This is a genomic window from Halomonas sp. JB37 (assembly GCF_002332255.1).
Classification (GTDB): Bacteria; Pseudomonadota; Gammaproteobacteria; order Pseudomonadales; family Halomonadaceae; genus Vreelandella; species Vreelandella casei.
Map to the genome: position 1 here is coordinate 1,318,532 of NZ_NRGW01000001.1, position 57,671 is coordinate 1,376,202.

Genomic DNA, 57,671 nt, shown 5'->3' on the forward strand with positions numbered 1-57,671 from the left:
ATTTGTTCATGGAGCGCCGTATCCGCTCTTTGATTCGTTACAACGCTATTGCGCAGGTTATTCGTAATAACCGCGCCAAGCCGGGCCTGGGTGGCCATATTGCCAGCTTTATGTCATCTGCAACGCTATATGACGTAGGCTTTAACCACTTCTTCCGCGCTGCTAAAGATGATTTTGCCGGTGACTTGATTTATATCCAGGGTCATGTGGCGCCAGGCATCTACGCCCGTTCTTTCTTAGAAGGACGTCTAAGCGAAGCGCAGATGGATAAGTTCCGCCAGGAAGTCGATGGCGATGGCCTTTCTTCTTACCCGCACCCGTGGCTAATGCCCGATTACTGGCAGTTCCCCACGGTATCGATGGGGCTAGGGCCGATTCAGGCGATTTACCAGGCTCACGTGATGAAGTATCTGCATCATCGCGAGCTGAAGGATATGCACGACCGTAAGATCTGGTGCTTCATGGGTGACGGCGAGTGTGACGAGCCGGAATCACTGGGCGCTATTTCGTTGGCGGGCCGTGAAAACCTCGACAACCTGATCTTCGTGATCAACTGCAACCTCCAGCGTCTTGACGGTCCTGTTCGCGGTAACTCTCGCGTCATGGACGAGTTCGAAGGCGTATTCCGTGGCGCTGGCTGGAACGTTATTAAGGTCGTTTGGGGCCGCCACTGGGATCCGCTGTTCGAGAAGGATAAAAAAGGCATCCTTCAAAATCGCATGGACGAAGCGGTCGATGGCGAGTACCAGAACTACAAAGCCAACGGCGGTGCCTACACCCGTGAGCACTTCTTTGGTAAGTATCCAGAAACCGAAGAGATGGTTAAAGATCTCTCTGACGACGATATCTGGAAGCTCAACCGCGGCGGCCACGACCCGTTCAAGGTCTATGCGGCGTATAACGAAGCGGTCAATACCTCTAACGGCAAGCCGACGGTCATTTTAGCGCATACCGTAAAAGGCTATGGCATGGGTAGCGGCGATGGCGAAGCTGAAAATGGCGCGCACCAGGTCAAGAGCATGGAATACGAAGCGCTCAAGACCTTCCGTGACCGCTTTGGCATTCCATTAACCGACGAACAGCTGAAAGACGTGCCTTACTACAAGCCGGATGATGAATCTCCCGAGCTTAAGTATATGCATCTTCAGCGTGAACGCTTGAATGGCTATCTGCCTAGCCGACGCAGTGATTTCGAAGCCTTAGAAATCCCTTCGCTGGAAGATAAGACCTTTGCTTCGCAAATGGTTGGTTCGAAAGGCCGTGAAGTCTCCACCACGATGTCTTTTGTGCGGATACTCAACGGCTTGGTCAAGGATAAGAAGCTAGGCAAGTATGTTGTGCCGATTATCCCTGATGAAGCGCGTACTTTCGGCATGGAAGGCATGTTCCGTCAGCTAGGTATCTATACCGCTGAAGGTCAGAAATATGAGCCGGTCGATAAAGGCCAGATCATGTTCTACCGCGAGGATCAGAAAGGTCAGATTCTTGAGGAAGGTATTACCGAGCCGGGCGCCATGTCTGCCTGGATCGCTGCGGCAACGTCCTACAGTAATAACCATGTGACGCTATTGCCGTTCTACATCTATTACTCAATGTTTGGTTTCCAGCGTATTGGCGACCTAGCTTGGGCGGCGGGTGACCTGCAGGCGCGCGGCTTTATGGTCGGCGGCACGGCGGGGCGTACCACGCTTAACGGCGAAGGGTTACAGCATCAAGATGGCCATAGCCTGCTTCAGGCGTCGCTCATCCCTAACTGCCGTAGCTACGACCCGACCTATGCGCATGAAGTGGCGGTTATTGTTCAGGATGGTTTGAAACGCATGTTCACCGATAAGGAGAACTGCTTCTACTACCTGACCGTGATGAACGAGAACTACGAGCATCCTGTGCTGGAAGACGTGCCGGTCGACGATATCGTCAAAGGCATGTACTTGCTGCGCGAAACCAAGGGTGACAAAGGCCGCGTTCAGCTGCTTGGTTCTGGCACCATTCTGCGTGAAGTGGAAGCGGCGGCCGAGCTGCTTGAAAATGAGTGGGGCATTGGCGCCGACATTTGGAGCGTGACCAGCTTTAACGAGCTGCGTCGTGAAGCGCTGCTGCTAGATCGTGAAGCCTTCCTAAGCCCAGATGCTGAAGCGCTCAAGCCGCACGTCACGAAATGCTTGGAAGGTCGTGAAGGGCCGGTGATTGCCTCGACCGATTACATGAAGCTTTACGCTGATCAAGTGCGTGCTTGGGTACCGGGCGACTACACTGTACTAGGTACCGATGGCTACGGTCGTTCGGACACGCGTGAGAAGCTGCGTTACTTCTTCGAAGTTGACCGTTACTTCGTCACCGTCGCCGCGCTGCGTGCGCTGGCAGACCGTGGCGAGATTGATCGCAAACTTGTCGGCGAAGCGCTGAAGAAGTACGGCATTGATGCCAGTAAGCCTAACCCGCTGACTAGCTAAACCGCTGCCCGGTGGGCATGTGCCCACCGGCTCGATCCGATTTGGAAGGAGCGCGACCTTGAGTAGCGAAATCATCAAAGTTCCCGATATCGGTGGCGATACCGATGTCGAAATCATCGAGATTGCGGTGTCAGAAGGCGACGTCATTGAAGCGGAAGACACCCTGATCACTCTGGAATCTGATAAAGCCAGCATGGATGTGCCTGCCCCGAAAGGCGGTAAGGTCATTAAAGTGCTGGTCAAAGAAGGCGACACCGTTTCCGAAGGTGACGATATCGTTGAGCTAGAAGTTGAAGGCGGCGGCGAAAGTAGTGACGAGAGTGACGATGCGCAGCCAGATGCTGACGCTGAAAGCCAGTCAGAGACCGAGCCGGCGAAAGAAGATAAAGCTGAAAAGCCGTCCCAAGAGCAAAAGCCTGCTGCTAAAAAGGCGGCCGGTGGTAAGCAAACGGTTGATATCATAGTGCCTGACTTGGGCGGCTCTGATAGCGTCGAAATTATTGAAGTCGCTGTAAACGAAGGCGACGAAGTAGAGGCTGAAGACACGCTGATTACCTTGGAGTCTGATAAGGCCTCCATGGACGTGCCGAGCCCTTATAGTGGCAAAATCGTTACCTTCACTGTGAAAGAGGGCGATACCGTTTCCGAAGGCGATGTTATTGGCCAGATGGAAGTCACGGGTGAAGGCGGCGAAGAAGAGACTGAGGAAGCATCTGACGAGGAAGCTTCTAGCCAAGCCAGCAGCGAGCCGGAAGAGTCGTCTGAAGAAGACGATGATCAAGAAGAGGCTACAAGCGGCGAGCCGGAGCGCAAAGAAATTCGCGTGCCAGAGATGTCGGGTGCCTCTGACGTGCCGATTATTGAAATTGGCGTGGCCGCAGGCGATGAGATCAACGTGGAAGATGCGCTGATCACGCTGGAGTCTGACAAAGCCTCGATGGACGTGCCCAGCCCCTATAAAGGTAAGCTCATTGAGTTAACCGTTAAAGAGGGCGACACCGTCTCTGAAGGCGATGTGATTGGCTATATCGAAGTGGCTGCTAGCGGTAAAAAAGCCGCGCCGAAAAAGGCCGCCCCTGAGAAAGCTGCGCCTGAAAAAGATAAAGGCAGTGCTAGCCCAGCCAGCGATAAGGCCTCTGCCTCACCGGCGGGTACGCCAAGCCCTGAAGCACAGATGGCGGCCCACAAACCTCGTGATGGCAAGCTAGTTCATGCCGGACCTGCCGTACGTATGCTGGCCCGTGAGCTGGGTGTCGATATCGGGCTAGTGAAGCCTAGCGGCCCGAAAGATCGCGTGCTCAAAGAGGACGTGCAGTCTTACGTCAAGCAGGCAATTGCCAATCAGGGAGCTGCTCCGCAAGGCGCAGCCGCGGCGACTGGCGGCGCGGGTATTCCGCCAATCCCCGCCGTCGACTTCAGCCAGTTTGGTGAAGTGGAAGAGAAGCCGATGGGGCGTCTGCTCAAAATGGGCGCTACCAACCTGCATCGCAGCTGGCTCAATGTTCCTCACGTCACGCAGTTTGACGAAGCGGACATTACCGAGCTTGAAGCCTTCCGCAAGGCCATGAAGGCTGAAGCCGAAGCGCAGGGTGCTAAGCTCACGCCGCTACCGTTTATGGTCAAAGCCTGTGCTTTTGCACTGCGTAAATTCCCGCAGTTCAATGTCAGCTTGAAGGGCGATGGTGAAACGCTGGTATGGAAGAACTATGTCCATATTGGTATCGCTGTTGATACCCCTGATGGCCTGATGGTGCCTGTGCTGCGTGATGCTGATAAAAAGTCCTTGATTGAGATTGCTAAGGACATGGCTGATCTGGGCAAAAAAGCACAAAGCAAAAAGCTCAAGCGTGATGAAATGACCGGTGGTTGCTTCACTATTTCGAGCCTCGGTTCTATTGGTGGTACGGCATTTACACCGATCGTCAACGCGCCGGAAGTCGCTATTCTGGGTGTGTCGAAAGCGCAGATGAAGCCGGTATGGGATGGTAATGCTTTCCAACCGCGTTTGATGATGCCGCTTTCGCTCTCTTATGACCACCGAGCGATCAATGGAGCTGATGCAGCACGCTTCACCGCCTTCTTGGCAGACGTACTGACTGATATTCGTCGTTTACTTCTGTAATCGATAGAATTAAAGCTTCACAAGCGGCGCCCCTTGGGGCGCCGCTTGTGTTTGGTTTGAATACGTCGTGCAGATATTGGCAATTTCAGTTCTAAAAGCGACCAAAGTAGAGTTTTAAACGGCTATTTGTGCTCACCTAGCTGTTTTAATTTAAAAAAGTGGAATAAAAACGGGTCTCTCAGGCTTTTGGGGAGTTGTGTCGTCTGGTGGGCACGGTTATTGTCGAGTAATACATTTTTTCATATTTTTAAACTTCAAGGAGCAGTGCCATGCGTTTAATCCTGTTGGGTGCCCCCGGCGCCGGGAAGGGGACTCAAGCTCAGTTTATTTGTGAGCAATTCAAGATTCCTCAGATTTCCACCGGGGATATGCTGCGCACGGCCATTAAAGATGGCACTGAGCTGGGCCTAAAAGTAAAAGAGATCATGAACAGCGGCGGCTTGGTATCAGACGACATTATTATCGATCTGGTTAAAGAACGCATCGGCCAGCCGGACTGCGAAAACGGCTTTCTATTCGATGGTTTTCCACGCACGATCCCCCAGGCTGACGCGATGAAAGAAGGCGGTGTAAAGCTGGATCACGTAGTGGAGATTGCCGTGCCCGATGAAGAAATCGTCAATCGTTTAGCCGGGCGTCGCGTTCATCCAGCCTCTGGCCGTGTCTACCACGTTGAGCATAATCCACCCAAAGAGCCGGGCAAGGATAATGTCACTGGCGAAGCGCTTATTCAGCGTGAAGATGATCAAGAGTCCACGGTGCGTAATCGTTTATCGGTTTATCATGATCAAACGGCCCCGTTGGTCGATTACTATCAGCAATGGGCAACGGAAGATGCTGAAAGCGCCCCGCAATACCACCGTATTGAAGGTGTAGGCAGTGTGACCGACATTACCCGCCAAGTGAAAGAAGCGCTGAGCTAAGTCGCAAAACGCACTACATTGGCTATATACAGAACTTTGATGATGGCTCGCTTTAAGCGGGCCATCGTCGTGTTAGCGTGGTGTGGGTATAATGTCGTAATGTTTCTTTCGAGTGGCCCTTTGCTATGCCGTTATATTTGCTTGCCCTTGACGCCTCATCGAGCGCTTGCTCCGTCGCTCTGCTGCGCCAAGAAGACGCCTCTGACACTGGGCATCTAGCGCCCGAGAACCTAACGCCAGAACATCCGAAGATCGAATGCCTGGCACGTTTTGAAATGACGCCTCGCGCCCATACGCGTCGATTACTGCCAATGGTAGATGAAGTGCTTGCCGAGGCGCAGGTAACCCCAGCTCAGCTTGACGCCGTAGCGTTTGGTCGCGGCCCAGGGTCGTTTACCGGGTTGCGCATTGCCGCGGGTGCTGCCCAGGGGCTTGCCTTTGGTTTGGACCGCCCGCTCCTGGGTATTTCTACGCTGGAAGCCCTTGCCCTTCAGGCACACCGGCGCTATCACCTGCGCCATGTTGTGACGGCTATCGATGCCCGTATGGGCGAGATCTATGCCGCAACGTGGCATTGCCTGAAAGACACTATTACGGTGATGAGCGCGGAGGCCGTGTTAGCCCCAGAGGCGATGCGCCTGCCCAGCGGAGAAACCGACTGGGTCGGCGTCGGCAGCGGCTTTACGTTATGGGAGCGCTTCACGACTGATGTGCAGCTTAGTATGCCCCAGCACTTGTGTGACCTTGAGCCTCGCGCTGAAGAAATGGCATGGCTAGCGGCGCGTGACTTTGCTGCTGGGCTTGGCCAAGCGGCGCATTTGATTCTACCGGTTTATCTGCGTAATGACGTTGCTTGGAAAAAGCCCGCGTGATCGGTGTGCCGAGTGACCTTGAGAGCGATATTAATAACATCGCTTTGCCAGCGGGTTTGCGCCTAATACAAGGCGATGAAGGGCTGGCGCTGGTGGGTGATGAGGATCGCTACGGGAAGCCGCTAAGCGTCGATTTTACGGCGGGCAAGGCTGCCCATCGACGCCGCTTTGGCGGTGGGCGTGGTCAGCTAGTCGCCAAAGCCTGCGGGCTGAGCAAAGGCGTATCGCCGAGCATTGTTGATGCAACTGCAGGGCTGGGGCGCGATGCCTTTGTACTCGCAAGCCTCGGTGCGCAGGTGCTGTTAATTGAGCGGGTAGCGGCGATTGCAGCGCTGCTGGAAGATGGCTTAAAGCGGGCATTGAAGCATAGCGAGACGGCAGATATTGCTGCACGCATGATGCTCGCACACGGCGATGCTGCTCAATCGTTGGCGCAGCTGGTTGCCAGCGCCTGTTTTACGCCGCAGGTCATACATCTTGATCCTATGTTTCCCCACCGTGAGAAGTCCGCGCTGGTGAAAAAAGAGATGCGCCTGTTTCGCGAGCTCGCCGGTGATGATAACGATGCCCCGCGGCTGCTTGAGGCAGCGCTGGATGTGGCGACGCATCGCGTGGTCGTTAAGCGTCCGCGCAAGGCGCCGCCTATTGCTGGGCCTGCGCCTCAGCACACGCTAGAAGGCAAAACCAGTCGCTATGATTTATACGTCCATCGTTCGTTAGTACGGTAGCTCACCGCTAACGCAAGGAGTACCCATGCACAATGCGTGGCGAGAAGGGAATCATTTTACGTTGCTGCCAGAAGCCACGCGCTTTCTTCCGGCCATGTTGGAAGCGGTCAATGCCGCGCAGCACTATGTGCTGGTCGAACTTTATCTGATGGAGTCTGGCGAGCTTGCTAGTCAAGCTATTGATGCGCTCATTGGCGCTGCAGGGCGCGGCGTCTGCGTCTGTTTGCTACTCGATGGCTACGGCTCGATGGGGCTGTCCCGTGATGATCGACAGCGGTTGAAGCAGGGTGGTGTTCAGCTACGCTTTTTTAACCCGCTAGGCTTTCACTCTTTAGCCCTAAACTTGAGCCGCGATCACCGTAAAATTGTCGTTATTGACGGTGAGCAGGCGTTTACCGGTGGTTTTGGTGCGGTCGATGAGTTTCTCAATGCTTGGTATGAGATTGCGCTGCGTATTGAGGGGCCGGTAGTGGCTGACTGGGAGCTGCTATTTCGGCGGCTGTGGCATTCGCGGCTAACGCGCGCCGAAAAGGGTGATGAACGTGCGGTCGGCCTGCCTGAAAGGCGCGAGCCGCATGAACAGCCTAACGGCATGCCAGGGCGTGCGATGTCGGCACGGGGCTATCGTTATCAAGCCATTCGTCATTCATTGCACGGGCGTGTGAATAACGCCAAAACGCAGCTGTGGCTATGCACACCGTATTTTGTGCCAACGTTTGCCCTGCGCCGCCGCTTAGTTCGAGCGGCGCGGCGCGGTGTTGATGTCCGCTTGCTGCTGCCCGGTGCTAAGCATGATCACCCCGGCGTTCGCTTTGCCGGTCAGCGTTTTTATCAGACAATGCTTAAGGCCGGAGTGCGTATTTTTGAGTTCCAGCCGACGTTTATTCATGCCAAGTTTGTACTCGCCGACGAGTGGATAAGTATCGGCTCGTGTAATTTTGATCACTGGAACTTGCACTGGAACCTAGAGGCCAATCAAGAGGTAATGGACCCACGGCTGGCAACTGAAGTACGCCAGATGTTTGAGCGCAACTTTGCCACCAGCCAAGAAGTGGATGCGAAAACGTGGGCAGCGCGCCCCTGGGGGCAGCGCGCCAAAGAGTGGGTCTATGGGATCCTAGATGCGATGGTGACGCGTATTAAATAGCGCTTGAAGCCCACTCTTGAAACCTGTTCTTGAAACTCGCTCTGAAAATTAGCACATGGAAGTTTGCAAGAGCGCCTAGCGTTTTTTACCTTTAGCGGGAGTTTTCTTGCGCGGTTTAGGCTTGGGCGTTTCCGGCGGTACGCGGTAGTGCAGATAAAGATCCAGCACCAGCTCCGGCAACTGTACCACTAGCGACTCTTGGCGCTGCTGGTCCTTGGCCAGCTCGACCATGTCTGGCTCGTCGTCGAACAGGCCCGATAGCAGCATGAACGGCAGTAATAGGGTGGCGGCAGCCTCTTCATCGTCCTGGAACCAGGCGCTCTCATCGCTGAAGACGCCTTCCATGAAGCCCGCACACCAATCGCCAATCGGGGTGTCTTCAGCAGGTTCGCCGCCGAGCGTCAGCTCGAAAGGTAGTTCCGGTAAGCCGCCTTGTTCCAGTACCGCCACCGCATTGTCACGCAGCAGGGTAAGTAGCGTAATAATCTCATCGCGTTCGGCGTCATCGGCGTAACGCGGCTCACCTTGAAACAGCTCGGCCAGCCACTGGGCGGGCGGCAGCTCACTTGGCGCGACGGCAAGCGCGACTAAGAATCCATGGGCGGAGATTAGATCCAGGGCGTCTTCATCCACTTGATCTGAAGCAAGGAAGTCGTCCAATCTATCCAACTGCTCATCGTCGAGCAGTGGTTGCGGTGGCATGTTCGGTTCTTGGGTGTCGCTACGCTCTGCCATGAGTAAAGCCTCATTAATGCGAATCGGTCATCATCGGATACTATGTATCCCTATCAACGTGTACCTATTACGGCTAGTTTATCACTAATGAGTACTATACCTCTGCCTCCATGGCCTGCTGCCGAACTGGCCGCCATGACGACAACCGATTTGCACCATGCCGCGCGCGCGCGCGTAGAGCAGGCTTGGCAACGCTGCTGTGAGGTATGTCCGCCGCTACCCGCTCCAACGGTTTGGTTTGACTTGCGAGGCGCCTGCGCTGGACAGGCGCATCTCAGCCGTGGCGGCTTACGCTTAAACCCAGTGCTGCTGAGTGAAAACCGCACGGCTTTTTTTGATGACGTTATCCCACATGAAATGGCTCACTGGCTGGTATTTCATTTAGATAATGGCCCACGCTTGAAGCCTCACGGACGTGAGTGGAAAACGGTGATGCGGGATCTGTTCGGTTTGGCGCCACGCGTGACGCATCAGTTTGATGTTCAACAGGCACAGTCCGCGCCTTATCGCTATCAGTGTGGTTGTCGGATTCATCGTTTTACACCCAGGCGCCATGCGCTAGCGGCAAGCGGACGTGGATATCGCTGCCGACACTGTGTTAAGACCTTGGTCTACGCACCAGAAGATGTGCTTTGATATTATTTTAAATATTTGTTTTTTAAGTAAAATTTTTTAATACCAATGTCTAAAGGGAAGCTTGCTCGCGGAGGTTTATGCTAGAGGAACCTTATTAGCAGTCGATAGGCCTGATAATACTCAGCCCACGTCACAAAGCACGCCATAAAGACAGGTATCGGCAACAGTTTCTTTAGCACGATCATTTATTTAGAAAGTGCATTTTCACGCACAGAGGCAATGTCATGAGCAATCAACAGAAAGTCTATCCGGTGCGCGACGATTTCGCCGCCAAAGCATGGGCCGACAAAGCTAAGTATGAGGCCATGTATCAGCAGTCGCTGGACGATCCGGAAGCCTTCTGGGCAGAGCAGGCCCAGCGCCTTGACTGGGTTAAGGCACCTACTAAGATCAAAAACACCTCCTTTGCGCGTGATAACGTCGATATCCGTTGGTTTGAAGATGGATTGCTTAACGTCAGCGCCAACTGTTTGGATCGCCACTTAGACAAGCGTGGCGATCAAACCGCGATTATTTGGGAGGGCGATAACCCCAATGAATCCAAGCACATTAGCTATCGCGAGCTGTACGCACGCACGAACCAGCTAGCCAACGCGCTAAAAGAGTTAGGGATTGGTAAGGGCGATACCGTCACGCTGTATATGCCGATGATTCCTGAGGCCGCTATGGCGATGCTTGCCTGTGCGCGCATCGGTGCGGTGCACTCGGTGGTATTTGGCGGCTTCTCTCCAGATGCGGTTGCCCAGCGCGTGATTGGTTCGGACTCCAAGCTTGTGATCACGGCCGATGAGTCGGTGCGCGGTGGCAAGCACGTGCCGCTTAAGGAAAACGTGGATTCCGCACTGACCCGCGAAGGCACTGACGTATGCAAAAATGTACTGGTGGTGAAGCGCACCGGTGGTGACATTGACTGGAAAGAAGGTCGTGATATTTGGTTTGATGCGCTTGTCGACAAACAGTCAAGCGAGTGCGAAGCCGAAGCCATGGGAGCGGAAGACCCGCTATTTATTCTGTATACCTCAGGCTCTACAGGCGCGCCGAAAGGACTCAAGCACACCACCGGTGGCTACCTGACCTACGCCGCTATGACTCACCAGTATGTGTTTGACTATCAGGATGGTGAAGTTTACTGGTGTACGGCGGATGTCGGCTGGGTAACCGGTCACAGCTATATCGTATATGGCCCGTTAGCGAACGGCGCGACGACCCTTATGTTTGAGGGCGTGCCGAGCTATCCGACCCACGGTCGGATGGGCGAGATCGTTGATAAGCACAACGTTAATATTCTTTATACTGCGCCCACGGCGGTGCGTGCATTAATGGCGCACGGCGACAACGTTATGGATTCGAGCAAGCGGGACAGCCTGCGCCTGCTTGGCTCTGTAGGTGAGCCGATCAATCCGGAAGCCTGGGAATGGTTCTATCGAGTTATCGGCAACGAGAATTGCCCAATTGTCGATACCTGGTGGCAAACCGAAACCGGCGGGATCATGATTGCCCCGCTGCCTGGTGCCACGCCGCTTAAGCCTGGTTCTGCGACCGTACCGTTCTTTGGTGTGAAGCCGGCCTTGGTCGATAATGAAGGCAATATACTTGAGGGTGCCACCGAAGGTAACCTGGCTATTCTTGATTCTTGGCCGGGGCAGGCGCGCTCTATCTGGAATGATCACGAGCGCTTCATCCAGACTTACTTTTCGACCTATGACGGCATGTATTTCACGGGTGATGGCTGCCGCCGCGATGAGGATGGCTACTATTGGATCACCGGGCGCGTTGATGACGTGCTCAACGTGTCTGGTCACCGCATGGGGACCGCCGAGATTGAGTCATCATTGGTAGCACACAGCGCCGTTGCTGAAGCGGCCGTGGTAGGCTTTCCGCATGATATTAAGGGGCAAGGGATCTACATCTATGTCACCTTGAATGACGGTATCGAGGAGACTGACGAGCTCAAAAAAGAGCTGACGCAGTGGGTTCGGAAAGATATCGGTCCGATTGCATCGCCTGATGTCATTCAGTGGGCGCCAAGCTTGCCGAAAACTCGTTCCGGTAAAATCATGCGGCGCATTCTGCGCAAGATAGCCGCAAACGAGTGCGATGGGCTAGGCGATACCAGCACCTTGGCTGATCCGTCGGTGGTCGACCAATTGATTGAACATCGCGCGAATCAATAGCGGCGATATTTTTCTTTCAACAGCATTCTTTCAATAACATTGGCGGTAATGCGCCATTTTAATTAAACAGTGCCGGCCCGTGTAGGTCGGCACTGTTGTGTTGGTTGATATGAATTTTTCTTTGTATGAGTTTTCAATGGTACGATCGGTCAATTACAAATTGTGCATGTGATGCTTGGGCATGATGAGGCCCATGGGGTACCATGCTTCAAACCGCAAGAGCCTAGCGTCGGGGTAGCAGACAGCCCCGCTGTTCAAGGAACCGGAGAAATATCCATGGCAGTAGCTCATAAGTTTATCGTCGCTGACGATCACCCGCTGTTTCGTGCAGCGCTGACCCAAGCGTTACGCCAGTTAGCTCCCCAGGCGGAAATTGTCGAAGCAGATACCATGGAAGCCACTAATGAAGTGGTGAATCGCCATCCCGATGCTGACTTGATTCTCCTGGATCTGCATATGCCGGGTGCCCACGGCTTCTCTGGCTTGATTCAGTTGCGTGGTCAAATGCCCGATATTCCCGTTGCTGTCGTATCTGGAAGCGACGAGCCTTACGTCGTTCGTCGTGCTATTGACTACGGCGCGTCGGGTTTTATCCCTAAATCTTCGTCTCTACAACTAATTGCTGAGGCCGTCGGTGAAATTCTTAAGGGTGAAGTATGGTTGCCCGAGGCATTAGCTAACGTACTGGAAGAAACCAGTGAAGAGGAGTCGCGCTTTGCTGAAGCGATTGCTTCGCTAACCCCCCAGCAATTTCGCGTATTGAATATGCTGACGGAAGGGCTGCTGAACAAACAGATCGCCTACGAGCTGAGCGTTTCGGAAGCGACGATCAAAGCGCACGTGACCGCGATTTTGCGTAAGCTGGGCGTGCACTCACGTACCCAGGCCGTCATTGCTGCCCAGAAGTTGGAAGTTGAGCCACCGAAGGTTGCATCGTAAGCGCTTACTAGCACGTTACGCGGCGCTTAACGCGCCGCGCGATTGGCCTGTAACGTACGCGTCAATAACGCCCGCAGCGCAGCTGGTTTAACCGGTTTTAGCAGCAGTTGGTAACCCGCCCGTTTGATTTCTTCAGCAACAGCTTCAGTTCGGTCAGCGGTGATCACAATGCCCGGCACTGCTCCTTCAAAGCGCTCGCTAAGCGCCTCCAGCGCCATCAAGCCAGTCACTTCATTATCCAGGTGATAGTCAGCCAGAATAGCATCGGGCTCACCGTCCATATTACGCAGAATGGATTTCGCTCCCCCAATGCTAGTGGCCGTAAATACTTCGCAGCCCCACCCGCTTAGCATGGCCGTCATGCCTTCTAGAATCAGCGTTTCATTGTCGATACACACGATACGCGTACCGTTCAATTTATGACCACTCCGGCGCATTTGAGGCTCGAGATCGGATGCGTTAGCTTCCCGGGCCGCCACTGTTGGCACGCTGACCGAGAAAACTGCGCCTTTGCCTACCGTAGAGCGCACTTTGATAGGATGATCCAGCACACGGCTCATGCGATCAGCAATCGAGAGACCTAGCCCCAGCCCCTTTTCGCTTTCTTTATGCCGCGAGACTTGATCCAAGCGACGGAATTCTTGGAAAATTTCGGTCAGTTTAGATTCAGGAATGCCAGGGCCGCTGTCCCACACTTCAATAGAGAGCCAGCCATTTTGGCGGCGACAGCCCAGCAGTACCCGGCCCTCTTGGGTATAGCGAATAGCGTTAGATAAGAAGTTTTGTACGATACGCCGCAGCATCTGAGGATCTGAGTCGACCCACAGCTGGGTCGGCACTACTTCTAAATCCAGCCCTCTGTCGTCAGCCATTACCTCAAACTCGGCGCGCAGTGGGCGAAAGATATTCGCCAGTGGGAAGTGATTGCGACGTGGCGTTAAGGCGCCAGCATCTAGTTTAGAGATATCCAGCAGGGTGCTGAGCAGCTCCTCGGCCGCCTGGAGCGAGTTATCGATATGGCCAACGATGCGCTGGGTATCTGGGGTAGTGACATTTTGCATTAGCGCCGATGTAAACAGCCGGGCAGCGTTAAGAGGCTGCAGTAAATCATGGCTGGCCGCGGCGAGAAAGCGCGTTTTAGAGGCGTTGGCATCTTCCGCCAGCTGTTTAGCCTGGCGCAGGGCGAGCTCTGCCTCCGCGCGCACTCGGTTCTCCTGGCGCAGTGCTGCGTTGGCCTCCGAAAGCGCCTGAGTTCGCTCACGAACGCGCTCTTCAAGCGTTTCGTTGGTTTCCTCTAGGGCAATCTCAGCTTGGCGGCGCTCGGTAATATCTTGATAAAGGGCAAAGAAACCCAAAATAGTTTGGCTGTCGCCAAAGTGGGGCGTGTAGGTCACGAGCATATAGCGCATGGCCTCGTTAACGCGCAGCGAGACTTCAAAGCTCACGCGCTCTCCGCTTAATGCACGGGTAACCCAGGGCGTGCGCTCCTCGGCCTGTTTGACCTGAAGCACGTCCTCAAAACGACGGCCAATGACCGCGTTGCGATCAATATTAAAGGCCTGCTCGTAGGCGCGGTTGGTAAATAAGTAGCGACACTCTTTGTCGAAATAGGCGATCAGCGCGGGCACGTTGTCGGTATAAATTCGAATATTGTTTTCCGAGCGGATCAGCGCCTCTTCGATACGCTTTTGCTGGGTAATATCCTGATAGGTATAAACAAATCCGCCGCCCGGCATCGGGTTGCCCTGAACTTCCAGCACGCTGCCATCCTGGCGATAGCGCACGTAACGATGAGGCTGGCCTTCGCGAATATTGTCGAGCAGAAGCTGGACATGTTCTTCTGGATCTCCCGGGCCATATTCGCTGTTGTGGGCGTTGTAGCGGAAGATGCGATCAATTGGCGCACCGACGCGAATGAGGTGGTCCGGGAAGCGGAAGAGCTCCAGATAGCGCTGGTTCCATACCACCAGGCGCAGGTTCTGATCGACTACGCTGATGCCCTGATTAATATTTTCGATAGTGGCTTGCAGCAGCGCTCGGTTGAACTCCAATACCTGTGATGCTTCATCGACAATTGAAATCACGTCCGAAATGCCGATGCCCCGGCCTTGAAGCGCCGAGTTGACCACAATCCGAGCAGATGATGCGCCGAGCACTGAGGCCAGAAAGCGCTCGGTAAACTGAATAATATCAATCGATGCGCGGGTGCCGTCGTCCAGCGGTTTGCCCGTGCGGCGGGCGTAGTCTTCAAAGGCGCGGCCTACTTGGCTGGCGCCTAGAAAACGCTCGCAGAGCACTTTTAAATCGCCCACGGTGGTTGCCCCGGTCCAGGGCCGGTTGACCGAGGTCTGGCGTGTTTCCACGCTATCGACAAACAGTGATGCCTGAATACGCTCAACTACTCGCTGAGAGGTGACCTGGGAGACAAAAATGTAGCAAAACAGGTTAATCCCAAGGGACAGCATCACACCGTGGGTAAAGCTATCGCCCAAATTAAGCCCAAAGAGTGCCGTTGGCGATAGCCAGTTAAGCCCAAGCGGTCCACCTTCAAGCCACAGGGTTGGCAGCACGCCGGCATTGATCATGGCGGGCATTAGCAGGCTATATACCCAGATCGCGAAGCCGGCGTTCATGCCAACGATAACCCCGAATCGATTGCCGCGCTTCCAGTAAAGCCCGCCAATCACTGCGGGTGCAAACTGCGCTGCGGCCGCAAACGACAGCATGCCAATAGAGGCCAGCGAGGTGAACTCAGCAAGCAGCTGGTAAAACCCGTAGGCCATGGCCAGTACAGCGACAATCGTCAGGCGACGAGTGCGCAGCACCAGACGGCCATAGTCGCGTGCTTTGGTATCAAACCAGCGCAGGCGGAAGAGCGCTGGAATGATAATTTCGTTGGAAATCATGATAGATACCGCCACCGCAGCGACAATCACCATGCCCGTTGCAGCAGAAAATCCGCCAATAAAGGTGAGTAGCGTCAGCCACTGGTGTCCTGACGCCACCGACAGCGCCAGGACGTAGGTGTCGGGCTCTACGCCGGTTTCAGAAAATAACAGTAGCCCGGCCGCGGCTAGGGGCACTACAAAAAACGCAATGGCTAGCAGATAAAGTGGAAACAGCCAGCGGGCTTTGGAGGCATCGTCAGGGTGGATGTTTTCCACCACCGCCACGTGAAATTGGCGCGGCAAGCAAAGAATCGCCAGCATGGCGAGTAGTGTTTGCGCCCAGAAGCTTTGGCCAAAGTCCTGATTGGCGAGCTGGCGCTGGAGCTGAAGCTGGCTCTCGGCATGGCCCATTAATTCCCCTAGACCGCCAAACATACCCCAGGTGACAAAGGCGCCGAGCACCACGAAAGCCAGCAGCTTGACCAGCGATTCAAATGCGACCGCATGAATTAATCCTTCGTGATGTTCGGTGGCATCAGTGTGCCGGGTGCCGAATAAAATCGCGAAGATAGCCATGACAATGGCGACATAGAACGCCGTATCGCCAAACAACGGCGTATGAGTTACATCGGTGGCGTCGGTGAGTACGCTAAACGTGGTGGAAACCGCTTTCAGCTGTAGAGCAATGTAGGGAAGGGTTCCGACTAGCGCAACGAGACTGGCAAAGGCGGCCAACGATTGAGTTTTGCCGTAGCGGGAGGCAATAAAGTCGGCAATAGACGTAACGTTTTGGTGCTTAGCAACACGGATCATTTTGGCCAGCACGGGCCAGAAAAGTAAAAACGTTAATATGGGCCCAACAAAGATACTGGCGAACGACCAGCCGGCTGTAGCGGCTTGCCCTACGGCACCGTAAAAGGTCCATGAAGTGCAGTAAATCGCCAACGCTAAGCTATAGATAGTCGGACGCCGGCGGGTGGCGCCATGCGTGCGCGCTCGGCGGTCACCGTACCATGCTATGCAAAACAAAACGGCAATATAGAGGAACGATACCGCGACCAGTAGCCCGCCGTGAAACATGCTTTTCTCCCGCCAGAGTTTGCGATCCGCTTAACGTGCGCTGCTGATAAAAGGCCTTATTCTAGGCGAAATATCGCGCGCTGTACGATCATTGATACGCAGGTTTGCTGGCGACAGTTAAAGCCTATGTGGCACAGACGTTGAGAAGTAGGGGGGAGCTATCGCGCAACGTGCGTATCTGCTCAAGGATGGGGGCGCGTGTCTCTTTATCGAGTGGGACTAATTCGCGGTTTTCGCAGTTAAGCAGATAAGGCTGGGTGATGATGATGTCCGTGTAATGGCGTTCAAACTGATAAAGGATAAACTCTGCTAAGCGGGCGCCATTTTGCTCGCTGAGACGAATGTTTTCGCTGTCGATCACGCTAAATTTCGTGGTCATGGGGATCGCAAACGTCCATGGGCGCCATACTGCCGTGGAGGTGTCGCTGGAAATCACCGTGGTGGTAGCGGGAAGCTGGGCCTGCTTATGCTCAAACCAGCTGTATTCCACCTGAACCTGATAGCCCAACATCCCCAGCCCGCCAAATACTGGCACTATCCATTTGGGTAGCCGTTTGCCGCTCAGCGTACGCAGTATTAGACCGATCCCTGCGGCCGCCAGGCCCGCAAACACGGCGGCGATCAAATGCCATATCATAAATTATCCTTATTAAAAGACATCGGGCCTCCCTGAGGAAGCCCGATGGTGGGTCGATTCCAAGGCGTGATCACCGCATTACGCTAACACGCCAGGAACGATTATGACTTAGTGATCTATTGCCATGCCAGCACCTTTCGGATAGCGAACGCTTTCCACTAGGTCCTGAATTTCTTGCGGCGGAGCTTTTGTCACGCTAGAGACCGCAAAGGCAACGGCAAAGTTAATCATTGCACCTACTGCACCGAAGGAGAGTGGCGAGATGCCTAGGAACCAGTTGTCAGGCGTGTTTGCCAGCATGTTGGTACCCGAAACAAAGAACCAGCCCAGATAGGTGAAGATATACAGCAGGGTGCTGATTAAGCCTGCCAGCATGCCGGCAATCGCGCCTGAGTTGTTCATCCGCTTAGAGAAAATACCCATCATCAGCGCTGGGAACAGCGATGCACCGGCAATGCCAAAGGCCAGGGCGACCGTTTGTGCTGCAAACCCAGGCGGGTTGAGCCCCAAATAGGTGGCCAACAATATCGCACCGCCCATTGAAATCCTTGCCGCCAGCATCTCGCCTTTTTCGCTGATTTTTGGGTTGATCATCGTTTTGATCAAATCGTGGCTGATGGCTGAAGAGATGGCCAGTAGCAAGCCCGCCGCGGTAGAAAGCGCCGCTGCGATGCCGCCTGCTGCAATCAAACCGATTACCCAGCCGGGTAAGTTGGCGATTTCAGGGTTAGCGAGTACCAGGATGTCATTATTCACACTGAGCTCGTTACCTTCCCAACCACGATCGGTGTAGTCAACGGCATCATTGTAAAACTGAATGCGGCCATCGTTGTTGATGTCGTTGTAGGTGATCAGCCCAGTGTCTTCCCAGGTACGGAACCACTCAGGGCGCTCTTCGTATAGGATCGGCGTTTGCGCCGCTTCTTCGTAGTTCTCAACCTGCCCCGCCATCTCTGGATAGACCGTGGTCATCAGGTTCAAGCGAGCCATGGAACCTACCGCTGGTGCGGTGAGGTAAAGTAGTGCAATGAAGACTAATGCCCAGCCGGCAGACCAGCGCGCGTCGGCCACTTTAGGCACGGTGAAAAAGCGAATAATAACGTGAGGAAGACCGGCAGTACCGACCATCAGCGACAGAGTGAACAGCACCATGTTGAGCTTGTTATCTACATCAGCGGTGTAGTCTTGAAAGCCAAGTGCGCTTACGACGCTGTCCAGTTTCTCAAGCAGCGGCACGCCGGATTCGGTATGCGTACTGAACATCCCGAACATCGGAATGGGGTTGCCAGTTAACTGCATGGCAATAAACACCGCAGGGATAGTGTAGGCAACAATCAACACCACGTATTGAGCAACCTGGGTGTAGGTGATGCCTTTCATACCGCCAAATACGGCGTAGAGGAAAACGATTAGCGCGGCAAGCCAGATACCCCAAGTGTTGCTAACTTCCAAAAAGCGAGAGAAGGCAACGCCTGCGCCGGTCATTTGACCGATAACGTAAGTAACGGAGGCGATAATCAAACATACAATCGCGACGAGACGCGCGGTATTGCTATAGAAGCGGTCACCGATGAAGTCTGGCACGGTGAACTTACCAAACTTACGCAAATAAGGCGCTAGCAGCATCGCCAGAATCACGTAGCCGCCGGTCCAGCCCATTAAGAAGGTGGAGTTCGCGTAGCCTCCAGAGGCGAGCAAGCCAGCCATAGAGATAAACGACGCCGCTGACATCCAGTCCGCCGCGGTAGCCATCCCGTTGGTGATAGGATGAACGCCGCCGCCGGCCACATAGAAGTCTTTCGTCGAGCCTGCTCGTGCCCAAATCGCGATGCCGATATAAAGGGCAAAGGAAGAGCCGACGAACAGTAAGTTAATTGCAAACTGGCTCATACCGGCTTACTCCCCAAGGCCATATTTTTGATCGAGCTTATTCATCTTCCAGGCATAGAAGAAGATCAGCACGATAAAGGTCAGAATTGAGCCCTGTTGTGCAAACCAGAAGCCTAAGTCAGTTCCGCCAACCGGAATGCCGGCCAGGAGAGGGCGAAAAAGGATAGCGCATCCGTAAGAAACGAATGCCCAAACGGCTAGGCATCCATAAATTAAGCGGACGTTAGCTTTCCAGTATTCAGCAGCATTGCTTTTGTCGTCTGCCATTGTGTTTCTCTCCACTTGTGATTTTTAAGGTTGGGAAAGTTCACGAGAAATAGCGTGTAATCCATCAAGGTAATCGTACGTCGAAAACTACTCAGTTTTAGGGCTGACGAACTGATATTTTTTAGTAAGTCAGCTTATTGTCAAGAAGACAAAGTTGAGTGAGTTAGTAACGTGCGATTACCCTGCATGGCTCAGTGCTAATAGTGGCTAATAAATGCAAAAAAATAAATCCCAGACTTTGGTATCAATGTGCAGCTAGATATCGATGGGTGATGTGCATGTTCTTGAAAATAAGAATTTTTAACCGCTATTTGAGCGAAGTTGGTCGGCGTTCTGAGAACTATAGGACGATAGTCTAGTAGGTAAGTAAGTGGTGCGTTATTGGCTGCTTTAAATAAATACTTTGTTTTTAGTCTAATGCTGATAGAAACATATCAATACTTTGGTCGCGTCGCTAAAGTCGCTTCGACTTTAGCGTGATAGCTAAAGGTATAACAACCTTCTGCTTGCCTATTGGGAAGTGAATCCTTTATACCCGTATAGCGCGTTTCAAATAATAACAGCGGGTTTTTTATCGCGTAGAAGTAAGGATTGACTACCTCGGGTCAGCGCTGAGCGTTATGCCACGTTTTTTAGCCCACCTTTTAGTTGAATGAGGTCATGCACAATGGTTGAGGTGGACTTATCCCAACTGCCGTTTACGCTTCTTGATGATGAAGGACGTGACCACATTCGCCGTGGCATTGATCTCGCCTATTTTGATCGCGACGAAATTATTTTAGAGACAGGCCAAGTGGGTGAGTTTGTTTTCCTAATCCATAAAGGGGAAGTGGCTGAAATAGATGCCACCCTTCCATCGACTACCTCGCGTATCGGCCACTACACGCCAGGCGATATATTTGGCGCGATCAGTATTTTGAACGGTAAAAGCCGCTATCGCTTTAAGGCCGAGCAGGAGTGCTTTTGCTATTTATTGCCCAAAGCGCTGTTTCAGCAGCTTTGCCATCGCTACCCAGCCTTTAATGACTTCTTTCGTCAATCGTTGACCCACAAGGCGCGCTTGCTGACTGAAAAGCGCGCCGGAGGGGGCGTCGCCATGGCGGGTTTCATGCTGGCTAAGGTCAGCGAGTGCATGCGCGAGCCGCTGCTGGTTGCAGCATCTACCGATATTGCTAGTGCCGTGAAGCAGCTTAACGATAGCCATGCCGATAGCCTGCTGGTGGACACCCAGGGTACGCTGGGAATGGTGACTAAAACCGATCTGCTCAATGGCTTGGTACTGGGTAGTTGCGATGTGACATCGCCGCTTAATGAGATTGCCCGCTTCAATTTAGTGACCGTTGAGCCGGGTCAGTACTTGTTTGAAGTATTGGTGCTAATGACACGGTATCAAGTAGCCCGAGTAGTGGTGATGGAAAACAGCGTTTTAACCGGCGTTGTCGAACTTACCGATGTACTTAGCTACTTTTCAAGCCGCAGTTTTGTTGTGAGCCTGCAGGTTGAACAGGCGACCAGCTTGGCGGCGCTGGCGGCGGCTAGCCAGCGCACTCCAGAGCTTGTTAAGGCGCTCATGGCTCAGGGCGTTAAACTGCGTTTTGCGATGGATCTACTCGCTGCGTTAAACGGCCGCATCATAAGTAAAGCCTGGGAGTTTATCGTCGACGAGCGATATCGTGAGCATAGCTGCATGATGGTGATGGGTAGCGAAGGGCGCGGCGAGCAAGTTCTGAAAACGGATCAAGATAACGGGCTTATTCTTGCTGATGATGTCCAGTGGCCTGATCTTTCAGCCGATATGAAAAGGCTTACTAGCAGCTTGGTTCAGCTCGGTTACCCGACATGTCCCGGCAATATTATGGTGTCTAATGCTGAGTGGGTGGGCACCGTATCGCAGTGGAAAGCCAGTATTGCAAAGTGGGCCCGTGAGCGCGATGGCGATAGCCTGATGAAGCTGGCGATTATGCTTGATGCTCACGCCGTCGCGGGCAATCCAGGTCTACTTGAAAGCGTCAGAGAAGAGCTGTTTGCACGTTGTTCAAATGACGAGCTGTTGCTGTCCTATTTTGCCCGTACGGCGCTGCGCTTCTCAACGCCCTTGACTCTATTTGGCTCGTTAAAAAAGCCTCAGCACGGTATCGATATTAAAAAGGGCGGTATTTTTCCTATTGTTCACGGTGTGCGCACCATGGCACTTGAGCGGCGTATCAACGCGACCTCGACGCTAGACCGACTTGATGCTTTGGCTTCAGATGGTCGCTTGGATCGTCGCTTTGCTGAGGATCTCGGAGAGGCGCTATCGCTGTTTGCCGAGCTGCGTCTTAAGCAGCAGCTTGATGCGTTAGAAGCGGTGAGTGACCAAAGAACGCTTCACGGAGCTCAAGAGGCAAGCCGAGCTAATCGTGTCGTGGTGCAATCGCTTTCATCACTAGAGCGCGACCTACTGCGTCAGGCGCTGCACATTGTTAAAGACTTTAAACAGCGTCTTTCGCATCGTTATCATTTGGAGTATTCGTGAGTGGAATATGGCTGCTAGACCGGCACGTGGCGCTGTTTAGCGGCTCGCTACGCACGTTGCTGCGTCGTGAAAGCGACCGGAGGCGTTGTGCTGGCTCCCCCTACGCCTGGCTATTTCAACCCTACATGGGAGAAGAGCTGGTGGCGCTCACCTGTTGTGTAACGCCAACAGGGTCATCACCGGTCATTAGCTTGGCGGCTATCGTGTTTAATCAGCAACGGATACTGACCAGCCAGGCCTTTGTGCTGACGTTAGGCACGCCGGGCCAGGCTGATAATGCGTCGCTGCGCCGCCATCGCCTGCTGTGGCAAGCAGGTGAGATAACGGCGCCAAGCAGCGGTAACTTAAGTGCGTTAGTGGAGTTCATCGGTAATCGCCCCGTTGTGGGCTGGCAGTTGGATCAGCGAATTGGAGCGCTCAATGCGCTGCTAAGCGCGCGCCTAAACTTTGAGCTGCCTAATGCCCAGGTCGATGTGGCGAAATTACACCAGCGCCAGCTACGGCGCGTGCATCCTGAGGTTGACGCGCCAAGCAGCTTTGCCCAGGCGCTGGCCTGCTGGCAGGTGCCCGCAATGGGGGCTGCCCAAGGCATATTAGGTGAGGCCACGGCTAGCGCACTGCTGTACATGCGCCTGCAGCGCGTTATGGCAGAGGCTATTTAGACAAGGGTTGGCGCCGAGCGGCGAGGTTGAATGTTGGGTCAATGCAGCGAGTGTTGCTAGAATGGCAGCTGCTTTTCATTTTCAGCATCTTTCACCCTCGGTAGTGCCTATACCATGCAATCTCTTCATCATTTTGATCCTCATCTTTCCTCGGCTCACGTTAATCCTGCGCAGGGCGCCTCAGAGGATTTTGCTGGCGCCAAGAAAAAGCGCGAATTTAACAAACTGCAAAAGCGTTTACGCCGAGAAGTGGGCAATGCGATTATTGATTATCAAATGATCAATGAGGGTGACCGCATAATGGTGTGCCTGTCTGGTGGTAAAGACAGTTACACCATGCTGGAAATTTTGCGCAATTTACAGCGCAGCGCGCCGATCAATTTTTCGCTGATAGCGGTCAACTTAGATCAAAAGCAGCCGGGTTTTCCTGAGCACGTGCTGCCTGCCTATCTGGATAAGCAAGGCGTGGAGTATCACATTGTGGAGCGTGATACCTACTCGGTGGTGAAGGAGAAAACGCCCGAAGGTAAAACCACCTGCGCACTGTGTTCACGCCTACGGCGTGGTTCGCTGTATGGTTTTGCTGAAGAGATTGGGGCCAATAAGATTGCTTTAGGGCATCACCGCGAAGATATTCTTGAGACGCTTTTTCTGAATATGTTTTTCGGCGGCAGCTTGAAGGCAATGCCCCCTAAGCTCCTGTCCGATGACGGTAAAAACATGGTCATTCGGCCGCTGGCCTACTGCAAAGAAGCCGATATTGCTGAATTCTCGCGACTAATGGAATTCCCGATTATCCCCTGCAATTTGTGTGGCTCTCAGCCCAATATGCAGCGCCAAGTGGTCAAAGAAATGCTCGCCGAATGGGATGAGAAATTCCCCGGCCGCCTGGAAAGCATGTTCAAAGCCGTTACCAACATTGCGCCATCACAGTTGGCAGACCGCAGCCTTTTCAATTTCGAAGGCTTAGAGGCCAAGCAAGCGGAGTTGATGGCGGGGCGTATCCAGGCCTTTAACGTTGGCTAGCCTAATTGAATAGCTAGGAGCCGTGCGTGTCACACTATGCGTTATCTGGATATAACACGGTACGCCCTGAGGCTTTGAGCGACGCGTTTCGCCGCCAGCCAGCGGGGCGTTTTTTGGTGCAAGATAGGGGGCCGCTCTCAGTACATGGCGAGGCCAAGGTAGGGCGATTACTGTTTGCCCACGGGGCGGGGGCCGGCCAGCAGTCAGCGTTCATGCAGCAATTTGTCACTTCTTTGGCCCAGCAGGGAGTGCAAGTGCTGTGTATCGACTTTCCGTATATGCAGCAGATGCAAGAGTCGGGTAAGCGCCGACCGCCTCCGCCAATTGCCCAAACACTTGTGCAGTTGACTGAGTGGCATGCATTGCTCAGCCCACTGTCGGCGCTTCCTTTGTGGGTCGGGGGGAAATCAATGGGAGGGCGTGTGGCAACGCTGCTAGCGAGCCAGCAGGCATGTCCTGGGGTCGTGGTGGCTGGCTATCCGTTTCATCCGCCTAAAGCGCCTGACAAGCTTCGACTGGACCACTGGCCAGCCATTGAGTGCCCTTTGCTTGTTTTACAAGGCGAGAGAGACCCGTTCGGCACCCGCAATGACGTCGCAAGCTATGATTTGCCAGCCAATGCCCACCTCGCATGGCTAGAAGATGGCGACCATGATTTCAGGCCTCGCCGCTCTTCTGGCCAAACGCATAAGGTTTTGATTGACGAAGCGACCCAAATTGCGGCATCCTTCGTCCGCGCTTACGGCTAAGGCTTCACAGAAGCAGAGCAGCACGCGGGTTTAAAGCATCGTTTTAAGAACAGTTTTAAACGTAGCATGTTGACATTGAACAAGTCTTCTGTAGAATTCAGCGCCACGTGTCCAGCGGGTGGTTAGCTCAGTTGGTAGAGCACCAGCCTTACAAGCTGGGGGTCACTGGTTCGAACCCAGTACCACCCACCATCTTAGATGGTAAAGATACGTTGTAGGAAAAGCAGTAATAGCGTAATAGTAAGACAAGTGAAATTAAGTATTGATGTGCATAACGGACCGGTAGTTCAGTCGGTTAGAATGCCGGCCTGTCACGCCGGAGGTCGCGAGTTCGAGTCTCGTCCGGTCCGCCAACATCACATCGCTACCCAGCTTGCATACTGTTTCACTGATGCTGTTGTAACAAAGATGTTTTAGAATAGATGTTGCAGTAAAAGTATGTTATCGCACTTCGGACCGGTAGTTCAGTCGGTTAGAATGCCGGCCTGTCACGCCGGAGGTCGCGAGTTCGAGTCTCGTCCGGTCCGCCACGATAACACTGATGGATAGTAAGCTAGATTGGGTGGTTAGCTCAGTTGGTAGAGCACCAGCCTTACAAGCTGGGGGTCACTGGTTCGAACCCAGTACCACCCACCATCTTAGATGGTAAAGATACGTTGTAGGAAAAGCAGTAATAGCGTAATAGTAAGACAAGTGAAATTAAGTATTGATGTGCATAACGGACCGGTAGTTCAGTCGGTTAGAATGCCGGCCTGTCACGCCGGAGGTCGCGAGTTCGAGTCTCGTCCGGTCCGCCATTAAAGCACTTAAGATGTCGTAATGATGTAAAAGCTATATCGGCATTAGCCGAACAAATTCAAAAAAGCCCGGATCATTGATCCGGGCTTTTTTATTGCGTCTACCCGCTTAGCGGCGCGCGAGTATTAAGCAATGGCGCTAACGGCCGCCTTAGCAATTTGCACATCTTGCTCAGGTTTGACGCCTGAAATGCCGACGGCACCCACTACATGACCATCGACAATAATCGGCACGCCTCCTGAGAGAAGACCTTGCAGCGGCGCAGAAATAAACGCAGTGCGTCCGCCGTTGATCATCTCTTCGAATACCTGTGTCTCTTTACGGCCTAGCGCTGCGCTGCGCGCTTTCTGCGTAGCTACTTCAGCGCTGAAGGGGGCAGCACCATCTAAACGGCGCAGGCCCAGCAGGTGGCCGCCGTCGTCAGTTACCGCGATGGTCACGGGCCAGCTATTGCTATCGGCTTCTTTCTGTGCAGCATCCAGTACGCTAATCACATCGGCTTGGGCAAGAATGGCTTTTGTTTGCATGGTGTAATCCTTTTTAAGGGAGGGAGTGAGTCGCCGCGCTATTAAGTAGCAGCGCGGCGCAGGGGTTAAGTTTTAAAAGCTAAGGGTTAGGGAAGTGCTGCATCGACGATTTCTACCCAGTGGCGCACTGGGGTTCGGTTTGCGCCGGCAAGGTGCGTCTGGCAGCCGATATTGGCCGTGACAATAACGTCCGGCTTGCCTGCCTCAAGTGCATTGAGTTTATTGTCACGCAGCTGCGTGGCAAGCTCAGGCTGAGTAATAGAATATGTGCCCGCCGACCCACAGCAAAGGTGCCCATCCTGAACAGGCGTTAAAGAGAAACCTAGCTTAGTAAGCACGCCTTCGACCGCTCCATTGAGTTTCTGAGCGTGCTGTAGCGTACACGGGCAGTGAAAGGCCAGCCGCTTTGAGTCGTTAACGTTCAACGCCTCTAGCGGCTCATCGCGCAAGATTTCGACAATATCTTTAGCCAGAGCGCTGACCTTTTCCGCTTTCACCGCGTAGCTGGGGTCATCCTTGAGCATGTAACCATACTCTTTAATAAAGGCGCCGCAGCCACTGGCGGTTTGTACAATAGCTTCGGTGCCTTGTTCAATGTACGGCCACCAGGCGTCGATGTTGGCGCGCATGCGGGTGCGGCCGTCGTCTTGGGCGTTGAGGTGAAAATCCACCGCGCCACAGCAGCCTGCTTCAGAAACAGGCGTTACGCTAATACCTAAACGATCAAGTATGCGCGCGGTAGCGGCATTGGTATTCGGTGACAGCCCCGGCTGTACGCACCCTTCTAGCATTAATACTTGGCGAGCGTGGCTGTGGGCATCGGGGCGAGTACCGGCATCCACGGGGGCCGTAGGCATTTTACTGCGCAGCTTGGCAGGCACCAGCGGTTTAAAGGTTTGCCCAAGCTTCAAGAGCGCTTGAAAGCGTTTAGGATCAACCATCATCTTGCGCAGTACGTAGCGCTGAGCCCGCTCACCGGGCGGGCGGGGTACGCGGCGCTCAATTTCAGCACGCCCAATGTTAAGCAGCTTATGGTACTCCACGCCCGAAGGGCAGGTGGTTTCACAGTTAAGACACGTCAGGCAGCGGTCAAGGTGTAGGCGAGTCTCATCGGTGACCTGGTCGTCATCGTCGCGGCTTTCGAGCAACTCCTTCATTAAATAGATGCGTCCACGCGGGCCGTCGCGCTCATCGCCTAGCAGTTGATACGTTGGGCAAGTGGCGTTGCAAAAGCCGCAGTGAACGCAGGTGCGTAAAATGCGCTCCGCTTCCTGAATATGCGGCTTTTGACGATCGGCATCGGTAAAGTGCGTCTGCATATGTCAGCTCTCCTGATTAAAACGCCGCATAAAGACGACCGGGATTAAATATGCCATGGGCATCCAGTTCCGCCTTCAGGTTACGATGATATTTTTCCACTACCGCGTTTAGCGGTGTGAAGGGATCTACGGCGCCGCCCTGGGAATGAGGTGTGTAGCAGGTCGCATGGCCGCCCGCGGCGTTGCAGGTAGCGCGCAGCGTGTTTGCATCCAACGTTGTCTTTACCCAGCGCTGGCTGCCCGCCCAGTCGTAAAAGATATTTGTTTCAGGAATATCCAAGGCTAGAGGCGCCGTGTTCGGCGGCAGCGATAGGCGCCACAGCGCTTGATCATCGTCGGGCTGAAAGAACGTGTGAGTATGATCGCGTAGCTCGCGCCAGAAACTGGCATCAAGCGACTCACCGCCCAAGCGTTCCTGCGTCGCTTGAACCGAGCTTTTGCCGCCCTCTAAGCGTAGAAACAGCTCGCCGTGATGCCAGGCAGCCGCCGTGATTGGCAGCGGCTGACGGCCCAGTTCGGCGAGTTTTTTGAGCGCATCATCAAGACTGTACGTTAACCGCAGGCTGTGAGTGGCTGTGGGGATCGGCAGCACTTTAAAGGAAATGTCGGTCAGTACGCCTAGAGTGCCCTGTGCACCAGCCATTAAGCGCGAAAGATCGTAACCGGCGACATTCTTCATCACTTCGCCGCCAAAGCGGAGCAGCTTGCCTTCTTGAGTGATCACTCGCGTGCCCAGCACGAAGTCGCGCACCGCACCCGCCCAGGGGCGGCGAGGTCCGGAAAGCCCAGTGGCGACGGCGCCACCAATGGTGCTGCTTTCAGCGAATAGTGGTGGCTCGAATGCCAGCATTTGATTCTGCTCTGCTAGTACGGCCTCTAAGTCATTAATACGCGTGCCAGCGCGCACGGTTACCACTAACTCTACCGGGTCATAGCTCACAATGCCTTTGTGTTCGGCCATTTGCAGTGTTTGGCCTTCCACGGGGCGGCCATAAAAAGCGCGGGTGTCTCCGCCTACAATACGTAGCGGGGTGCGTTCGGCATACGCGCTGCGCACCTGTTCGCACAGGGCATCAGCGATATCGCGGTCGGCGGCATGCATCGCTCGTTCGGTCATGGTCTTTCCTAGTTTTGGGTCTTGCCTAGTTATTATCGTGGCTAGGGTAAATGTTAAAAACGTGGCAACTCCGGGTGTGGTAACTCGTTGTTATGCACATGCATCGCACCAAATTCAGCGCAGCGTGCCAGCGTCGGAATGTTCTTACCTGGGTTCAGCAGCCGCTGTGGATCAAAAGCCGCTTTTAGCGCATGAAAAACACTAATTTCATCCGGCTGGAACTGGCTGCACATTTGGTTGATTTTTTCGCGACCAACGCCATGCTCGCCGGTGATAGAGCCGCCCACGGCCACGCAGAGCTCAAGAATCTTGCCACCCACCTCTTCGGCAAGCGCCAGCTGGCCCTCTTGGTTGGCATCAAATAGGATCAGCGGATGCATATTGCCGTCGCCTGCGTGAAACACATTGGCCACGGCTAACCCGCTTTCTTGTGAAAGGGCGGCAATGCCTTTAAGCACCCGGGGAAGTTCGCGGCGTGGAATCGTGCCATCCATGCAATAGTAATCCGGCGACATACGGCCCACTGCGGGAAAGGCATTTTTACGCCCCGCCCAGAACTTGGCACGCTCGACTTCATCGCGAGCCTGCTGGATGTTGGTGGCCCCGGCATCTTCCAATACTCGGCGTACGGTAGCGCAGTCGTCGTCGACATCAGCCTCAACGCCGTCTAGCTCGCAGAGTAAAATTGCCTCGGCGTCGAGTGGGTAGCCAGCTCTGACAAAATCCTCAGCGGCTTGGATGGCGAGCTTATCCATCATTTCTAGGCCGCCGGGAATAATGCCTGCGGCAATGATGTCACCAACGGCCCGACCGGCTTTTTCGATGTCATCAAAGCTTGCCATCAGCACTTTAGCCGTTTCCGGTTTGGGCAATAGCTTGACGGTAATTTCAGTAACTACCCCCAACATGCCTTCTGAACCGTTCATTAGTGCCAGCAGGTCAAAACCGGGCGCATCTAGCGACTCAGCCCCCAATGTCATGTGCTCGCCCTCAATGGTGAGCACGTCAACGCGCATTACGTTATTCACCGTAAGACCATATTTTAAGCAGTGCACGCCGCCGGCGTTTTCAGCCACATTGCCGCCAATAGAGCAGGCAATTTGCGATGAAGGGTCGGGCGCGTAGTAGAGCGAGTAGGGCGCGGCGGCTTCAGAAATAGCCAGGTTGCGCACACCGGGTTGAACACGCGCTAAACGAGCATCAGGGTCGACTTTCAAAATCTTGTTAAAGCGCGACATCACTAGCAGTACACCTTGCTCCAGCGGCAGCGCGCCGCCTGAAAGCCCGGTGCCTGCACCGCGGGTGACAACGGGTACGCTGAGTGCATGACAGCGTTTGAGCAGCTTTTCCACCTGATCAAGCGAGTCAGGCAGCGCCACCAACATGGGCAATACGCGATAGGCTGCTAACCCGTCGCACTCAAAAGGTCTCAGGTCTTCCTCACGATGCAGAAGTGTCATTGCGGGAATGGATTGCTGCAGGTCGTTTAAAACCTCTGCTTTATCACGGCTAACGAGCGGACCATCTAGGCGCTCATCAAAGAGGATATTCATGATGACATCCCATGCTTATTGTCATTAAAGGATAACGCTGGCTATTTTCACGAACATATTTCAGGCACGTGCATATTTCACGTACAGCGCGTTTGCGCCACGTGGTTTCAATTTGGGCTTTTTTTGCGCGTCTGTCTAGACCGTGGTGCATTGGTCTTACCATTCATTAGTCGACAGAACGCTTCCTGTGCTGCTGAGTGGCGCTAGGTCCGCTCAGCCGTTAGCGATACTCTTGTCATAATCAGGGTTAATCACGCCCGCTAACGTGGCTACCTCAATTTTATTGCACAAGTGGTCACGCAGGATTTGGCCTAACAGCGCACCGTCACGCTTTTCGAGCGCCGCCATCATGTTTTCATGATCCTTGACCGCCTGGCTCCAGTAACGCTCGGTCATTTTCTTGGAGTAACGCACGCGCTTAACGCGTTGATTTAAGTTGCTATAGGTTTCTTGTAAAACGTCATTATTCGCCGCGGCCAGAATGCTTTCATGAATCTGGCGATTGACCTTGAAATAGGGCAATAGATCGCGATTACGGTAGTGCTCTAGCATCGTATCGTGGAGCTTTCGAATGGCGCTAATTTCAGCGTCACTTATGTACTCACAGGCAAGTTCACCGGATAGCCCTTCTAGGGCCGCCATTAAATCGTAAGTGTCTTTAACCTTTTTGAAGGTCAGCTGTACCACCCGTGCGCCTCGGTTGGGCAGCAGCTCGATAAGGCCTTCGGTGGCGAGCACCTTCAGCGCTTCACGCAAAGGCGTGCGCGATACGCCGAAGCGATCACACAGCTGCTTTTCAGATATTCGTTCTCCGGGGGAAAGCTCGCCGTGCTCAATGAGTTCGCCAATTCTATCGGCCACTTCGCGATACAAGTTGCGCTGCAATATCTTTGTCATTCTTCAGTTCCTTGTCAGTGGCGCACTTGACTTGTTGCCAAGCTACCCAGACCACTTGGATCGTTTGAGCACGATACCATTTGCTTAAACCTAGCGCCGAGTACAGCCGACTTTGCTTAAAACCGTCTTTGCATAGTGGCTATTATTTGCATGATCTGCAAAAGTAATTATGAATTCAGTATTCACGATGTCAGCATTTTGCTGGCGATATTGTCATCTTAACAATCACAAAGGTAAAACCGATGGCCGGACAAGTATTCCACTGCAGCGTGCAGCTTCCTAGGGAACAAAGTAGAAAAGTAATCGAAGGCGCTATAGCGCTGGCCCGCGAAGCCAGACTCCCGCCGCTAACCATCGTGGTATTAGATGGCGGCGGTAATTTAGTGGCAGCAGAACGGGAAGATGGCTGTGCACCGTTGCGTTTTCCAGTGGCGCAGGGGAAAGCCTATGCTTCACTTGGCATCGGGGTTGCCAGCGGCGTGTTAGGAGTTCGCAACGCTGAACGCACGGCGTTTGTTGCCAGCGTTTCGGCGGCTTCCCAGGGGCATTTTGTGGCCGTGGCGGGCGGAGTCCCCATTTTGAATGATCAGCAATGTGTGATTGGCGCGGTAGGCGTAAGCGGTGCCTCGTCTGATGAAGACCAGCAGGCCGCTATAGCGGGTATTGAGCTAGCAGGTTTACGTTGGGGGCTTGAGCCTAGCTAGCAATATAGCGGGATAATTGTGATTCAAGAGCGGGCTGTGTGGCTTATTCGAGCCACTGCCCGTTTTTTTATGTGTGAAGGTTATTAGAGAGAGCTTAAAAAACAACGCGTTGCAGTTTTGTTTTTGCGACAAGACGAAAGTTTAATACCTAATTTTGAATTTTGAATTCAAATTGATGTGGGGAAAGCCTTTGCTGTAGATGCCTATTAGCAACGCGTTGGTCTATTCAAACAGCTTCCCATGCAGGTTCCATCGTGAGCTAACGCTGCGGTGGCGACATAGCCAACAACAACAAATGCTTCACTTGGAGTTCACTATGAAACTGCTCAAAACAGCGCTGGCAACGGCCATTGTATCGCTTGGCTTGCAGGCCGCCGCCGCTAACGCCGCTATTGAAGTGCGCCTTGGTCATGTGGGTGGCCCTGGCTCGTTATTTGAAATTAGCGCCAACCGTTTTGCTGAACTCGCCAACGAACGCTTAGAAGGCGTTGCCGAAGTAAACGTTTATGGCAACAGCCAGCTGGGCAGCGATGAATCAATGATGCGTCGTTTGCGTTTGGGTTCACTGGATCTCTCGATACCCTCCACGGTCATGAGTTCGGAATCAGATCAGTTTGCGCTGTTTGAAATGCCGTATTTAATCGCTGACCGCGAGCACATGAAGCGCGTGCGCGATGAGGTCGTACGTGGGCCCATGTATGACGCCGCTGAAGCCCGTGGTTTTAAAATTATCGGGGTATGGGAAAACGGTTTTCGTCAGATCACTAACAACGTTCGGCCGATTGTTGTTCCTAGCGATCTTGAAGGCATAAAGCTGCGCACGCCCAGCGGTGTATGGCGTATTGAAATGTTCCGTAGCTACGGTGCGGCGCCTTCCCCGATGTCGCTTTCTGAAGTGTTCGTGGCCCTACAAACCGGGGCAATGGACGGCCAGGAAAACCCATTAATTCAAACCTACTCCTCGCGCTTCCAGGAAGTGCAGGATTACCTCTCCATTTCCAACCACGTTTACACCCCTGCCTACCTAACCGCTGGTGCTAGCTGGAGCCGTCTACCGGAAGAAGTGCAGCAAGTGCTCGAAGAAGTGGCCGTTGAAATGGAAGACTTCGTGTTAGAAGAAGGTCAGCGTCTCGATGATGAAACCCTGGCGAAAATGAAAGAAGAGGGAATGGAAGTCAACGACGTCGATTTCGATGCTTTCGTTGAGGCCTCACAAACTATCTACAGTAAGTTTGCCGATGAAGTAGACGGTGGTCAGGACTTGATTGACTCAGTGGCTGCGCTACGCGAGTAAGTCCCGCGCCAATCTATCAGAGGTGCAGCGCTCGATACGCGGCACCTCGTCTCTCGGAGGTCTCAATGAGTACTTTTACAAAATTCAAGAACGCCTATTTTTCGTTTCTTGAAGGTATCGTCGTGATTTTGGTAATTGCGCTTGCGGGCGTGGTCACCGTCGGCTTCGTGACCCGCTATCTAGGTTTTCCCTTAAGCTGGTATGACGAGCTGGCGGCTGTGTTGCTGGCCTGGGTGACCTATTACGGTGCGGCGTTGGCCGCCGCGAAAGGCGCGCATATTACCTGCCCCAGCGTGCTTAATATGTGCCCGCCTGTCATTCGTGTGCCGGTCGCGCTGCTAGCCGAGGCTATCACCATCGGTTTCTTTATCTTCCTTGGCTTAGCAAGCTATCAGGTGATGCTGATTCTTGATGGCGTCAATATGGTCAGCCTCCCCGCCATCTCAATGCAGATAACTCAGTCGGCTATTCCCGTTGCTTCCGTACTGTTCATTATTGCTGAACTGCTGCGGCTCCCCGACGTGATCAAAAGTGCTCGAGGTAAAGGCTTTATTGATCATGAACTTGAAGAAGCAGGCCTTGACGCAGATGCCGTCGAAGCCGTCAGCACACAGCAGCGAGGGTAAGCAGACACCATGGTCATACTGTATATCTTTATCGCATTAATTCTGCTGATTCTTATCAATGTGCCTGTTGCGGTGGCATTAGCATTGGTGGGAACCGTTGCAACGTTCATGTCGTATGGCAGCTTGGCAATGCCGACGGTCGGCATGACGATGTTTGAGGGCGCCACCAACTTTCCGCTGATTGCGATTCCGCTGTTTATTCTCGCCGGTGCCATTATGAACGCCTCGAGTATATCGCGGCGCTTGATTGACTTAGCCATGGCAATGGTAGGGTTTATTAAAGGCGGTTTAGCGATGGTTACCATCGGCGCTTCGGTGTTTTTCGCTGAAATTTCAGGGTCTTCCGTTGCAGGCGTATCGGCCATAGGCAGTATTTTGATTCCCGCGATGCGCAAGCGGGGCTATACCAAAGAATTTGCCGCTTCAATTTCCTCTTCGGCTGCCAGTCTGGCCATCATCCTGCCGCCTTCTATTCCGATGATTCTGTATGCGGTCATGTCGGGTGAATCGGTGGTACAAATGTTTGTTGCCGGTATCTTCCCAGGACTTTTAGGTGCAATGGGCTTGGCGGGGATGTGCTACTACCTGGCACGCAAATATAACTTCCCCTCTGAAGGACGCTTTCGGGTCTCGCAGCTATGGATCGCTTTCAAAGAAGCGATCTGGGCACTGTTGATTCCGATCATCATTCTAGGCGGTATCTTTGGTGGGTTCGTTACTGCGACCGAAGGCGCAGCGCTGGCGGTATGTGTCGCTATCTTTATCAGTGCGGTGATCTATCGCGAATTCACCTTTAGAAATTTCATCGACTCTTGTAAGAGTGCCGGCGTGCAAACCGCGGTGGTGATGCTACTGGTGGCAGCGTCAGCGGTCGTCGGTGGGTATCTGACTGAAACGCGTATTCCCCAGCAGATTGCGATGCAGATTAGCGAGCTTACCAGCAACAAGTACATGATTTTGGCACTACTCAACATCATCTTCTTGATTTTGGGTATTTTCCTGCACTCTGCCGCGGCGATTATTTTGGTCGTGCCCATTGTTTTACCGCTAGTGCTTGAAGTGGGTATCGATCCGCTGCACTTCGGTCTGATCGTGACGTTAAACTTAGCGATCGGCCAGCAAACACCTCCGGTGGCCAGCGTGCTCATTGCGGCGTGCTCCATTGCTAAATCGGACATATGGGCAACCTCGAAAACCAACCTGTGGTTCATTGCCGTGCTGTTTACGATCCTGATGATTAATACCTATATTCCGGCGTTTGCGCTGGCATTAGTGAATTTTGTCTACGGATAACGTGACCGTTGGTCGAGAGCTGAAAGGTAATACTCGAACACGACATGCCTAACAGGAGTAGCAGATGAGCAACGTAAACGAACCCAACCACGTCGATAGCATTCGCTTCGAGCAGCTTAACGGGGTGGCTTGGATTGGCTTTAATCGGCCCCAGAGCCGCAATGCCATGACCTGGGAGATGTACGACGCCTTGGAAAAGCATTGCGATCAGCTGGTCGACAACGATGACATTCATGCGGTTGTCTTACACGGTGTAGGCGGTGAAGCGTTTGTAGCCGGCACCGATATCAGTCAGTTTTCAACCTTTACCAAGGCGAGCGATGCCATTGACTACGAGCGGCGTATTGATCGTGTTGTCGGCAAACTTGAGGCCTTTCCCAAGCCCACGCTGGCGCTGATAGAAGGTGCCTGTGTGGGGGGCGGGGCGGCACTGGCGCTAGTGTGCGATTTTCGCTACGCCACCTCCACGCTCAAGTTTGGCGTGCCCATTGCTAAAACGCTGGGCAATACGCTGTCGATTAATAACGTTTCGCGCATGATCGATATGCTTGGCGTTGCGCGGACAAAAGAGGCGCTGATGATGGCGCGCCTGTTTGGTGCCGATGAGGCACTCGCGACGGGATTAATCAATCAGCAGTTCGGCGCAGGCACCATCTATGCCGACGTGGCGATACTCGCAGAGGCCTTTGCTCAGCGTGCGCCGCTAACGCTTAAGGCCAGTAAGGCGTTGATTGGACGTGCGCTGGAGCAGCGACGTCTTCCCGCCGACGCGAGTGATGACTGGGTAACCACCTGCTATATGAGCCAAGATTTTGCCTCGGCAGTGGATAAATTCGTCAATAAAACGCCGTTTAAGTGGTCTGGCCATTAGTTTTCGGCCAGAGCTTACATCGACTAACTAGGAGGAAAGCCCGTGCTTCCCCTACAAGACATAAAAGTGCTGGATGTATCGCAAATTATGGCCGGACCCTACTGCACCATGGTGTTGGCTGACATGGGCGCTGAGGTGATTAAGGTGGAGAAGCTCAATGGCGGTGATGACAGCCGCCAAATGGGGCCTTACGTCAACGGCGAATCGACCTGCTTTTCACAGATTAATCGTAATAAAAAGAGCATATCGCTTAATCTAAAAGATGAACGCGCTAGAGAAATTTTCTATCGCTTAGCCGCTGATGCCGATGTGATTGTCGAAAACTACCGGCCTGGCGTCACCAAATCGCTGGCCATTGATTACGACACGATTAAGGCCATCAACCCTGGCATCGTGTACTGCTCCATTTCAGGCTATGGGCAAACCGGGCCTTATAGCCACAAAGGTGGATTCGACCTGGTGGCGCAAGGCATGACTGGATTGATGTCGATGACCGGCGAGCAGGGCAAACGCCCGCTGAAAACCGGTATTGCTGTTTACGACATTGGGGCTGGACTCACCGCGATTTATTCAATCCTGGCGGCATGCATTCACAAGATGAAGACGGGCGCCGGCCAGTATATTGATATCGCCATTACCGAGTGTGGCTTGCCCTGGTTTACCTGGGAGGCGGCAGCGTATTTTTCTGAAGGCACCGTGCCTAAGCCAACGGGGTGGCGCCATCGCGTGTCTGCGCCTTACCAGGCCGTCAAAGCCAGCGATGGCTATTTGATGCTCGGCTGTGCCAATCAACGAACCTGGGAACGCTTTTGTCAGGATGTCTTAAAACGCGAGGAGTTAATGGCAGACCCGCGTTTTATCACTAACCAGACGCGCGGTCAGCACGTTGAAGAGCTGGAAGCGTTGCTTGAAGAGCTGATGGCCGACCAAAGTGTGAATGAGTGGCTAACGCTTTGTGACCGCGCGGGTGTACCGGCAGGGCCTATTAACGATTTCGCTCAAGCCATGCAGGATGAGCACTACGTAGCGCGAGGCATGGTGCAGGAGATGGACCACCCGGTGATAGGCAAAATGAAGACGATAGGCTTTCCCAGTAAGTTTTCGGCAACGCCCTCGCAAATTCGTAGCCCTGCACCTTTGTTTGCTCAGCATACTGATGAAGTACTTGATAGCCTGGGTATTTCTGGTGAAGAGCTTGATGCTTTACGCGCTGAAGGATGTATCAAGTAACGCTTTTTTGATGTGATGAATTGCATTCATTATCCATTTTGAATAACGCTAAGCGGCAGATTCAGCCGCGAGCCGTACAACAACAAACAGGAGCGTCATCATGCTAAAACTTAATTTTCACCCATCCGGTCGTCATTTCTTGCAAATTCCTGGCCCATCACCGGTGCCAGATCGCATCTTACGAGCGATGAGCCTGCCCACCATTGATCACCGTGGGCCGGAGTTCGGCGCGCTAGGTCTTGAACTGTTGAGCAAGGTTAAAAAAATATTCAAGACCGAGAACCCGGTGATTATTTACCCAGCGTCAGGTACCGGTGCCTGGGAGGCCGCGTTAGCCAATACTATGTCGCCTGGCGACCGTGTGCTGATGTTTGAAACCGGCCACTTTGCCACGCTATGGCAAAAAATGGCTCTGCGCCTGGACATCCAGCCCGAATTTCTGAGCCTGCCTGGCTATGAAGGCTGGCGCCAGGGTGTGCAGGCAGACATGATCGAAGCGCGCTTAAAAGAAGATACCGGTCACGAGCTGAAAGCGGTGTGCGTTGTACATAACGAAACCTCTACCGGCGTCACCAGTGACATTGCGGCCGTGCGTAAGGCTATTGATGCGGCGGGCCACCCTGCATTGCTGATTGTCGATACTATTTCAGGCTTGGCCAGCGCTGACTTCCGTCACGATGAATGGGGCGTAGATGTTACTGTTTCCGGCTCCCAAAAGGGCCTGATGCTGCCGCCAGGCATCAGTTTTAACGCGCTCTCACCTAAAGCAATCGAAGCGAGTAAGCAGTCGACATTGCCAAAAAGTTTTTGGGCTTGGGATGAAATTCTAGAGGCCAATAAGAACGGCTACTGGCCCTACACGCCAAGCACTAACCTGCTTTACGGCCTGAATGAAGCGCTGGATATGCTGTTGGATGAAGGTCTCGACAACGTGCTGGCTCGCCATCAGCGCTGGGGAGCCGGCGTACGTGCAGCGGTAGCAGCGTGGGGGCTAGAAATTCAGTGCCAGGACTCTGCGGTGTATTCGCCGGTACTGACGGGTGTGGTGATGCCCGAAGGCGTTGATTCGGATGCGGTGCGCAAGATCATTTATGAGCGATTTGATCTTTCACTTGGCATGGGGCTGGGTAAGGCCAAGGGCAAGATTTTCCGGATTGGCCATTTAGGCGACTGCAACGATCTAACCCTGATTGCCACCCTGGGCGGCTGTGAGGCGGGCATGAAGCTTGCTGGCGTGAAGCTGAAGGGAAGCGGTGTGCTTGCCGCGCTGGATTACTTTGCAGCTAATCCGCTCAATGCAGGCGCAGCAGAGCGCTAAATGACGGGGGAGAGCCACATGACGTCTCTGACCAATCATCGCCTGCCCGGTGATGCCAAGATTCGACCGCTCGGCGAGTTTGCCGAGCGGCTATCCCGCGAAATGGAAGGTGAAGTACGGTTTGATCGGGCAACGCGGGGGCGCTATTCAACCGATGCCTCTATTTATCAGGTGACGCCGGTAGGCGTGGTCATCCCGCGCCACCAGCAGGATTTGAAAATAGCGCTGGATATCGCCCGAGATGCTAGCGTGCCGATATTGGCGCGGGGAGCGGGGACTAGCCAGTGTGGCCAAACCGTTGGCGAGGCGCTGGTGATTGATACTACGCGCTGGCTCAATCAGATCGTCGATTTCGACGCCGAGGCACTCACCGTGGTGGTCGAGCCAGGCATTGTGCTTGACCACCTGAATGCGTGGCTTAAGCCGCATGGGCTATGGTATCCGGTGGATGTTTCTACCAGCGCGCAGTGCACGATTGGCGGAATGACGGGCAATAACTCATGTGGGTCTCGCTCGATTTACTACGGCAATATGGTGCATAACGTGCTGGGCGTCGAGGCGCTTTTAGCCGACGGCAGCGCGGCCAACTTCGGTTTCGTGGACAGTGTCGCTCAAGGCTCCCAGGAGCAGCGCATTGCTGAGCAGATCAAGGCCATCGCGCAGCGTGTCGCGCCTGAAATACGTGACCACTTCCCCAAGGTGTTGCGGCGGGTAGGTGGTTATAATCTGGATCTGTTCGATTGCCAAAATCCTATTCCCTATGATCTTGACGGGCGTGCGAACCTCGCCCACTTATTGGTGGGCTCTGAAGGGACGCTAGGCGTTAGCCAGCGTATTAAGCTCAGGCTGTCACCGCTGCCCGAGCAAAAAGTCCTGGGCGTGGTGAATTTCCCGACGTTTTATCAGGCGATGGACTTCACTCAACATATCGTCAAGCTTGGCCCCACGGCGGTTGAGCTGGTTGATCGCACGATGATTGAGCTATCGCTGGAAAATCCTGCGTTTCGGCCTGTCATTGAAAAGGCGCTAATTGGTAAGCCTGAAGCGATTTTGCTCGTGGAGTTTGCCGGCCAAGACCACGCGGCACAGATGGAGGTACTGCGTGGCCTTAGTGAGCTGATGGCTGATTTAGGCCTGCCTGGCAGCGTGGTCGACATGCCAGGAGCCGCTGAGCAGAAAGCATTGTGGAACGTGCGTAAAGCTGGGCTCAACATCATGATGAGTATGAAGGGCGACGGTAAGCCGGTTTCCTTCATTGAAGACTGCGCGGTGCCGCTAGAGCATTTGGCGGAGTACACCGAAAAGCTGACCGACGTGTTTAACCGCTACGGCACGGAAGGCACCTGGTATGCCCACGCAGGCGTCGGCACGTTGCACGTGCGCCCGATTCTCGACATGCGCCGGGATGGCGCAGAGAAAATGCGTGAAATCGCCGAGCTAGCCTCCGCGCTAGTGCGCGAATATAAAGGCGCCTACTCCGGTGAGCATGGCGATGGTATCTGCCGTGGCGAATGGGTGGCGTGGCAGTTCGGTGAGACGATCAACGACGCCTTTCGTGAAATAAAGCAACTGTTTGATCCTAACAATCTGTTCAATCCGGGCAAGATTGTCGATACTCCCAAAATGGACGACGAACGCTACTTTCGTTTTCCTAAAGCCTATAAAACCATCCCGCTAACCCCGGTGTTTGACTGGTCCGCTTGGAATGTAAAGCGTGACCCGCTCACCGGCGAGCAAACGTCGCCAGGCAGCGGCGGCGATGCCACCCATGGCTTGGCTATGGCCGTGGAGATGTGCAACAACAACGGCCACTGCCGTAAGTTTGACGCGGGAACCATGTGCCCAAGTTTTCGCATTACTAAGGATGAACAGCATTTGACCCGGGGCCGCGCTAATACGCTGCGTCTGGTGCTTTCCGGCCAATTGGGTGATGAAGGGCTTGCCAGTGACGATGTCAAAGAGGCGCTGGATCTATGCGTTTCGTGTAAGGGCTGCAAGCGCGATTGCCCCACGGGCGTGGATATGGCCAAGTTCAAAATAGAGGCACGCACCGCCCGCGCGCGTCTTAAAGGAATCTCTCTACGTGACCGTATGGTGGGGGAAATGCCGCGCTACGCCCCGTGGGCCAGCAAGTTTTCCGCATTGGTCAACGGCGTTGAGCGAGTGCCTTTTTTAGCCAAGCAAATCAAACAGGCGCTTAAGCTTGCGCCCCAGCGTTCGCTGCCGCTATTTAACGGCAACTTCCTTGCCAGTGCCGAGGCGTCTCCGCACGCTGCGCGGGAAGTGCTGCTGTTCGTTGATACCTTCAATAATTATATGGAAGGCGATAATGCCAAGGCGGCCAAACGGGTGCTGGAAGCTGCGGGCTACCGCGTTCATCTGAATGTTACGAAAGGGCAGCGCCCCCTTTGCTGCGGGCGAACCTATCTATCGTCGGGCCAGTTCGATAAGGCCAAAGCAGAAGCCAAGCGCACCCTTGAGCATCTGATGCCCTTTGTGGAGCGTGGTGTGGCCGTCGTGGGGCTAGAACCTTCTTGCTTACTCAGCATGCGCGATGAGTTTCTGCAGTACGGCTTTGGTGAAGAAGCGAAAGCACTGTCGTCATCGGCGTATTTGTTTGAAGAGTTTTTGGTCAACGCGCGTGCGGCGGATCAGCTTCCGCTGGAACTTAAAGCGCTGCCATACGGGCACGCTATGCTGCACGGCCACTGCCACCAAAAGGCGTTTGATGCACTGCGCCCCGTCGAGCAAGTGCTAGGCTGGATTCCCGGCCTTGAGGTCAAAACAATTGAGTCCTCGTGCTGCGGCATGGCGGGCAGCTTTGGCTATGAAGCGGAGCACTATGAGGCATCGCTAAAAATGGCCGAGCTCTCGCTGTTGCCCGCTATCCGCAACGCTGATAAAGATGCCGTACTTATTGCTGACGGCACAAGCTGTCGCCATCAAATTCATGATGGCAGCGGTCGTGAAGCGATACACGTTGCTCGATTGCTGGAACAAGCGCTAGCCTGAAGGCTGTACATCAATAACAACCTAGGAGGTCAACGTGGCCATTTATCAATATGGCGAGCACCGCCCGGATATTCACGACGACGTATACGTTGCCGAAACGGCAGATGTTATCGGCCAAGTGACCTTAAAAGCGCATTCAAGCGTGTGGTATCAGGCGGTATTGCGCGGTGATTCGGATCACCTTGAGGTTGGCGAAGAGAGCAATATTCAGGATGGCGCAGTGCTGCATGCAGACCCAGGCTTTCCGCTTAAAGTAGGTAAAGGCGTAACGGTAGGGCACCAGGCCATGCTGCACGGCTGCACGGTTGGCGATGGCTGCCTAATCGGTATCCAAGCGGTGGTGCTCAATGGCGCGGTGATTGGTGAAAATAGCTTAGTAGGTGCCGGTGCCTTTATTAAGGAAGGCGCGGTGTTCCCAGCGAATTCCTTAATTGTTGGTTCACCTGCTCGCGTGGTGCGAACGCTTTCCGAAGAAGCGGTGGCGGGTCTGAAGAAAAATGCTCAGGGCTACGTAGAGCGTAGCAAGCGCCATCGCCAAGAACTCAAGCGAATAGACTGACTGCACTTGTCCCGCTCCAAACGCAAACCCCCAGGCCAAGGCCTGGGGGTTTGCGTTTCTGCTACAACAACCGCCACTTTTACATTAACGGGTCGGTCACGCCGATCACGTAGAACGCAACCAGTGCGATGATGCCGGTAAAAATCAGATAGTAAATGGTGGGTAGGATCGTCTTGCGGATCGTTGTGCCTTCTCGGCCCAATAGCCCGACCGTTGCCGACGCTGCGACCACGTTATGGATAGCGATCATATTACCCGCCGCCGCACCTACCGCTTGCAGTGCAATCATCATCGCCGTCGAAAGGCCAAGGGATTGCGCGACGCTGAACTGGAACTCTGCCAGCATTAGGTTAGACACGGCGTTGGAGCCTGCAATGAAGGCGCCCATTGCCCCGACAGCGGGTGCAAAGAAGGGGTAAATGCCACCTACGCCATCGGCCACCGCTTGCGCCATCATCACCGGCATAGACACAAGGTCTGCGCCATTAACACCCGAGTTGATCAGGATACGTACCATCGGCACGGTGAAGACCAACACGAAGCCCGCACCAAAAATCGTTTTGGTGGACTCTGAGACGGCGGCGCTAATTTTTTGTGGATTCATGCGGTGCAAGAAGTAGGTAATGATCACCACTGCTACAATAATTCCACCGGGTAGATACAGCGGCTGCACGCCGCCGCTAACGCCCGCTTCGCCAAGAATGTTGTTCCAGTCCAGGCTGATTGACGTTAACGCGACGCGCAGCGGCTCAATGGTCCGTGATGCGACTAAGAACAGCGCCAGCAATACGTAAGGTACCCAGCCTTTAAAGGTCGACATAGGCGCTTTGCCCGCAACGTCTTCCAGCTTGATTTGTAGATTGCCAATCCACTCATCGGGCCAAGACGAAGATTCAGGAAAGTCCCAGGTATCTTTAGGCAGCAAGAAGCCTCGCTTGGCGGCAGGCACCACAATCGCTAAGCCCACCATAGCGCCTATCATAGACGGGAACTCAGGCCCTAGCAGCACGCCGACTAGCATGTAAGGCACGACGAAGCAGATGCCGGTAAAAATAGCGAAAGGGGTAATCGACAACCCCTCTTTCCAGGAGCGGTTGGCGCCGAAGAAACGCACCATTACCAGCACTAGGATCAGTGGCATTAAAATGCCCACGATGCCGTGAGTAATGGCGACCGAACTAGTGATTTGTTGAAAAAATACGTCCCAGCTAGAGCCGACCGAATCAAGCTGAGCGGTAATGCCCACGCGATCCACACCGCTACCAACGCCCACCACAATAGGTGTACCGACGGCGCCGAAAGAGACGGGCGTTGACTGAATCATCATACCCACAACGACCGCGGCAAGCGCCGGGAAGCCGAGAGCCACCATCAGCGGTGCCGCAACGGCGGCTGGCGTACCGAAGCCAGAAGCGCCTTCGATGAAGCAGCCGAATAGCCAGGCCACAATCAACGCCTGAACGCGCCGGTCAGGACTAATGCCCGAGAATCCGTTGCGAATCGCGGTAATGCCCCCGGAGTGCTTGAGGGTATTAAGCAGCAGGATAGCGCCAAAGATGATCCATAGAAGGCCTGCTGTCTGAATCAAGCCTTGAATAGTCGATGCCACGACGCGGGTAAAGGACATATTCCAAACGGTTAGGCCAATAATGGCAGCCGTTAGGAAAACGAGAGGCATCGCTATCTTAGCGGGTACTTTAAAGCCTACGAGTAGAATGCCGGCCAGCAGCAGCGGCAAGAAGGCCAGAAGTGCAAGTGTCGTTTCATTCATGAGAGGAACTGCCCCTTGTTATTGATTTGGTACGCTCCGCGAAAACCGCCTGGATTGTGTGTTACCAGCCGAGTGTAAGTGAAAGATACGGTTAGGTTAACAAGATGACTACATTGGAAAATTGGTCTTACCTGTTAAAGCCATTTTTAAAGGCGAGTTAAGTGTTGGTTTTTTTGCCTAATATGATGTTTTTAATGTGTTTTTTAATAACCTGTAAAGTGAGGGGTATAGCGCTCTCGTTAGACTAATAGACACCGTTTAGCGGTGCCTATTGCACGCATAGTTTCTTAAGCTCATTGTTGAACCACGCCAAGCGCATTCGCACGTTTGATAACCACTCGTTTCCTCACCATGGGGCAGTACTGATGGCACTAAAACTCTATGATTTATGTGGTCGAGATGAACAGCTTCGTTTCTCACCTTACTGCTGGCGCGTACGCATGACGCTTGCCCATAAAGGTTTGGAATTTACCACCGTGGCGTGGCGCTTTCTCGATAAAAAGGCGCTGGAGTTTGCCGACTACGACAAAGTACCCGTACTTTGCGACGGCGATAAAGTCGTCACCGATAGCTTCGAAATCATGCGTTATTTGGATCAAGCGTATCCCGACGCGCCCGTGCTGGGTGACGGCGTCAGCTATCAGCGCGTGCTGCTGTTCAAATACTTTGTTGAGCGCAGTGTTACACCAGCGTTATTTCGTATCGTGGGTCTGGATTTACTCGCGGCGGTACACCCGGATGATCGCGCTTACTTTCGCGAAACGCGTGAAGCGCGGTTCGGCTGCACGCTAGAAGAATTCAGCCAGCCAGAGCAGGGTAAACAACAGCTCAAGCAGGTGTTGGCACCGGTGCGCGATTTACTGCGTGAAAGCGCATTTCTCGACGGTGACTCCCCCAGTGGTTCAGACTATTTGCTGTTTGGCAGCATGATGTGGGCTTACATCGTATCAACACAGGCGATTGTAGAACCGGGCGATCCGGTCGACGAATGGTTCCAGCGCATGCTTAGCGTTCACGATGGGGTGGCAAGTAATGCCCTGACCGTACGCGACATATAACGCACAGGGCGGTGCAGCCACGGCCGCCTGATGCATTAAGAAAGCCTTAATTTGCTCAGTGAGTGAATCAACGCTTTCATTAAGGAGATGGCAATGATTGATCTGTATTACTGGACAACCCCTAACGGCCACAAAATCTCCATCATGCTCGAAGAGGCCAAGCTTGCGTATCGAGTGAAGCCGATCAACATTGGGCGGGGCGAGCAGTTTGACCCTGAATTTCTCGCGATCGCGCCCAATAATCGCATCCCCGCCATTGTCGATCACTCCCCGCAGGACGGTGGCCAGCCGCTATCGATATTTGAATCTGGCGCGATACTTGAGTACCTCGCCGATAAAAGTGGGCAGTTCCTGCCCTCGGAAGGCCGCGAGCGCTATATCGTCTTGCAGTGGCTGCACTGGCAAATGGGCGGCTTAGGCCCGATGGCCGGCCAAAATCATCACTTCTGCAACTATGCGCCGCAAAAAATTGAGTACGCCATTGAACGTTACGTGCTCGAAACCAATCGGCTCTATAGCGTGCTGGACCAGCGTCTAGCGCACCATACGTTCGTAGGTGGTGATGACTACTCGATTGCGGATATGGCGATCTACCCTTGGATTGTTCCCTGGGAAAAACAGCGCCAAACGCTAGAAGAGTTTCCTGACTTGGAGCGCTGGTTCGATATGGTGAAAGCGCGCCCAGCCGTGCGCCGCGCTTACGCGTTGGTCGAAGATGTTAATCCACAGGCGGGCGTTGAAATGGATGAGCAAGCGCGTAAGCACTTGTTCAATAACCGCTAGTCGCGGGTTATCGGCGGTAATAAAAATACGCTATAAGTGAGCAGGCGCAGCATGAGATAAAATCATGTTGCGCTGCACAAAAAGCACTGTTAACTTTATAGTCAGCAGAGGCAAATGCCTAGCTTAGATCCGCCTAATCAAGGCATGTTGATGTGCTAGCTCACTTATGGGGATATGAAGATGGCTACTAAATCGAGTACTGATCAAACCGCGCAACAGCTTGAATCTGTGTTTGTATCGCCAATGCGCTCTTACACGCTGACCGCACTTGATTACTATGAACAGCTATTCAGTGCGCAGGTGGATGCTGCCCGCGCTTACTCCGATATGGCTATTTCACAAGCGCGGACTTGGCTTGATGTAAAAGACACTGACAGTTTCAAAAAAGCGCTCGAAAGCCAGCAGAAAACAGCCAGTGATTTCATGGAGCGTGTTAAAGGTGACACTGAAAAAGTGACGTCCATCAGTCAAAGCTTTGCTGAAGATAGCAAAAAGCAGGCTGAAGAAACCACCAAGAAAGCGGTAGAAACGGCTAAGCAGTAAGTTAGCTGATCTGGCTCAAAGCGCCGCTCCCTATGGGGTCGGCGCTTTTTTTTTTACGCTTTGCTGGCACGATCGATTAAGCGCAGGCAGGCAATACGGATAATGTGTTCAATGGCCGTTTGCCGTTCGGTTGCCGCAGCGTTGTTCAAGCGTTCTTCAAAGGCGGCTAAAATTGCGCCACGATCTAACCCCTTAACGGCAATCACAAAAGGAAAACCAAATTTCTTTTTATAAGCCTCATTAAGAGATTCAAACTGAGCGAACTCATCGGCACTGCAATGATGTAGACCTGCTCCGGCCTGTTCGCTGGTGGAATCCTGCGTTAATTCGCCTGAGATAGCGGCTTTGCCAGCCAAATCGGGGTGGGCACGAATGACATTGATTTGCTGCTCGCTGCTGGCCTGCTGCAGCATTAGGCCCATAAGCTGTGCCAGCCCATCAGGGGCGTCATGCTCTTCATTTAGGCCGTGATGCCAGGCGGCTTCTGCGACCCAAGGCGAGTGCTCATACACGTCCCCATAGTGAAGCGTCAGCATTTCAAGGCTGCATCGGCTAGGCGCTGGTGAAAGTACTAATGGGCGGTGGGTCGACACTGAAATTCTCCTAGGCATGCAGTTTTTCAAAGCGTAAAGCGATAGACTTAATGTATACAATAAAGAACGGCAGCGGTACTCCTTGACCGATAGGCTCAACGGTACAACGGCATGGATGTCGATCAAGTATCGCCAATAACCTTATAAAATAGGAGCGGCTATGGGGCGTTTAACTACCCACGTACTGGATACCGCCACGGGACAGCCCGGGCAGGGGATTACTATTGAGGTGTTTCGCTTGACCCGCAGTGAACGCCAGCATCTAAGCACCGTCATCACTAACAGTGACGGGCGCTGTGATGCACCTCTTTTAGAGGGCGATGCGTTGACTGCAGCTGAATATGAGCTGGTTTTTCATGCCGGTGACTACCTGAGAGCCCAGGGCGTAGAGGCTAATGAGCCCCGCTTTTTAGATATGATTCCACTGCGCTTTGGTGTTGCTGATGTCAGCCAGCACTATCATGTGCCGCTGCTGCTATCGCCCTATGGCTACTCAACTTACCGCGGTAGCTAAAATCTCCGATTAACTATTACGTGATAACCAACATGCGCGATGAAGAGCACGATATCATTGCGGCTTGGAAGGAATGATCAGAGAGGCTAGCTATGAGTGATGCGCAGGCACCGGTAAAGCGGCGCGCTTCCGTTAATAAAAATAGCAAAGAGGGCGATGAGCGCCACGAAGTGATTTACCGGTCTATCAGCGATGCGATTGTGGAGCAACGTTTAAAGCCTGGTGCCCGGCTGCGTGAAGATGCGTTGTCGGAAGTATTTGGTATTAGCCGTACCGGGATTCGTAAAATCTTACAGCGCTTAGCGCTGGAGCAATTAGTCACACTCACGCCACGCCGCGGCGCTAGTGTTACCCGGCCAACCGCTGATGAAGCCAAAGACGTTTTCGATGCTCGTCAGTTAATCGAGTGCGGGTTAATGCCCGATGTGGCAAGACACATGAGCGACAAAGAAGCCGCTGAGCTTCGCGAAATGGCCCGCCAAGAGCGCCAAGCGCTGCGCAGTGGCCAGCAAAGTGTGGCTATTCGTCTCTCGGCGGATTTTCACGTGCGCTTAGCGCAGCTTTCAAGCAACGCCACCCTGGCGGAGTTTGTTGAGCGCCTGTGCTCGCGCTCTTCGCTGATACTCGCCGTTTACGGTCATCGCGGCCACCTGGGCTGCGAATCCCACGACCACGATGACCTAATCGGGCATTTAGAATCAGGCAACGGAGAGCGCGCTAAAGCCTTTATGAGCCGCCACCTAAAAGCCATCGAAGCTTCGCTTTCCATGGTTGAAGAGCAAGAGAGCGCACCGGATTTGCAGCAGATATTTGGGGGTTAGGTTAGGTGCGCTTCATCAGTTAAAAACATCCCAGCCGCAGTAATTAATGGCAACTCTCATAAAGCCGTCGGTGATTTCACGCAGACTCCAGATGATTAGAGCACCCTGACGCGTTATGTCCTAAACAAACGCCACCGGCTCTGGCCGATGGCGTTTGTTCTAGCAGTTAAAATTTCTCAACTTACCGTATGCTCAGCAAACGCAGACGCTGCCTTAAATTGACGCATTAAGCCGTAGTAGAATAGCCCGCCTAAGCCCGCGCCTATCAGCCAGCCGTATCCGCCTAGGCTTGATAGTGCGGGAGCTAGAACGGTAGAAAGAGAGAACATCGCAGCGGCGCCAAAGGCGATAAGGGCGCGGATGTTCCAACCATTCACGTAATAGTAGGCGCCGCCCGGCGCTGATGAGAACAGCTCCTGCATATTCAAATGCTGGCGCTTGATCAGGTAGTAATCGACCACGATGATGCCGTAGAACGGCGCGACGATTGCACCGAGTGCGTTTACGAATCCGGGAATGCCTATTTGACTGATCACGGAGATCCAAAGCGCGCCGACAAAGAAAGCAATAATGGCGGTAATCAGGCCGCCTGTCTTAAAGCTGATTTTGCTGGGAAACAGGTTGGCCAGGTCATAGGCGGGCGGAATAAAGTTGGCCACTAAGTTAATGCCTACCGTAGCGGCGAAGAAGGTGAGGGCAGCGACAATCGTCAGCGGCAGCGAATCAACCCGCTCAACGATATCGGCGGGGTTGGTCAGTGCCTCGCCAAACAGCACCAGAGTGCCTGCCGTAATAATTAGCGCAATAAAAGAGAAGAAAGCCACGTTAAGCGGTAAGCCTAGCAGGTTGCCAAGCTTCATCTGGCGCTCGGTTTTCACAAATCGCGTGAAGTCGCCAAAGTTGATTACCACCGCTGCGAAATATGCCACCATGGTCCCGACAATGGCCATAAAGGCGGCAATCGAACTGCCACTGGCTTCACCATCGCCGCTAAAAATAGTGCCAATAGCAGGTAGTAATTCGCTGCCCGCCTGATACCAAACAACCGCCATTAACACCAGCATCACCACATAGACCAGTGGGCCTGCCAAGTTTAGAAAGTGTTTGATGCGCTCAATGCCCTGCCAGAAAATCGCGATTTGGAACAGCCAAACAATCACAAACGACACCCACGCCACGCCGGAAAGGCCGAGGAAAGTACTCCCGCTGCCCGCACCAATAAAGGCGGTAATAAGCAGCGTTACCGCGGTTGATGCGAAGTAGGTTTGTACGCCGTACCAGAAGATACCGACGATGGCACGTAGTATGGCGGGCAAATTCGCGCCGCGAACACCCATGCTGGCACGTACCATCACTGGAAACGGAATGCCGTATTTAACGCTGGGCTTACCGGTAAGGTTGACCAAAAACATCACGATCACGCCCGCCAGTATAATGGCAGCCATTACCGCCCAGCCGTTCAGGCCATAACTCAAAAATAACGAAGCGGCTAGGGTATAGCCAAATAGGCTTTGGATATCGTTCGACCAGACGTTAAAGATCTCAAACGCGCCCCAGTTACGATCTTGAGGTTTAAGCGGCGCAAGGTCCTCGTTATACAGCGTCGGGTCGATGTGCCTAATGTCTAAATCACTCACGTCGTTGCTCTCTTTCATTTTATTGGCTCAAGGTTGGCGCGTGGGGTTACTGGCTAAAACGTTGGCAAGGTGCCCAGTACTTCATCAGCAGGTAATAGCTAATGCCTGCAGGGATAAGGCTGGCGTACCAGGAGATCGCCGAGAAAGAAAGCGCCGCCACAATGCCAATCGCCGTGGCAATCAGTGCCGCCGCGTTAACGCCTTTATAAGGCCCCTCCGGGTCATACAGCTTGCTGATATCTAGAGTGCGACGGCGAATGATGTAGTAGTCGACGACGAGGATGGCAAAGATGGGGCCGAGGAATGCTGAATAGGTCTGCACAAACATCTGTAGGCCCGCTGCAGAGCCTGGCTGGACAAGCTTCCAGGGGAACGTGGCAAACGCCAATAGCCCAACGATGACCGTGGCGATTGGAAACTTGATCTTAAAGACATCCATCAATACGTAGGTGGGCGGCACTACGTTATTGAGTACGTTAGTAGTGACCTGCGCGAAGGCAATAAATAGTAGGGTGGTCATCAACAGCGGCGTGTTGTCGACGGCGTTAGCAAATACTTGGATAGGGTCTGCGGTGCCGGTGGCTTGCGAAACCATGTAGCCAATCAAACCCATAAACAGCGTGCAGGGCAGAATTGACATGGCATAAATGGTCGTCAGCAGGCTTTGGGCCGTGCCTTTTTTATGCTCACGTGAGTAGTCGCTAACGTTGAGCATCATGGTGCTGTATATGCCAAGAAATAGCATGGTCGCGCCCCAAAAGGGCATGCCCCATGAGCCTTCCATGGTTAGCAGGCTGGCTGAAAGCTCATCGCCATAGCGCTGCACCGTGGCGTAAAACATGTACATCAGTGAGGCTAGGATAAAAACGCTGCCGATGTTTTCTAGCCATTTGATGCCCTGGAATCCCATGACCGATAGGCCGATTTGCAAAAACTGGAAGGTAATAAAGTAGAAGATAAGATTGTCAAAACCGAACAGCGTAGCCGACACCATATTCAGTGCCCCTGCGCCAATCCAGCTTTGAAAGCCGTACCACACTACCGCAGGCACCGCGCGAACTAATCCGGGTAAACGCGTGCCGGTAAAGCCGAACGCACTACGTGCTTGAACCATGAACGGTATGCCGTACTTGTAGCCTGCGGCCCCGTTAATGGCCAGAGCAATGCCGATCACAAAGCAGCCAATGGCAATGGCCAGCGTAGCTTGCAACAGGTTTAAGGTGCCGACCACACTTGAGCCCATGGCAAAGGTGCCAATGGAAACGCAGCCGCCGAACCACGCCAGAAAGTAGGAGCTACGCCCCATTATTCGGGTGTCTTGAGGGGTCAGGCTTTCAGCCCCCATGCTTTTTGTTCCCACTGCGTCGTTCGCAGTAGATTGATTTTTTGACGCAAGAGCCGAAGTTGAAGCGCTCATGATGTCGTCCTCGCAAGATTATCGGTTTTATTGGTAGCTTGAGTATTTTCATACCCAAGCAACGCTTGCGGCGTGGCGTGCTAATGGACGTGTTGCTTATTTTGTATAATGTTAATTATTATTAGTAGTGTTGCGAGCGTTGTCAGTTAGTGATGTCTGTCAGTTAAAGCGCTGTTCGCCATATCGTAAGACTATGAGTCAAGGGGCAGTGAAAGATCAGAAAGCGCCGCAAACTTACCCGTGAATGCTTTTGGTCGTGGGTAGGCAAGGTCGCCATGCTTACTGGTGTGCAGACCTAAACTAACCAGTGATTCAGCCAGTTTCAGCGCTGCGCTGACGCCTTCAATCACCGGCAGACCTACTTCGTGACTAATCTGTTGGGTCAAATTAGCCATACCGCCACAGCCTAAAACGATGGCGCCGATATCATCTTCATCCCGCGCACGGCAGCACTCTTCGACGATGCGGGCAAATGCAGCCTCAGGATGATGCTCAAGGTCTAAAACCGGAATTTCAGCTGCGCGAATGCGCCGACAGTGGTGGCTAAAACCATACTGCTGAAGCAAGTGCTCGGCGATAATGCCGGTACGCCCCAGCGTGGTGACAATCGAAAAGCGAGTGCTGATCAGCGTGGCAAGATGAAAGGCCGCTTCGGCAATACCGATGACCGGCGCACGGGTCAGCTCCCTTGCGGCAAGTAGGCCCGGATCGCCAAAACAGGCCACCACGTAGGCATCAATACCGACTTCGCGCTCGCCTTTAAGAACCTCTTCCGCCACGCCGACAGCACTAATAACTTCGTCAAAGTGGCTTTCAATTGAAACGGGCCCCGCGTCCGGCTGCGAGGCGCTAACTTGAGTGCCTGCGCCTGCCTGCTGCAGCGCTGCATGATAAATAGCAGCGGTCATGGAGGCCGTGGTGTTGGGATTGATAATTCGTATATGCATGATAAGTAATCCGCACGTGAACAATATTTCTTTTGTTGTATACAAAAATAGGGCGATTCTAAGCGTAGCGCAAGTAACTAAATTGAGCTGGCCTTAAAAAAGGCAATCATGGTCAGCGGCTAGTTGGCTATGAATGCGACTGTTAGATTCATTGTTAGCGTGAAAAAGGCCCGTGAACTCCAGTGTACTAACCTGTGGGCGCGTTGCGGTTGACCGTTAATGTCGCTATTTTGTATACAAGCAGTTTGCGGGTTCTCTAGGTGCGCGCTATACAGGCTATGTTGCACTAAACGATAGCCAAGCATTGGAATCAAGGAGCTATGCATGTCGTCATCACCTTCGAACCTCTACGCTCGTGACCTAATTGGTTACGGACGAAATCCGCCCCACGCTAACTGGCCTGGAAAGGCGAAGATTGCCGTCCAATTCGTGCTCAACTACGAAGAGGGCGGCGAAAATTCCGTACTGCATGGTGATTCAGGCTCAGAGCAGTTTTTATCTGAGATTATCGGCGCGCCAGCCTATCCTGATCGTCACCTGAGCATGGAGTCGATTTACGAATATGGTTCGCGGGCCGGGGTGTGGCGCATTCTGCGCGAATTTGAAAAACGTGATTTACCGCTCACAATATTTGGCGTGGCGATGGCGCTGGAGCGTAATCCTGACGTCGCTCAGGCGTTTAAAGAGCTAGGCCACGAAATTGCCTGCCATGGCTATCGCTGGATTCACTATCAAGAAGTCTCGGAGCACGTTGAGCGGGCGCATCTTCAGCAGGCCATGGAGATTTTTCAGCGGCTTTATGGTGAGAAGCCGCAAGGCTGGTACACCGGCCGCGATAGCCCTAATACGCGCAAGTTAGTGCTGGACGAGGGCGGCTTCCTTTACGATAGCGACTATTACGGCGATGATTTACCCTTCTGGACTCGTGTCACCGATAGCCAGGGCAGTGATCATAATCATTTAATTGTGCCTTACACGCTCGACACTAATGATATGCGCTTTGCCGCCCCGCAGGGGTTCAATACCGCAGATCACTTCTTTACTTATCTACGTGATGCCTTTGATGTGCTTTACGCAGAAGGGGAAGAGGCGCCGAAAATGCTCTCTATTGGAATGCACTGTCGTTTACTTGGGCGGCCTGGGCGTTTTCGAGCATTGCAGCGCTTTTTAGATTATATCGAAAGCCATGACCGCGTTTGGGTTGCGCGGCGAGTTGATATCGCCCGCCATTGGGCCGAGCATCATCCCGCATCAACGTGACATTAAACTAGTTTATTAGGATGTTATGACGCCGCATATCGGACAGCGTATTACCGCTCAGTTTGACGAGTTAAGTGCCCAGGAGCAGCGCGTCGCGAGCTTCATTCTCGACCACTTTGATGATCTGGCGGTGTATAGCGCGGCCGATTTGGCGCGCTTAACCGGGGTATCTAAATCCACGGTCAGCCGTCTGTTCAAACGGCTGGGGTTTGAGAGCTATCGTACCGTTAAAGACCATGCCCGCCAGCTGCGCAACTTAGGCGTGCCGCTAGTGATCGACGCAAATGCCATGCAGGAAGAGGCCGGCGCGCCGTTCCAGCGTCATTTGCAGCGCGAGCAGGAAAATCTGCAGCGCTGCTTGAACGGGATAGCGTCGGAACAGTTTGCTGCGCTGGTAGAGCATCTGGATAGCGCACGCCATGTGGTTGTGATCGGGTTTCGTAACAGCTACCCGTTAGCACTACATTTTCGTCAGCAGTTGATTCAAGCGCGCACCCAGGTGCGGGTGGTTCCACATCCTAACCAGTCGTTAGCGGAAGAAATTGTCGATCTCTCCGAGCAGGATGTTGTGGTGCTGTTTGGATTTCGCCGCCGCCCCGCGGCGTTTGCTGCGCTGGTGGATGCGCTTGAGCGCTCGCCGGCCAAGGTCGCATTAATTGCTGATCCAACCGCGGTGAATTTCGCCGCTCAAGTCACCTGGTTTATGGAAACGCCGCTTGAAAGCCTCTCGGCATTTGATAGTTACGCCGCAGCCAATAGCCTGATTTGTTTGCTGGCGAACGGCGTTTTACACCGTCGCCTGGCAGAGGGACGAGAGCGGATCAGCGCGATCAGCGATATGTACGTTGAGCTCAGTGAACTTGAAACACCGATCATGAGTATCGATTAGCACATACGTTAGAAATCGTTGGCGTTTCAACGTGAGGCGAAGATGTCCGCTAGCGCCCTAGCCTCACGCTGATTCTTGCTATTCGGCGTTCAGAAAGTCTGCCACATCAAGCAGTATCATCTCATTATCATCAGCCTGCCCTTGCTCGCGACCAATCGAGAACGGATAGTTATTGTCGTTGGCGACCACGATAGTTCTTTCATCGACTCTATCCACGTTCTCAATAGTCACAAAGGGAAAATTAAACGTGCCGTCGATCGTGCCTCGCGGTGCGATGCCGTTGGGATCTTGAATGTCCATGAGGTCTATATAGGCGATTTTCTCAAGCACACCTTGCTCGTTCGTGCGATCGAGGTCGATAAGATAGATACGCTTGAACTCGGCGGGATCGTTCGCCCACTCTGCTCTAGGGTCTCCTTGGCGGCTATCACGCTCGATAATCAGGCCGCGGGTGCCCTCAATAAGATTGAAGTCGCCAATGGCATGATCCGCTGACGCGAGTGGGTAATAGCGAGTTGTATCGCCCCATTCGCCTGTGTCAGTGCTGAGTTCGAACATTCTTAAGACGGGAGTGCCATCAATGGTTTCCGGGGCATTATCATTACTGTCCCATACAGGCTTTTCCAACAATGGATAGAGCGTTGTGTGGTCTTCGGAGAGCGCCATACCCTCATAGCCACCGGAGCGAAAAACGACAACATCATCTGAAAGTGGTGCGCCGGGGTTTGGGGTCAGGGCAAAGGCATTGTCGGGCGAGCGCATCATCGTGCCGCCTGGGTTTGTGGCTATCACTTGCAACACTTCACCCTCCTTATTGACCTGGATAATCCAGGGGCCGAATTCATCACCAATCCAGTAGGTATCACCCACCGGCTGGATCGATTCGATGTCGAAATCAGCACCGGTCAAAAATCGCCCGGGGGTGGCTTCATTCATAATAGGGAAGGGTACCTTGCGGTTTGGGTCCGAGAGTTGAACGGTCTCCTCAATAGTGACGCGTCCGGTTTTCCAGTCGGGGTTTATGATGTTAAACATCAGTATGATATCGGAAGAGTTCGCCTTAGAGCCAAAGCCGTTATCGGTTAAGACCAGAAAACGATCGTCGCCAAGCGAGCGTATACCTGAAAACCCTTGCAGCGGCTGGCTGGGAAAAGGGAGCGCTAAACCAGTGGCTTGTAGGTTAGTGTATAACTGCTCAATACGTCCTTCTTCTCCAGTAAAGCGGCCTGAGGTGTTGTAGTGTTCAGCGGCGCCGGATGGGGCCGCTACAAACGTGCTGCCGGGCAGTTGAGCATGACTGGACAAGGTGGCAGGAAAGGCCTGCTGAGAATAAGCTGAATCCGTAAATACAAAGGCGAGTAAGGCTGTGGCGAGTATCGGTTTCATCATCACTATTTAACCTTTGCAAAGAAGATAAGAGGTAGCTGAGCAGGGTCAGCTACCTCTATCTTCTTCAACAAAGGTGATAGTTGAATGACAGAAAGCAGATCTTTTAATTTCTGGCCGTTTTGACTATTTTGGCTAACGTTTTTTGTTTACTGGTTAACCATTCCACTGAGTCGCCTGAGCGAACACAAGAAACGCCAACGCAATCAGCACCCATATGCAAAAGAGGGGGAAGAAGAACTTGACCCATTTTTGCCACGTCACCCCAGCCAGTGCCAGCGTGGCCATAAAGTAGCCTGACGTTGGGTAAAGAATATTGCCAATGCCGTCGCCGAGCTGGAAAGCCAGCACCGCGGTTTGTCGTGTGACGCCAATAATATCGGAAAGCGGTGCCATCAGCGGCATAGTCACCAGGGCCTGACCGCTACCGGAAGGAATGATGAAGTTAAAGCCTAGCTGGGCGAAGAACATGCCAATAGCCGACAGTAACGTGGGCAGGCCGCCAACCAGATTGCCCAGTCCAAACACCAGCGTATCCATGATCTGACCATCTTCCAGCATCACGGCGACACCGCGAGCAACCCCTGCGATCATCGCTCCCACGAGCACATCACGGAAGCCCTGGTTAAAGCCTGCGCATATTTCGTCGGTGTTAAGCCCCGCGATCAGCCCCACCACAATCCCCATAATGATGAAAAGCCCGGCCATCTCCATCATGAACCAGCCTTGCTGTAACACGCCGTAAATTAGCACGCCGAAGAAGGCAAAGGCCGCGATTGCGGCTAGCTTTTGACGACCGTTGGCCACCAGTGCGCGGCCATTATCGGCATGCTGATAGAGCGAACGCTTTTCAGACTCGCCCGGGTCACTGCTGAGCAGGCTAAAGGATGGTTCGTTATGCACTTTGCGGGCGTAGCGCATGACAAAGAAAATGGCCGCCGCCAGCATGACAATAAACGCCAAGATGCGCAGCCCGTAGCCTGAATAAAGCGGGAGTGCTGAAAGCTGCTGGCCCAGGCCGGTATTGATGGGGTTGAGTACGCCGGTAGTGAAGCCGACAGTAGTGGCACATAAAGCCACCGCCGCCGCCGTCACTGAGTCAAAGCGTAATGCAATCATCAGTGGCAGGATTACCGGGACGTAAACCAGCGCCAGCTCCTGGGTGCCAATAACGGTCGCGATGAGGGCAAATACTGTCATCAGCACTGGAATGGTCAGCAGGCTTTGTCGGGCAAAGCGCCTAGTCAGCTTATCGACACCAATCTCGATAATGCCGGTATGCCTCAATACCATGAACATGCCGCCAATCATGAAGGTAAAAAAGACAACTTCCCCGGCACTCATCAAGCCGTTGGGAATCGCCAGCATGAAATCGACAATGCCCACTGGAGAGGGGGCTATTTGTTCATAAGAGGTCGGGTCGATGGTGATACGACCAGCCGGGCCTGGAACGCGCTCGAACTGCCCTGCGGGCACAAAGTGCGTGGCGATCGCCGCTAGCGCAATAAATATGAACAAAACGGCGTAGATATCGGGGATTCTACACCAGCTTTTCTTAGGCACTGGGCGTTCAGGGGAGGGCGAAGGGGGGATTTGTTGGGACATGCGTTGCCTCGCGTTATTTAAAGCCACCCTTGAGGGCAGCCGTTGTTATAAATGCCTAGTTATAAATGCTTAGTTATAAATGCCTAGTGTGAGCCGAGCAATGACATCGTCTAGCCACTAGATCAACAAGGGCCAAACGGTGAAGCACTGTCATTTGAGACACTGTCATTTGAAACATTGCCATTTGAAGCATGGTTCGTATGGTTTTAGAATTATGAAACGAAAGTTTCTAAAGAAGTTACTATTGGGAGGAGTGTTTCACAAGGGCTTTGCGAAAGATCGCTTTAATGTGTGTCGCAGATCTTGTATACAAGATGTTTTCTTTATTTTAATAAAATCAGATAGGACCAATCATGCCAGCTACTTACTACGCTCCCACGGGCGGTCATCCGCCGCAAACGCAGTTAACCGCTGACCGCGCTGTTTTTACCGAAGCCTATGCGCTGATTCCTAAAGGCGTGATGCGTGACATAGTGACAAGCAATTTACCGTTCTGGGAAGGCACGCGCCTGTGGGTGCTCGCGCGGCCGCTATCAGGCTTTGCTGAAACATTCTCACAGTACATTATGGAAGTGCAGCCCAACGGCGGTAGCGATAAGCCTGAGCTGGACCCTCAAGCTGAAGGCGTGCTGTTTGTGGTGGAGGGTGAGTTAACGCTTATATTAGCGGGCGAGCGCCATACCATGGTGCCCGGTGGCTATGCGTTTATACCGCCTGGCAGTGATTGGCAGGTACGTAACGAATCAGCAGCAGCAGTGCGCTTTCATTGGGTTCGTAAGTCCTTTGAGTTTGTCGAAGGGCTCGACGTGCCTAAAGCGTTTGTGGTCAATGAGCAAGACATTGCCCCTGTTGAAATGCCAGGCACCAACGGAAGCTGGGCGACGAC

At 53.4% G+C, this 57,671-nt stretch carries 47 protein-coding genes and 5 tRNA genes (2 of these 52 running past the window's edge); 35 read left to right on the plus strand and 17 right to left on the minus strand.

The features are described from left to right. The 6 genes from aceE to CIK78_RS06195 form a co-directional block, all read left to right on the plus strand. A protein-coding gene (aceE, locus tag CIK78_RS06170; RefSeq protein WP_096278230.1) for a pyruvate dehydrogenase (acetyl-transferring), homodimeric type crosses the window boundary here: on the plus strand, positions 1-2,453 show its 3' portion. Its footprint begins 220 nt before the window's first position; 2,453 of the gene's 2,673 nt are visible here — the last part of the coding sequence; the start codon falls outside the window, past its left edge; it ends in the stop codon at positions 2,451-2,453. A 58-nt stretch (positions 2,454-2,511) separates the two neighbouring features. After that, positions 2,512-4,575, plus strand: a complete 2,064-nt coding sequence (gene aceF / locus CIK78_RS06175) for a pyruvate dehydrogenase complex dihydrolipoyllysine-residue acetyltransferase (protein WP_096278232.1) — start codon at positions 2,512-2,514, stop codon at positions 4,573-4,575. 269 nt (positions 4,576-4,844) lie between these two features. Further along, positions 4,845-5,498, plus strand: coding sequence for an adenylate kinase (gene adk, locus CIK78_RS06180; protein ID WP_096278235.1), 654 nt, complete (start codon positions 4,845-4,847; stop codon positions 5,496-5,498). Between the two features lie 125 nt (positions 5,499-5,623). Beyond that, on the plus strand, positions 5,624-6,370 hold the full coding sequence (gene tsaB, locus CIK78_RS06185; protein WP_096278237.1) for a tRNA (adenosine(37)-N6)-threonylcarbamoyltransferase complex dimerization subunit type 1 TsaB: 747 nt from the start codon (positions 5,624-5,626) through the stop codon (positions 6,368-6,370). A 65-nt stretch (positions 6,371-6,435) separates the two neighbouring features. Then, entirely contained in the window at positions 6,436-7,098 is a 663-nt protein-coding gene (locus CIK78_RS06190; protein ID WP_318781714.1) for a class I SAM-dependent methyltransferase, read from the plus strand. 25 nt (positions 7,099-7,123) lie between these two features. Then, positions 7,124-8,245, plus strand: a complete 1,122-nt coding sequence (locus tag CIK78_RS06195; RefSeq protein WP_096278239.1) for a phospholipase D-like domain-containing protein — start codon at positions 7,124-7,126, stop codon at positions 8,243-8,245. Between the two features lie 75 nt (positions 8,246-8,320). On the opposite strand, the gene CIK78_RS06200 is transcribed toward CIK78_RS06195, so the two are convergent. Continuing rightward, entirely contained in the window at positions 8,321-8,980 is a 660-nt protein-coding gene (locus CIK78_RS06200; protein ID WP_096278241.1) for a YecA family protein, read from the minus strand. Between the two features lie 87 nt (positions 8,981-9,067). On the opposite strand from CIK78_RS06200, the gene CIK78_RS06205 reads away from it, so the two are divergent. The 3 genes from CIK78_RS06205 to CIK78_RS06215 all read left to right on the plus strand — a co-directional run bounded on the left by CIK78_RS06205 (position 9,068) and on the right by CIK78_RS06215 (position 12,729). After that, positions 9,068-9,616, plus strand: a complete 549-nt coding sequence (locus CIK78_RS06205; protein WP_096282292.1) for a SprT-like domain-containing protein — start codon at positions 9,068-9,070, stop codon at positions 9,614-9,616. A 224-nt stretch (positions 9,617-9,840) separates the two neighbouring features. Next, positions 9,841-11,790 carry an acetate--CoA ligase gene (acs, locus tag CIK78_RS06210; protein ID WP_096278243.1) on the plus strand — a complete coding sequence of 650 codons (1,950 nt, stop codon included), beginning with the start codon at positions 9,841-9,843 and terminating at the stop codon, positions 11,788-11,790. Between the two features lie 276 nt (positions 11,791-12,066). Then, the gene (locus tag CIK78_RS06215) at positions 12,067-12,729 is read left to right on the plus strand and encodes a response regulator transcription factor (protein WP_096278245.1); all 663 of its coding nucleotides are present in this window, start codon (positions 12,067-12,069) and stop codon (positions 12,727-12,729) included. Between the two features lie 26 nt (positions 12,730-12,755). On the opposite strand, the gene CIK78_RS06220 is transcribed toward CIK78_RS06215, so the two are convergent. From CIK78_RS06220 to CIK78_RS06235, 4 genes are all read right to left on the minus strand, one after another. Further along, positions 12,756-16,697 carry a NahK/ErcS family hybrid sensor histidine kinase/response regulator gene (locus CIK78_RS06220; protein WP_096278247.1) on the minus strand — a complete coding sequence of 1,314 codons (3,942 nt, stop codon included), beginning with the start codon at positions 16,695-16,697 and terminating at the stop codon, positions 12,756-12,758. Between the two features lie 124 nt (positions 16,698-16,821). Beyond that, on the minus strand, positions 16,822-17,334 hold the full coding sequence (locus tag CIK78_RS06225; protein ID WP_096278250.1) for a hypothetical protein: 513 nt from the start codon (positions 17,332-17,334) through the stop codon (positions 16,822-16,824). Positions 17,335-17,442: 108 nt separating this feature from the next. Next, positions 17,443-19,224 carry a sodium:solute symporter family protein gene (locus CIK78_RS06230; RefSeq protein WP_096278252.1) on the minus strand — a complete coding sequence of 594 codons (1,782 nt, stop codon included), beginning with the start codon at positions 19,222-19,224 and terminating at the stop codon, positions 17,443-17,445. 6 nt (positions 19,225-19,230) lie between these two features. Further along, a complete protein-coding gene (locus CIK78_RS06235; protein WP_096278254.1) occupies positions 19,231-19,491 on the minus strand; it encodes a DUF4212 domain-containing protein in 261 nt (86 codons plus the stop codon). A gap of 667 nt (positions 19,492-20,158) precedes the next feature. Between CIK78_RS06235 and CIK78_RS06240 the strand changes: the two genes are divergently transcribed. From CIK78_RS06240 to CIK78_RS06280, 9 genes are all read left to right on the plus strand, one after another. Next, a complete protein-coding gene (locus CIK78_RS06240) occupies positions 20,159-22,006 on the plus strand; it encodes a DUF294 nucleotidyltransferase-like domain-containing protein (RefSeq protein WP_096278256.1) in 1,848 nt (615 codons plus the stop codon). Next, positions 22,003-22,668, plus strand: a complete 666-nt coding sequence (locus CIK78_RS06245) for a DNA polymerase III subunit epsilon (protein WP_255249090.1) — start codon at positions 22,003-22,005, stop codon at positions 22,666-22,668. Before CIK78_RS06240 ends, CIK78_RS06245 begins: the two co-directional genes overlap by 4 nt. A gap of 114 nt (positions 22,669-22,782) precedes the next feature. Further along, positions 22,783-23,694, plus strand: a complete 912-nt coding sequence (ttcA, locus tag CIK78_RS06250; RefSeq protein ID WP_096278258.1) for a tRNA 2-thiocytidine(32) synthetase TtcA — start codon at positions 22,783-22,785, stop codon at positions 23,692-23,694. 26 nt (positions 23,695-23,720) lie between these two features. Continuing rightward, on the plus strand, positions 23,721-24,443 hold the full coding sequence (locus CIK78_RS06255) for an alpha/beta fold hydrolase (protein WP_096278260.1): 723 nt from the start codon (positions 23,721-23,723) through the stop codon (positions 24,441-24,443). A gap of 116 nt (positions 24,444-24,559) precedes the next feature. Beyond that, positions 24,560-24,635: transfer RNA gene (locus CIK78_RS06260), tRNA-Val, on the plus strand. 84 nt (positions 24,636-24,719) lie between these two features. Then, positions 24,720-24,796, plus strand: a tRNA-Asp gene (locus CIK78_RS06265). Between the two features lie 100 nt (positions 24,797-24,896). Beyond that, positions 24,897-24,973, plus strand: a tRNA-Asp gene (locus tag CIK78_RS06270). 30 nt (positions 24,974-25,003) lie between these two features. Then, positions 25,004-25,079, plus strand: a tRNA-Val gene (locus tag CIK78_RS06275). An 84-nt stretch (positions 25,080-25,163) separates the two neighbouring features. Continuing rightward, positions 25,164-25,240 (plus strand) — tRNA-Asp (locus tag CIK78_RS06280). Between the two features lie 126 nt (positions 25,241-25,366). Here CIK78_RS06280 and CIK78_RS06285 read toward each other — a convergent pair. The 5 genes from CIK78_RS06285 to CIK78_RS06305 form a co-directional block, all read right to left on the minus strand. Next, complete coding sequence (locus CIK78_RS06285; protein ID WP_096278263.1) at positions 25,367-25,768, minus strand: heme-binding protein; 402 nt, start codon at positions 25,766-25,768, stop codon at positions 25,367-25,369. Between the two features lie 86 nt (positions 25,769-25,854). Beyond that, complete coding sequence (gene glcF, locus CIK78_RS06290; protein ID WP_096278265.1) at positions 25,855-27,087, minus strand: glycolate oxidase subunit GlcF; 1,233 nt, start codon at positions 27,085-27,087, stop codon at positions 25,855-25,857. Between the two features lie 16 nt (positions 27,088-27,103). After that, on the minus strand, positions 27,104-28,204 hold the full coding sequence (glcE, locus tag CIK78_RS06295; RefSeq protein ID WP_096278267.1) for a glycolate oxidase subunit GlcE: 1,101 nt from the start codon (positions 28,202-28,204) through the stop codon (positions 27,104-27,106). 53 nt (positions 28,205-28,257) lie between these two features. Beyond that, entirely contained in the window at positions 28,258-29,757 is a 1,500-nt protein-coding gene (gene glcD, locus CIK78_RS06300; RefSeq protein WP_096278269.1) for a glycolate oxidase subunit GlcD, read from the minus strand. A gap of 213 nt (positions 29,758-29,970) precedes the next feature. After that, complete coding sequence (locus tag CIK78_RS06305; protein WP_096278271.1) at positions 29,971-30,654, minus strand: GntR family transcriptional regulator; 684 nt, start codon at positions 30,652-30,654, stop codon at positions 29,971-29,973. A 242-nt stretch (positions 30,655-30,896) separates the two neighbouring features. On the opposite strand from CIK78_RS06305, the gene CIK78_RS06310 reads away from it, so the two are divergent. The 9 genes from CIK78_RS06310 to CIK78_RS06350 all read left to right on the plus strand — a co-directional run bounded on the left by CIK78_RS06310 (position 30,897) and on the right by CIK78_RS06350 (position 41,561). Next, the gene (locus CIK78_RS06310; protein ID WP_096278273.1) at positions 30,897-31,358 is read left to right on the plus strand and encodes a heme-binding protein; all 462 of its coding nucleotides are present in this window, start codon (positions 30,897-30,899) and stop codon (positions 31,356-31,358) included. Positions 31,359-31,674: 316 nt separating this feature from the next. Next, entirely contained in the window at positions 31,675-32,652 is a 978-nt protein-coding gene (locus CIK78_RS06315; RefSeq protein ID WP_096278275.1) for a TRAP transporter substrate-binding protein, read from the plus strand. A 65-nt stretch (positions 32,653-32,717) separates the two neighbouring features. After that, positions 32,718-33,278, plus strand: coding sequence for a TRAP transporter small permease subunit (locus CIK78_RS06320; protein ID WP_096278277.1), 561 nt, complete (start codon positions 32,718-32,720; stop codon positions 33,276-33,278). A gap of 9 nt (positions 33,279-33,287) precedes the next feature. Then, entirely contained in the window at positions 33,288-34,571 is a 1,284-nt protein-coding gene (locus CIK78_RS06325; protein WP_176483373.1) for a TRAP transporter large permease, read from the plus strand. A 64-nt stretch (positions 34,572-34,635) separates the two neighbouring features. Further along, complete coding sequence (locus tag CIK78_RS06330) at positions 34,636-35,442, plus strand: enoyl-CoA hydratase (protein WP_096278279.1); 807 nt, start codon at positions 34,636-34,638, stop codon at positions 35,440-35,442. A 42-nt stretch (positions 35,443-35,484) separates the two neighbouring features. Beyond that, positions 35,485-36,672 carry a CoA transferase gene (locus tag CIK78_RS06335; protein WP_096278280.1) on the plus strand — a complete coding sequence of 396 codons (1,188 nt, stop codon included), beginning with the start codon at positions 35,485-35,487 and terminating at the stop codon, positions 36,670-36,672. 100 nt (positions 36,673-36,772) lie between these two features. Then, a complete protein-coding gene (locus tag CIK78_RS06340) occupies positions 36,773-37,990 on the plus strand; it encodes an aminotransferase class V-fold PLP-dependent enzyme (protein ID WP_096278282.1) in 1,218 nt (405 codons plus the stop codon). 18 nt (positions 37,991-38,008) lie between these two features. Then, positions 38,009-41,002 carry an FAD-binding and (Fe-S)-binding domain-containing protein gene (locus tag CIK78_RS06345; RefSeq protein ID WP_096278284.1) on the plus strand — a complete coding sequence of 998 codons (2,994 nt, stop codon included), beginning with the start codon at positions 38,009-38,011 and terminating at the stop codon, positions 41,000-41,002. Positions 41,003-41,036: 34 nt separating this feature from the next. After that, positions 41,037-41,561: a gamma carbonic anhydrase family protein gene (locus CIK78_RS06350; RefSeq protein ID WP_096278286.1), complete on the plus strand. Its 525-nt coding sequence runs from the start codon at positions 41,037-41,039 to the stop codon at positions 41,559-41,561. A gap of 79 nt (positions 41,562-41,640) precedes the next feature. On the opposite strand, the gene CIK78_RS06355 is transcribed toward CIK78_RS06350, so the two are convergent. Further along, the gene (locus CIK78_RS06355; RefSeq protein WP_096278288.1) at positions 41,641-43,332 is read right to left on the minus strand and encodes an L-lactate permease; all 1,692 of its coding nucleotides are present in this window, start codon (positions 43,330-43,332) and stop codon (positions 41,641-41,643) included. Positions 43,333-43,697: 365 nt separating this feature from the next. Between CIK78_RS06355 and CIK78_RS06360 the strand changes: the two genes are divergently transcribed. From CIK78_RS06360 to CIK78_RS06370, 3 genes are all read left to right on the plus strand, one after another. After that, the gene (locus CIK78_RS06360) at positions 43,698-44,390 is read left to right on the plus strand and encodes a glutathione S-transferase N-terminal domain-containing protein (RefSeq protein WP_096278290.1); all 693 of its coding nucleotides are present in this window, start codon (positions 43,698-43,700) and stop codon (positions 44,388-44,390) included. 93 nt (positions 44,391-44,483) lie between these two features. Further along, a complete protein-coding gene (locus tag CIK78_RS06365; RefSeq protein ID WP_096278292.1) occupies positions 44,484-45,173 on the plus strand; it encodes a glutathione S-transferase N-terminal domain-containing protein in 690 nt (229 codons plus the stop codon). 180 nt (positions 45,174-45,353) lie between these two features. Next, on the plus strand, positions 45,354-45,716 hold the full coding sequence (locus tag CIK78_RS06370; protein WP_096278294.1) for a phasin family protein: 363 nt from the start codon (positions 45,354-45,356) through the stop codon (positions 45,714-45,716). A gap of 53 nt (positions 45,717-45,769) precedes the next feature. Here CIK78_RS06370 and uraD read toward each other — a convergent pair whose 3' ends face one another. Continuing rightward, positions 45,770-46,309, minus strand: coding sequence for a 2-oxo-4-hydroxy-4-carboxy-5-ureidoimidazoline decarboxylase (gene uraD / locus CIK78_RS06375; RefSeq protein ID WP_096278296.1), 540 nt, complete (start codon positions 46,307-46,309; stop codon positions 45,770-45,772). 160 nt (positions 46,310-46,469) lie between these two features. Here uraD and uraH point away from each other — a divergent pair, with 160 nt between their 5' ends. Together uraH and CIK78_RS06385 are read left to right on the plus strand one after the other, a co-directional pair. After that, entirely contained in the window at positions 46,470-46,823 is a 354-nt protein-coding gene (gene uraH, locus CIK78_RS06380; protein ID WP_096278298.1) for a hydroxyisourate hydrolase, read from the plus strand. A 92-nt stretch (positions 46,824-46,915) separates the two neighbouring features. Further along, positions 46,916-47,644, plus strand: coding sequence for a GntR family transcriptional regulator (locus CIK78_RS06385; RefSeq protein ID WP_096278300.1), 729 nt, complete (start codon positions 46,916-46,918; stop codon positions 47,642-47,644). Between the two features lie 176 nt (positions 47,645-47,820). Here the strand turns inward: CIK78_RS06385 and CIK78_RS06390 are convergent, their stop codons facing one another. The 3 genes from CIK78_RS06390 to CIK78_RS06400 all read right to left on the minus strand — a co-directional run bounded on the left by CIK78_RS06390 (position 47,821) and on the right by CIK78_RS06400 (position 51,645). Continuing rightward, positions 47,821-49,299, minus strand: a complete 1,479-nt coding sequence (locus CIK78_RS06390) for an NCS1 family nucleobase:cation symporter-1 (protein WP_096278302.1) — start codon at positions 49,297-49,299, stop codon at positions 47,821-47,823. 28 nt (positions 49,300-49,327) lie between these two features. Beyond that, on the minus strand, positions 49,328-50,698 hold the full coding sequence (locus CIK78_RS06395; RefSeq protein ID WP_096278304.1) for an NCS1 family transporter: 1,371 nt from the start codon (positions 50,696-50,698) through the stop codon (positions 49,328-49,330). A gap of 191 nt (positions 50,699-50,889) precedes the next feature. After that, complete coding sequence (locus CIK78_RS06400; RefSeq protein ID WP_096278306.1) at positions 50,890-51,645, minus strand: aspartate/glutamate racemase family protein; 756 nt, start codon at positions 51,643-51,645, stop codon at positions 50,890-50,892. Between the two features lie 324 nt (positions 51,646-51,969). Here CIK78_RS06400 and puuE point away from each other — a divergent pair, with 324 nt between their 5' ends. Both puuE and CIK78_RS06410 read left to right on the plus strand, forming a co-directional pair. Further along, positions 51,970-52,905, plus strand: a complete 936-nt coding sequence (gene puuE, locus CIK78_RS06405; protein WP_096278309.1) for an allantoinase PuuE — start codon at positions 51,970-51,972, stop codon at positions 52,903-52,905. A gap of 25 nt (positions 52,906-52,930) precedes the next feature. Then, entirely contained in the window at positions 52,931-53,794 is an 864-nt protein-coding gene (locus tag CIK78_RS06410) for a MurR/RpiR family transcriptional regulator (protein ID WP_096278311.1), read from the plus strand. A gap of 78 nt (positions 53,795-53,872) precedes the next feature. Here CIK78_RS06410 and CIK78_RS06415 read toward each other — a convergent pair whose 3' ends face one another. Together CIK78_RS06415 and CIK78_RS06420 are read right to left on the minus strand one after the other, a co-directional pair. Further along, complete coding sequence (locus CIK78_RS06415; protein WP_225734285.1) at positions 53,873-55,183, minus strand: esterase-like activity of phytase family protein; 1,311 nt, start codon at positions 55,181-55,183, stop codon at positions 53,873-53,875. A 153-nt stretch (positions 55,184-55,336) separates the two neighbouring features. Next, positions 55,337-56,785: a YfcC family protein gene (locus CIK78_RS06420; protein WP_096278315.1), complete on the minus strand. Its 1,449-nt coding sequence runs from the start codon at positions 56,783-56,785 to the stop codon at positions 55,337-55,339. Between the two features lie 353 nt (positions 56,786-57,138). Here CIK78_RS06420 and CIK78_RS06425 point away from each other — a divergent pair, with 353 nt between their 5' ends. Continuing rightward, positions 57,139-57,671: the 5' portion of a bifunctional allantoicase/(S)-ureidoglycine aminohydrolase gene (locus CIK78_RS06425; protein ID WP_096278317.1), read on the plus strand. The gene runs 292 nt beyond the window's last position; 533 of the gene's 825 nt are visible here — the first part of the coding sequence; its start codon is at positions 57,139-57,141; the stop codon falls past the right edge of the window.

Coding starts and splice junctions, on each gene's coding strand:
- CIK78_RS06195 (WP_096278239.1), top strand. CDS start 7,124: ATGCACAATGCGTGGCGAGAAGGGAATCATTTTACGTTGCTGCCAGAA.
- CIK78_RS06285 (WP_096278263.1), bottom strand. CDS start 25,768: ATGCAAACAAAAGCCATTCTTGCCCAAGCCGATGTGATTAGCGTACTG.
- CIK78_RS06230 (WP_096278252.1), bottom strand. CDS start 19,224: ATGAGCCAGTTTGCAATTAACTTACTGTTCGTCGGCTCTTCCTTTGCC.
- adk (WP_096278235.1), top strand. CDS start 4,845: ATGCGTTTAATCCTGTTGGGTGCCCCCGGCGCCGGGAAGGGGACTCAA.
- CIK78_RS06220 (WP_096278247.1), bottom strand. CDS start 16,697: ATGTTTCACGGCGGGCTACTGGTCGCGGTATCGTTCCTCTATATTGCC.
- CIK78_RS06340 (WP_096278282.1), top strand. CDS start 36,773: ATGCTAAAACTTAATTTTCACCCATCCGGTCGTCATTTCTTGCAAATT.
- CIK78_RS06225 (WP_096278250.1), bottom strand. CDS start 17,334: ATGATATGGCATTTGATCGCCGCCGTGTTTGCGGGCCTGGCGGCCGCA.
- CIK78_RS06305 (WP_096278271.1), bottom strand. CDS start 30,654: ATGACAAAGATATTGCAGCGCAACTTGTATCGCGAAGTGGCCGATAGA.
- glcD (WP_096278269.1), bottom strand. CDS start 29,757: ATGAATATCCTCTTTGATGAGCGCCTAGATGGTCCGCTCGTTAGCCGT.
- CIK78_RS06345 (WP_096278284.1), top strand. CDS start 38,009: ATGACGTCTCTGACCAATCATCGCCTGCCCGGTGATGCCAAGATTCGA.
- tsaB (WP_096278237.1), top strand. CDS start 5,624: ATGCCGTTATATTTGCTTGCCCTTGACGCCTCATCGAGCGCTTGCTCC.
- CIK78_RS06360 (WP_096278290.1), top strand. CDS start 43,698: ATGGCACTAAAACTCTATGATTTATGTGGTCGAGATGAACAGCTTCGT.
- ttcA (WP_096278258.1), top strand. CDS start 22,783: ATGCAATCTCTTCATCATTTTGATCCTCATCTTTCCTCGGCTCACGTT.
- CIK78_RS06320 (WP_096278277.1), top strand. CDS start 32,718: ATGAGTACTTTTACAAAATTCAAGAACGCCTATTTTTCGTTTCTTGAA.
- CIK78_RS06200 (WP_096278241.1), bottom strand. CDS start 8,980: ATGGCAGAGCGTAGCGACACCCAAGAACCGAACATGCCACCGCAACCA.
- CIK78_RS06420 (WP_096278315.1), bottom strand. CDS start 56,785: ATGTCCCAACAAATCCCCCCTTCGCCCTCCCCTGAACGCCCAGTGCCT.
- CIK78_RS06415 (WP_225734285.1), bottom strand. CDS start 55,183: ATGATGAAACCGATACTCGCCACAGCCTTACTCGCCTTTGTATTTACG.
- CIK78_RS06330 (WP_096278279.1), top strand. CDS start 34,636: ATGAGCAACGTAAACGAACCCAACCACGTCGATAGCATTCGCTTCGAG.
- acs (WP_096278243.1), top strand. CDS start 9,841: ATGAGCAATCAACAGAAAGTCTATCCGGTGCGCGACGATTTCGCCGCC.
- CIK78_RS06235 (WP_096278254.1), bottom strand. CDS start 19,491: ATGGCAGACGACAAAAGCAATGCTGCTGAATACTGGAAAGCTAACGTC.
- CIK78_RS06215 (WP_096278245.1), top strand. CDS start 12,067: ATGGCAGTAGCTCATAAGTTTATCGTCGCTGACGATCACCCGCTGTTT.
- CIK78_RS06325 (WP_176483373.1), top strand. CDS start 33,288: ATGGTCATACTGTATATCTTTATCGCATTAATTCTGCTGATTCTTATC.
- CIK78_RS06315 (WP_096278275.1), top strand. CDS start 31,675: ATGAAACTGCTCAAAACAGCGCTGGCAACGGCCATTGTATCGCTTGGC.
- CIK78_RS06390 (WP_096278302.1), bottom strand. CDS start 49,299: ATGAAAGAGAGCAACGACGTGAGTGATTTAGACATTAGGCACATCGAC.
- CIK78_RS06400 (WP_096278306.1), bottom strand. CDS start 51,645: ATGCATATACGAATTATCAATCCCAACACCACGGCCTCCATGACCGCT.
- CIK78_RS06365 (WP_096278292.1), top strand. CDS start 44,484: ATGATTGATCTGTATTACTGGACAACCCCTAACGGCCACAAAATCTCC.
- puuE (WP_096278309.1), top strand. CDS start 51,970: ATGTCGTCATCACCTTCGAACCTCTACGCTCGTGACCTAATTGGTTAC.
- CIK78_RS06240 (WP_096278256.1), top strand. CDS start 20,159: ATGGTTGAGGTGGACTTATCCCAACTGCCGTTTACGCTTCTTGATGAT.
- glcE (WP_096278267.1), bottom strand. CDS start 28,204: ATGACCGAACGAGCGATGCATGCCGCCGACCGCGATATCGCTGATGCC.
- CIK78_RS06370 (WP_096278294.1), top strand. CDS start 45,354: ATGGCTACTAAATCGAGTACTGATCAAACCGCGCAACAGCTTGAATCT.
- uraH (WP_096278298.1), top strand. CDS start 46,470: ATGGGGCGTTTAACTACCCACGTACTGGATACCGCCACGGGACAGCCC.
- CIK78_RS06355 (WP_096278288.1), bottom strand. CDS start 43,332: ATGAATGAAACGACACTTGCACTTCTGGCCTTCTTGCCGCTGCTGCTG.
- CIK78_RS06310 (WP_096278273.1), top strand. CDS start 30,897: ATGGCCGGACAAGTATTCCACTGCAGCGTGCAGCTTCCTAGGGAACAA.
- CIK78_RS06385 (WP_096278300.1), top strand. CDS start 46,916: ATGAGTGATGCGCAGGCACCGGTAAAGCGGCGCGCTTCCGTTAATAAA.
- CIK78_RS06205 (WP_096282292.1), top strand. CDS start 9,068: ATGAGTACTATACCTCTGCCTCCATGGCCTGCTGCCGAACTGGCCGCC.
- CIK78_RS06395 (WP_096278304.1), bottom strand. CDS start 50,698: ATGAGCGCTTCAACTTCGGCTCTTGCGTCAAAAAATCAATCTACTGCG.
- glcF (WP_096278265.1), bottom strand. CDS start 27,087: ATGCAGACGCACTTTACCGATGCCGATCGTCAAAAGCCGCATATTCAG.
- CIK78_RS06410 (WP_096278311.1), top strand. CDS start 52,931: ATGACGCCGCATATCGGACAGCGTATTACCGCTCAGTTTGACGAGTTA.